General features: G+C 59.4%; 41 protein-coding genes (1 of these 41 running past the window's edge). 22 read left to right on the plus strand and 19 right to left on the minus strand.

What is annotated here, in order from left to right; translation table 11 throughout:
- The 9 genes from IEN85_RS14805 to radD form a co-directional block, all read left to right on the plus strand.
- On the plus strand, positions 1-986 hold a 986-nt coding region (locus IEN85_RS14805; protein ID WP_191617877.1), incomplete at its 5' end, for a glycosyltransferase family 2 protein.
- Positions 987-1,129: 143 nt separating this feature from the next.
- On the plus strand, positions 1,130-2,458 hold the full coding sequence (locus tag IEN85_RS14810) for a TolC family protein (protein WP_191617878.1): 1,329 nt from the start codon (positions 1,130-1,132) through the stop codon (positions 2,456-2,458).
- Positions 2,459-2,731: 273 nt separating this feature from the next.
- Positions 2,732-4,999: a glycosyltransferase gene (locus IEN85_RS14815; RefSeq protein ID WP_191617879.1), complete on the plus strand. Its 2,268-nt coding sequence runs from the start codon at positions 2,732-2,734 to the stop codon at positions 4,997-4,999.
- A complete protein-coding gene (locus tag IEN85_RS14820) occupies positions 4,962-6,374 on the plus strand; it encodes an HlyD family secretion protein (RefSeq protein WP_191617880.1) in 1,413 nt (470 codons plus the stop codon). Before IEN85_RS14815 ends, IEN85_RS14820 begins: the two co-directional genes overlap by 38 nt.
- Positions 6,371-7,735 carry a hypothetical protein gene (locus IEN85_RS14825; RefSeq protein ID WP_191617881.1) on the plus strand — a complete coding sequence of 455 codons (1,365 nt, stop codon included), beginning with the start codon at positions 6,371-6,373 and terminating at the stop codon, positions 7,733-7,735. Before IEN85_RS14820 ends, IEN85_RS14825 begins: the two co-directional genes overlap by 4 nt.
- Positions 7,725-11,189: an ArnT family glycosyltransferase gene (locus IEN85_RS14830; RefSeq protein ID WP_191617882.1), complete on the plus strand. Its 3,465-nt coding sequence runs from the start codon at positions 7,725-7,727 to the stop codon at positions 11,187-11,189. Before IEN85_RS14825 ends, IEN85_RS14830 begins: the two co-directional genes overlap by 11 nt.
- A 57-nt stretch (positions 11,190-11,246) precedes the next feature.
- Positions 11,247-11,510 carry a type II toxin-antitoxin system ParD family antitoxin gene (locus tag IEN85_RS14835; protein WP_191617883.1) on the plus strand — a complete coding sequence of 88 codons (264 nt, stop codon included), beginning with the start codon at positions 11,247-11,249 and terminating at the stop codon, positions 11,508-11,510.
- Positions 11,503-11,802 carry a type II toxin-antitoxin system RelE/ParE family toxin gene (locus IEN85_RS14840; RefSeq protein ID WP_191617884.1) on the plus strand — a complete coding sequence of 100 codons (300 nt, stop codon included), beginning with the start codon at positions 11,503-11,505 and terminating at the stop codon, positions 11,800-11,802. Before IEN85_RS14835 ends, IEN85_RS14840 begins: the two co-directional genes overlap by 8 nt.
- A gap of 118 nt (positions 11,803-11,920) precedes the next feature.
- Entirely contained in the window at positions 11,921-13,660 is a 1,740-nt protein-coding gene (gene radD / locus IEN85_RS14845; protein WP_191617885.1) for a DNA repair helicase RadD, read from the plus strand.
- A gap of 41 nt (positions 13,661-13,701) precedes the next feature.
- On the opposite strand, the gene gmk is transcribed toward radD, so the two are convergent.
- The 6 genes from gmk to IEN85_RS14875 all read right to left on the minus strand — a co-directional run bounded on the left by gmk (position 13,702) and on the right by IEN85_RS14875 (position 18,659).
- Positions 13,702-14,316: a guanylate kinase gene (gene gmk / locus IEN85_RS14850; protein WP_191617886.1), complete on the minus strand. Its 615-nt coding sequence runs from the start codon at positions 14,314-14,316 to the stop codon at positions 13,702-13,704.
- A 119-nt stretch (positions 14,317-14,435) separates the two neighbouring features.
- Positions 14,436-14,981, minus strand: a complete 546-nt coding sequence (locus tag IEN85_RS14855) for a hypothetical protein (RefSeq protein ID WP_191617887.1) — start codon at positions 14,979-14,981, stop codon at positions 14,436-14,438.
- An 18-nt stretch (positions 14,982-14,999) separates the two neighbouring features.
- Positions 15,000-16,361 carry a tRNA (N6-isopentenyl adenosine(37)-C2)-methylthiotransferase MiaB gene (gene miaB / locus IEN85_RS14860; RefSeq protein WP_191617888.1) on the minus strand — a complete coding sequence of 454 codons (1,362 nt, stop codon included), beginning with the start codon at positions 16,359-16,361 and terminating at the stop codon, positions 15,000-15,002.
- A gap of 138 nt (positions 16,362-16,499) precedes the next feature.
- Positions 16,500-16,664 carry a hypothetical protein gene (locus IEN85_RS14865; RefSeq protein ID WP_191617889.1) on the minus strand — a complete coding sequence of 55 codons (165 nt, stop codon included), beginning with the start codon at positions 16,662-16,664 and terminating at the stop codon, positions 16,500-16,502.
- A gap of 49 nt (positions 16,665-16,713) precedes the next feature.
- The gene (locus IEN85_RS14870; RefSeq protein WP_191617890.1) at positions 16,714-17,454 is read right to left on the minus strand and encodes a ubiquitin family protein; all 741 of its coding nucleotides are present in this window, start codon (positions 17,452-17,454) and stop codon (positions 16,714-16,716) included.
- Between the two features lie 86 nt (positions 17,455-17,540).
- Complete coding sequence (locus tag IEN85_RS14875; RefSeq protein ID WP_191617891.1) at positions 17,541-18,659, minus strand: hypothetical protein; 1,119 nt, start codon at positions 18,657-18,659, stop codon at positions 17,541-17,543.
- A gap of 158 nt (positions 18,660-18,817) precedes the next feature.
- Between IEN85_RS14875 and IEN85_RS14880 the strand changes: the two genes are divergently transcribed.
- Complete coding sequence (locus IEN85_RS14880) at positions 18,818-21,313, plus strand: glycoside hydrolase family 9 protein (RefSeq protein WP_191617892.1); 2,496 nt, start codon at positions 18,818-18,820, stop codon at positions 21,311-21,313.
- Between the two features lie 126 nt (positions 21,314-21,439).
- Here IEN85_RS14880 and IEN85_RS14885 read toward each other — a convergent pair whose 3' ends face one another.
- A complete protein-coding gene (locus IEN85_RS14885; RefSeq protein ID WP_191617893.1) occupies positions 21,440-21,817 on the minus strand; it encodes an Hpt domain-containing protein in 378 nt (125 codons plus the stop codon).
- A 70-nt stretch (positions 21,818-21,887) separates the two neighbouring features.
- Entirely contained in the window at positions 21,888-22,820 is a 933-nt protein-coding gene (locus IEN85_RS14890; protein WP_191617894.1) for an HDOD domain-containing protein, read from the minus strand.
- A 209-nt stretch (positions 22,821-23,029) separates the two neighbouring features.
- On the opposite strand from IEN85_RS14890, the gene IEN85_RS14895 reads away from it, so the two are divergent.
- The 4 genes from IEN85_RS14895 (at position 23,030) to IEN85_RS14910 (ending at position 26,441) form a co-directional block, all read left to right on the plus strand.
- Positions 23,030-23,224, plus strand: coding sequence for a hypothetical protein (locus IEN85_RS14895; RefSeq protein ID WP_191617895.1), 195 nt, complete (start codon positions 23,030-23,032; stop codon positions 23,222-23,224).
- A 133-nt stretch (positions 23,225-23,357) separates the two neighbouring features.
- Positions 23,358-24,491 (plus strand): hypothetical protein, encoded by a 1,134-nt coding sequence (locus IEN85_RS14900; RefSeq protein WP_191617896.1) that lies wholly within the window; start codon positions 23,358-23,360, stop codon positions 24,489-24,491.
- Between the two features lie 162 nt (positions 24,492-24,653).
- Positions 24,654-25,166, plus strand: coding sequence for a very short patch repair endonuclease (locus tag IEN85_RS14905; protein WP_318186627.1), 513 nt, complete (start codon positions 24,654-24,656; stop codon positions 25,164-25,166).
- Positions 25,167-25,241: 75 nt separating this feature from the next.
- On the plus strand, positions 25,242-26,441 hold the full coding sequence (locus tag IEN85_RS14910; protein WP_191617898.1) for a GAF domain-containing sensor histidine kinase: 1,200 nt from the start codon (positions 25,242-25,244) through the stop codon (positions 26,439-26,441).
- Positions 26,442-26,502: 61 nt separating this feature from the next.
- On the opposite strand, the gene IEN85_RS14915 is transcribed toward IEN85_RS14910, so the two are convergent.
- The 5 genes from IEN85_RS14915 to IEN85_RS14935 all read right to left on the minus strand — a co-directional run bounded on the left by IEN85_RS14915 (position 26,503) and on the right by IEN85_RS14935 (position 34,454).
- Entirely contained in the window at positions 26,503-28,125 is a 1,623-nt protein-coding gene (locus IEN85_RS14915; protein ID WP_191617899.1) for a fatty acid CoA ligase family protein, read from the minus strand.
- A gap of 21 nt (positions 28,126-28,146) precedes the next feature.
- Positions 28,147-29,262 (minus strand): ribonuclease D, encoded by a 1,116-nt coding sequence (locus IEN85_RS14920; protein WP_191617900.1) that lies wholly within the window; start codon positions 29,260-29,262, stop codon positions 28,147-28,149.
- 10 nt (positions 29,263-29,272) lie between these two features.
- On the minus strand, positions 29,273-30,127 hold the full coding sequence (locus tag IEN85_RS14925; protein ID WP_191617901.1) for a histone deacetylase family protein: 855 nt from the start codon (positions 30,125-30,127) through the stop codon (positions 29,273-29,275).
- A 185-nt stretch (positions 30,128-30,312) separates the two neighbouring features.
- Positions 30,313-32,136 (minus strand): assimilatory sulfite reductase (NADPH) flavoprotein subunit, encoded by a 1,824-nt coding sequence (locus IEN85_RS14930; RefSeq protein WP_191617902.1) that lies wholly within the window; start codon positions 32,134-32,136, stop codon positions 30,313-30,315.
- Positions 32,137-32,303: 167 nt separating this feature from the next.
- On the minus strand, positions 32,304-34,454 hold the full coding sequence (locus IEN85_RS14935; RefSeq protein ID WP_191617903.1) for an APC family permease: 2,151 nt from the start codon (positions 34,452-34,454) through the stop codon (positions 32,304-32,306).
- 206 nt (positions 34,455-34,660) lie between these two features.
- Between IEN85_RS14935 and IEN85_RS14940 the strand changes: the two genes are divergently transcribed.
- The gene (locus IEN85_RS14940) at positions 34,661-36,352 is read left to right on the plus strand and encodes a Na/Pi cotransporter family protein (RefSeq protein WP_191617904.1); all 1,692 of its coding nucleotides are present in this window, start codon (positions 34,661-34,663) and stop codon (positions 36,350-36,352) included.
- Positions 36,353-36,502: 150 nt separating this feature from the next.
- On the opposite strand, the gene IEN85_RS14945 is transcribed toward IEN85_RS14940, so the two are convergent.
- From IEN85_RS14945 to IEN85_RS14955, 3 genes are all read right to left on the minus strand, one after another.
- The gene (locus IEN85_RS14945) at positions 36,503-39,316 is read right to left on the minus strand and encodes a M16 family metallopeptidase (RefSeq protein WP_191617905.1); all 2,814 of its coding nucleotides are present in this window, start codon (positions 39,314-39,316) and stop codon (positions 36,503-36,505) included.
- A 125-nt stretch (positions 39,317-39,441) separates the two neighbouring features.
- Positions 39,442-39,756 carry a ribonuclease III domain-containing protein gene (locus tag IEN85_RS14950; protein ID WP_191617906.1) on the minus strand — a complete coding sequence of 105 codons (315 nt, stop codon included), beginning with the start codon at positions 39,754-39,756 and terminating at the stop codon, positions 39,442-39,444.
- Between the two features lie 5 nt (positions 39,757-39,761).
- Complete coding sequence (locus IEN85_RS14955) at positions 39,762-40,454, minus strand: hypothetical protein (protein WP_191617907.1); 693 nt, start codon at positions 40,452-40,454, stop codon at positions 39,762-39,764.
- Between the two features lie 132 nt (positions 40,455-40,586).
- Here IEN85_RS14955 and IEN85_RS14960 point away from each other — a divergent pair, with 132 nt between their 5' ends.
- The 4 genes from IEN85_RS14960 (at position 40,587) to IEN85_RS14975 (ending at position 44,096) form a co-directional block, all read left to right on the plus strand.
- Positions 40,587-41,612: an NAD-dependent epimerase/dehydratase family protein gene (locus IEN85_RS14960; protein WP_191617908.1), complete on the plus strand. Its 1,026-nt coding sequence runs from the start codon at positions 40,587-40,589 to the stop codon at positions 41,610-41,612.
- Between the two features lie 96 nt (positions 41,613-41,708).
- Entirely contained in the window at positions 41,709-42,197 is a 489-nt protein-coding gene (gene sixA / locus IEN85_RS14965; RefSeq protein WP_191617909.1) for a phosphohistidine phosphatase SixA, read from the plus strand.
- 94 nt (positions 42,198-42,291) lie between these two features.
- Positions 42,292-43,212 (plus strand): SDR family oxidoreductase, encoded by a 921-nt coding sequence (locus tag IEN85_RS14970; RefSeq protein ID WP_191617910.1) that lies wholly within the window; start codon positions 42,292-42,294, stop codon positions 43,210-43,212.
- Between the two features lie 182 nt (positions 43,213-43,394).
- Entirely contained in the window at positions 43,395-44,096 is a 702-nt protein-coding gene (locus IEN85_RS14975; protein WP_191617911.1) for a lipoyl protein ligase domain-containing protein, read from the plus strand.
- A 189-nt stretch (positions 44,097-44,285) separates the two neighbouring features.
- Here IEN85_RS14975 and IEN85_RS14980 read toward each other — a convergent pair whose 3' ends face one another.
- Positions 44,286-47,552: an FG-GAP-like repeat-containing protein gene (locus IEN85_RS14980; RefSeq protein WP_191617912.1), complete on the minus strand. Its 3,267-nt coding sequence runs from the start codon at positions 47,550-47,552 to the stop codon at positions 44,286-44,288.
- A 141-nt stretch (positions 47,553-47,693) separates the two neighbouring features.
- Here IEN85_RS14980 and IEN85_RS14985 point away from each other — a divergent pair, with 141 nt between their 5' ends.
- Together IEN85_RS14985 and IEN85_RS14990 are read left to right on the plus strand one after the other, a co-directional pair.
- Positions 47,694-50,462, plus strand: a complete 2,769-nt coding sequence (locus IEN85_RS14985) for a tetratricopeptide repeat protein (RefSeq protein ID WP_191617913.1) — start codon at positions 47,694-47,696, stop codon at positions 50,460-50,462.
- A gap of 155 nt (positions 50,463-50,617) precedes the next feature.
- A complete protein-coding gene (locus IEN85_RS14990; protein ID WP_191617914.1) occupies positions 50,618-53,833 on the plus strand; it encodes a DEAD/DEAH box helicase in 3,216 nt (1,071 codons plus the stop codon).
- A gap of 328 nt (positions 53,834-54,161) precedes the next feature.
- Here IEN85_RS14990 and IEN85_RS14995 read toward each other — a convergent pair whose 3' ends face one another.
- A complete protein-coding gene (locus IEN85_RS14995; RefSeq protein ID WP_191617915.1) occupies positions 54,162-54,446 on the minus strand; it encodes a hypothetical protein in 285 nt (94 codons plus the stop codon).
- A gap of 123 nt (positions 54,447-54,569) precedes the next feature.
- Positions 54,570-57,398, minus strand: coding sequence for a M16 family metallopeptidase (locus IEN85_RS15000; RefSeq protein ID WP_191617916.1), 2,829 nt, complete (start codon positions 57,396-57,398; stop codon positions 54,570-54,572).
- Between the two features lie 153 nt (positions 57,399-57,551).
- On the opposite strand from IEN85_RS15000, the gene IEN85_RS15005 reads away from it, so the two are divergent.
- Positions 57,552-57,671, plus strand: the start of a protein-coding gene (locus IEN85_RS15005) for a CobW family GTP-binding protein (protein WP_191617917.1). It continues 1,131 nt past the right edge of the window; the window shows 120 of its 1,251 coding nt (coding positions 1-120); its start codon is at positions 57,552-57,554; its stop codon lies off the right edge, out of view.

A 57,671-nucleotide genomic window follows, 5' to 3' on the forward strand; every position in this document is an offset into this window, starting at 1 on the left:
CATTCGTCATCCCGGCCATGAACGAGGAAGCCACCTTGGGCCCCCTCTTCGAAGGCATACGCTCCCAGACCCGCAAGCTCGGCAAGCGCCTGGAAGTCGTCTTCGTCGACGACGGCAGCACCGACTCCACCTGGCAGCGCATGCGCGACATCGCCGACGCCTTCCCCGAGGAGGTCAAGGCCGTCAGGATGCGGGCAAACGTCGGCAAGGCTCGCGCCCTCGCCGTCGGATTCGAGCGGGCCACCGGAGACGTCGTCTTCACCATGGACGCCGACCTGCAGGACGATCCCGTGGAGATACCCCGCTTCCTCCAGAAGCTCGCCGAGGGCTACGACCTGGTCTCCGGATACAAGCAGACCCGCCACGACCCCTGGCACAAGGTCCTGCCCAGCCGCGTCTTCAACAAGATGGTCTCCAAGCTCAACGGAGTCGAGCTGCACGACCACAACTGCGGCTTCAAGTGCTACCGCTCAGAGGTCGTCAAGGCCGTCAAGCTGCAGGGGGAGATGCACCGCATGATCCCCTGCCTCGCATCCATCGAGGGATACCGCTGCGCCGAGATCGTCGTCACCCACCACGCGCGCCAGCACGGCGTCTCCAAGTACGGGGTCAAGCGCTTCGCTCGCGGGTTCTTCGACATGCTCACCGTGCACTTCCTCAAGAACTACAAGGACCGCCCCCTGCACCTCTTCGGAGGACTCGCCGCCGTCGTGCTAGCCGTAGGCATCGGCGCCTTCACCTTGAGCGCCTGGCTCGCCTTCCAGCAGGTTGAGGGCGCCCTTTCCCTGGTGGCCGGCTCCGCAGCGCTCATCGCCGCCTGCCCCATCCTGCTCGCGCTCGGATTCACCAACGAACTCCGCATCTCCGGCAAGGGAGGGGAAGCAGAATCCCCCGTGGGCGAAGTGGTCGACGCGGCTCAACCCAGAAATCGCGCCCACAAGCGCAGCACCCATCGCAGCGAGACCTACGTCGGCTACCATCGCTGAAGGGCGCCTAAGCGCCCGCACCCTGACCCGCGCCGGCCCCCCAACCTTTTCACAGATCAGATGGTATAGACGGCGTCGGGGACTAGCTATCCCCGGCGCCAAACCCGTCCCTACCATCTTTTCAACTACACCATCTCTCAGTCATGAAAAACACCATCCTTGTGCTCTGCGCGAGCTTCCTCGCCAGCGTCTCGCTGCACGCACAGCAAGAAACGATCGAGCTCGACCTCCCCCTCATCATCGACCTCGTAGAGAACCAAAACATCGAGCTCGCCCAACAACGCGAAATCGCCCTCCAGTCCTGGGAAGCCCTCAAGCATGAAAAGTCGCGCCACCGCGTGCAAGCGGAGCTCCACCTCTCCTACACCCAGCGCAAAGCCTCCGAACTGGTCGGCGCCTCCAACGAGGAACCCGTCTACCAAACCATCGGCCCCTACCAAAAGAAAGACGCCAAAGCCTTCCTTTCCACCCCCCTTTGGGATCCCAACATCCGGGCCGACATCAAAGCCGCCCGCTCCCGTGCCGAAATCCAAGAGCTCACCCTTCAGCTCACCGAGGAGCAAACCCTCGCCACCGTCATCGACAGCTACTTCGACTTCATCAAATCCCGCGAAGCCGTGCATGCCGCCGAAGCCTCCATCCAGCGTTCCAGCGACCTGCTCTCCACCGCCCAAAACCTCTTTAAGGCAGGAGCCTCCGACAAGATCGACCTCATCCGGGCCGAGCTCAAGCTCGCCGACGACCGAGAGCTCCTTATCGAAACCCAAAAGACCGAAAACGAACTCCAGCTCCTGCTCAAACGTATGCTCGGCATTCCCTTCGAGCAAGGTCTGCACGTCAGCTCCCCCGAGCTTTGCTTCGACCTCGCCTACTTCGACGCCGAGGAGCTCTACCAACAAGCCCTCGCAAACCGCCCCGACTACCTCCGCTCCCTCGCCGAAATCGAAAAAAGCAAGCACCTGCGCCGCTCCGCCAAAACCATGCGCCACCCCTCTCTCGCCTTCTACGGCGAGTACGGCCTCGCCAACCAAGCCCTCAACGGCGGCACCGAATCCTCGGAATGGTCCGCCCTCTTCCTCGTCTCCATGCCCCTCTGGGATTCCAAGAAATCCGGCTCCAAAATCCGGACCGCCGAGTCCCAGCTCCGCTCCGCCGAACTCGAACGCCAACGCGTCGAGCTCGACCTCCAGAGGGAGATCGCCCAGCTCATCGCCCGCATCGACTCCCTCCAGTCCAAGATCCTCCTCTCCGACAAGAAACAAAGCCTCTCCCGCGAACGCTATCGCCTCTCCGCCATGCGCTTCGAGCAAGGCGTCGCCGACAACCAGGAAGCCGTGGAAGCCACCCTCCAGCTCTCCCTCAACGAGCTCAACCAAGCCAACACCCGCTACCTCTACCACCGCTCTCTTCTCCAGCTCATGGCCGCCCTCGGCGACACCCGCTCCCTCCTCGACTTAACCGTCTACCCCTAGTCCCGGTAGGAAGCGACCTTGCGTCGCGATTCGACCGCCCCAATCGCGGAGCAAGGCCGCTTCCCACAAAGAAATCCCGCTCCACCCCTCACCGCACAACTTACCGTCCCTCCTTTTCCCAACCAGTAAATCTTACAGCCCCCGCTCCATTCCCCATCTCCAAAAAACCACCAAAAACTTTTTATCCTACTAACTAACAGAGCCTTACCCAAAACACCCTCCATCTGGCACATCCCCTGCCACCCACAGAGCAGAAAGCCATTCTGATCTGTCATGAAAAACCGAAACACCGAAAACGACAAAGGAGGCGTCCTCATCGTGGGCTCCACCTACCCCCGCAGCCAAGACGACCACCAAGTCCCCTGGCTCCGCGAAACCGTCAATCGCACCACAGCCAAAGGCCGCCGCGTGCACGTGCTCGCCTCCAGCTTCCGCGGCGGAGCCGAGACGCCCATCGACGGCATCCCGGTCTTCCGCTTCCGCTACGCCCCCGCCGGCATGGAGACCATGACCCACGACGAAGGCGCCCCCAACAAAGCCCACGGCCTCCTCTGCCAACTGCTCGGCTTGCTCTACATCCTCTCCGGCACCCTCAAGGCCATCCGCCTCGCCACCCAGTACCGCTACGACATCATCCACGTGCACTGGCCCTTCCCTCACGGGGTCATGGGCTGGCTCGCCGCCCGCCTGACTGGAGCCAAGTACGTCGCCAACTGCCACGGTGCCGAGCTGGCCATGGGTCGCCAAAAGAAGTGGATCGCCCACGCCCTCGCCTTCTTCCTCCGCCGGGCCGACCGGATCATCTGCAACAGCAGCCACACCCGAGACGAGATCCTTAAGATTTCCGCCTGCCCCGCCACCATCATCCCCTACGGCTCCACCGTTAGGATCGACGCGCCTCAAGCCGCCGCACCTAGAGCCCCCGGTCACCCAATCCGCCTGCTCACCTGTGGCCGCCTCATCGAACGCAAAGGCGTCGACGTGTTGCTCTGCGCCCTGCCATTCCTTCTCCGTCGCCACAACGTGGTCCTCGACATCACCGGCAAGGGAGACATGGAGGAGGAGTGGAAAGCCCTCACTGACAAGCTTGGACTGGGCAACATCGTCACCTTCCACGGCTTCGTTTCCAACGAAAGGCTCAGCCAGCTCTACCGCGACTGCGACATCTACGTACACCCTTCCATCTTTGACAGCCGCGGCGACACCGAAGGCCTCGGCGTCGTGCTGATCGAGGCTCTCCTCAACCAAAAGCCGGTCGTGGCTTCTGAGGTTGGCGGCATCGTAGACGTCATCCACCACCTGCAAACCGGCGTCCTCGTTCCCGAAAACAATCCCGCCGAGCTAGCCGACGCCATCGAGCTGATCATTGACAAACCCGACCTCGCCGCTCGCCTCGCCGAAAGCGGCCGAGAATTCGCCCTCTGGCACTTCGACTGGGATCGCGTCATCGAAACGCTCGACAAGACCTACCTCGTCCTTTGCGAGAACAAGAACGAAGCGGACGACAACACCCCCTTCCCACCTTCCCCAAAAGACAAAAAGGCGCCGACCAAGAAGATTCTTACTACCCTCACCATCGCAGCCGCGGCAGGCTTTGGCGTCAGCAAGGCCGCTCCCGACTTTGCCCATCGCCTCGGCAGCAGCCTGCAAAACGCCACCCTAGCGCCCCTTGGCCTCGGCGTCGCTCTCTACCTCGTTTACCGCATCGTCAACAGCTTCGGCTGGGGCCTGACCATCAAGGCCCTGCGCCGCCCCGTCAGCCTCGCCCAGTCCTCCAAGACCTGGCTCATCTCGGAAGCCCTGCGCTGGCTGCCGGGACAAGTCTGGGCCTACGCCGGTCGCGTCACCCAATCCTCCAAGCTGGGCATGAACAAAACCTTCTGCGCCGCCAGCATCTCCATCGAACTCGTCCTCACCGTCATCGCTTGGGCCACCGTAGCGGCCGGAGGCCTGACCGTTTGGGGCGCCAAGATAAACCTCCTCGACTACCTTTCCTCGTCCGCCCTCGTCTTCAGCAGCTGCGCGAGCCTCCTCCTAACCGCCAGCGCCGCCCTGTTCTTGATGAAACGTCCTGAAAGCGCCCTCGTTCGCAAGATCACCAAGCTTTTTGGCGATATAAAAAGCGCGCTCGCTTGCCGTCCCTCCTGGTCGGGATTGCTTGCCGTAACTGCTTTCTACGTCGCCCTATGCGTTTTCAACGGAATCTCATTCTGGTTCATCGCCCAGAGCCTGAGCGCCGCACCTCTCTCCCTGCCCGCCGTTATCGGAGTCAACGCCGCCGGCTGGCTCGCTGGATTTCTCTCCTTCGGAGCCCCCGGAGGACTCGGAGCGCGAGAAGCGACCATCGTCGCCCTCCTCGCCCCCATCATGGAACTGGAAACCTGCATCGCCGCCACCGTGATCTGGCGCTGTGCCCAAATGGCCATCGAGCTAGCCGTCCTCGGACTCTACCTCGTCCCGCTGCCCTCGCTCAAAACTGCCAACTCCAGCCCTGCTCCAAGCCATGAAGTTTCCCAGCCTGACCAAAAAGTCGCTGCTTGAAGCCCTGCTGCGCTTCGCAAAGGAAAACCTCTGGATCATCGCCTGCCTCGCTATCACAATCGCGGTGTGCGTGGCCCTCTTTTGGTCCGTCGTGGTTCCCTCCTACCAATCACCCATCAACCGCACCTACACCTCCGGCTTCGGCTACGCCAAGCTGAAACGCCAGATGGGCAGCCCTTTCGAGGTAGCCACCGCAACCGTCGAAAGCCGACGTATCCAAAAAGCGATACTGGGGGAAGGATTCGTCAGCAGCCAAACCGTGCTCGTCCCAGTCATCCCCATGGACCGTATCCTCTCCGTGCACGTGGAAGAAGGACAACACATCAAGAAGGGCGACCTCCTTGCCGTCATCGATTCCCGCAAGGCCGACATCAAGCTCAAGTCTGCCCAGCTCGCCCTACGCACCGCGGAGGCCGAACTGGAACGCGTGCTCATCGGCTCCGCCTACGTGCTCGCCCAAGAACGGCCCGAAGCGGACCAGATCGAAGTCGACGCCGTCAATCGCGATCTCGAGCTGCTCAAGTCCAAAGAGGCTATCTACGCCGAACTGGTCGCGAACGGAGCCTTCCCCAAGATCAAGCTGCTCGACCTGCAACGCCAAATCGCCGAAGTGGAAAAGCGCCTCAAGGAAGGCCAGTTCTACTTGGGCATGTCCACCAAAGGCCAAGAGAAAAGCCGCACCATCGCTCGTAACGCTATCGAAGACGCCCAAAACGCACTTACCCAACGCGAGCTGGAACTGGAGAACTACCGCATCTACGCCCCCATCGACGGCATCGTGGAACGCGTCCTCATCCAACCAGGCGAATACAACCAGGACAGCGGCAAGCCGGCCTTCGTGCTCATCGCCGATATGTGGTTCGAAGCCCACGTCGACCAGTCCGCCCTCACCATGATCCAAGAGGGCGACCAAGCTCGTATCCACCTCGAAGCCTACGCCGGCGCCCCCTTCAAGGCTCACGTATCCAAAATCATCCCTATCGTCAGCTACAGCCTGGGCGGGCCGGAAACCAACCGTCCCATCCGCCCCAGCGGCACCGGAGCTCCCGAATGGCCCGCCACCTTCAAAGTTCGTCTCGCCATCGACCCGACCGAACGCCGAGGCATAGCTCCCGGCCTCACCGGCTTCGCCCGCATCACCTCCACCCGCACCACCCTCGCCGTGCCCACGCCAGCCATTCTCTCACGGTCATCAGGATCTGGATACGCCTACACCATCGACAAAGAAAACCATGTTACCAAGCTGCTGATCTCCCGCGGCGTTACCGACAACGGTTGGACCGAAGTAGTGGAAGGCTTGCAGGAAGGACAAACCGTAATCGTCTCCGGCCACGAAACCTTGCAGGAAGGCGACGCCATCGAAGTGGTTCAATGAGGCGGCTCCTCCAGATCTGGCAACGCTTGCCCGCGTTCCTGCGACGCCCGCACCTGCCCTTCATCGGGACCCTTGCTTGCGGTTCCTTCAGCATCGCACTCGCCTTGGGAGCCATCCACTTCCCCTGGCTCTCCGTCCCTACGCCCGCCGCGTCCCTGCCTTCCTACCATGACGCCTCCATCGTGAGCGAGGACGCACCCGTCACCAATGTATTCAAAATTTCCTACGCCCTCCTGTTTCTTTCCACTCTCTGGATCATCGGACTCGGCCCAAAAAAATGGCAAAAGCGAGCCACCGGCCTCATCTGTTTCGCCCTCACCATCCTGCTCTTCGCCTTTCCCTACTCCGTCTGGCAAATCGACTCTCACTTCTCGGCTCGCGCCCAATGGCTGCAAAACCAGCATTACCACCTCACTTGGCTGGGTGGCGACATCTTCACCCGGCAAATGGAAACTTTCGAGGACGACAACTTGGTCGTCTACGTCGTCGACCCGCCCCGCGAAGCCAACGTCGTCAAGATTCCCCTCTCCCTTCCCTCGCTCTTCCAACTCGGACAAATCGCCGAAATCCAAACCTGGCTGGGCTACACCTCTTCCTTCCACCAATTCATATCCAAAGGCTGGATACTCGCTAACCTTAGCTTTTGCCTGCTCCTACTCTTTCTCTTCCGCAGCAAAGGCACGCTCGACCTCCCTCTCGTCCGCTACGCCCTGAAGGTAAGCATCTCCAGCTTCACCCTGCTCTGCGTGCTGGGAATCCTACCCATCGCCCACACCGCCTACCAGATGGGCAAAGCCCACGAGGCCCTGCTCGACGCCGACTACGGTCAAGCCTACGGCCGCATGGAACGAGCCACTTGGAGCATGCCCATCATTCGCGAAGACTCTCGCTTCTTCATGCAAAAAGGCCTCATCGCCTACCGACTCGGACTCACCCTCCCGGAAGCCGACTACTACCGCGCCAGCGTGCTCGAAGCCGACGGATTCTATCAACAAGCCGAAGCGCTCTACCAAGAGATTCTGCAATTCAACGGTTCCCGCGCCGACGTGCGCCGCGAATGCCTGCGTGCCATTGCCCGTGCCGCGGTCTACGACATGAACACCCAGCAGTTCGAGCTCGCCGAAAACAAGTTCCGCAAAGTGCTCGCTTGGGATCCCACCGACCTCAAGTCCAACTACTCCCTGCAAATGGTCCTGCAGCGCAAACGCGACGCGGAAAGCATCGCTGCCCTCACCGCGACCATGCGCCGCATCTACCAAGACTTCGCGGCCAAAAACAAAGCCCCCGTCCTGCAAAACGCGGAACGCAATTTGGAATTCGCCACCTACGATCTCCCTGGAGAAGTCGTCTATGAACAATAGCAAGACGCGCTCTTTTCGCCTTTGGCTCTTCACCGGCCTCCTGCTCGCAACGCTCATCGGACTGGGCTCCTATGTGGTCGCCCAAGCCCTCTTTTCCTATCGCCCCCAACCCGTCGCCACCGAGTGGAATGCCCAGTGGATCAAAGCAAAGGGAGGCGGCCTCTACTCCGGAGCCTTCCGCAAGGACATCTTTCTCACCTCTGAAGTATCGCGAGCTTGGATACGCGTCGCAGCCAAGGATGCCTTCGAGCTAGTCGTAAACGGCGACACCGCCACCCGCTCCTACCTCTGGCGCCCGACTCGCCCCTTCCAAAACGGACTCTCCGAATATGGCCAACGCCTCAATTTCAGCGCCCCGCTGTTGGCTCTCAACTTCCCCCGCGAGTATCAATGGATTGGGCACAAGGAGTATATGGTTCCCGCCTACATCGACGTTACCAACAAGCTCAACAAAGGACGCAACGCCATCAGCATCCTCATTGAAAGCCGCAAGGCCGATGCCTGCGCCATCTTGGAGGGAGAAATCCTGCTCAACACCGGTGAAGTCATTCGTCTGCAAACCGACTCCAGCTGGCACGCCTGGCAAACCGCTCCCGCCACCACCGAGCTCGATTGGATGAACCCCAATCAACTCCCACCAGAAGGCGGAGTCAGCGTCATCGAAGAAAACGCTCCCAATTGGTTCTACCGCACCCTACCCGAAGAAATTTTCAGCGAACCCTTTCGCCCGGAGATCATCAGTCCGTCCCTCAACGAAGACCGGATCTCCTTCACCTACGAAAAGGTTTGGGAGATCGAAAACGACGTATCCACCGCCTGGATGCGCATTCTTACCAATCGCAATATCGACCTCTTCGTCAACGACCGCCGCGTCAATACCGATACCTACGGCAGCAATGACTACACCATGGGCGAATGGGCAATCGGCTCGCAAAAAGCTCTCGACCCGTCGGCTCGTCCTTCCTTGCTCGACCCCGACGAAGTGGGACACGTCTACGCCGGCAAGAAGTTCACCAACCCCCGCCACTCGGACCCCACCGTCAACGATTTCCACCGCTACGAAAACACGCTCAACAAAACCGGCGAAAGCCCCAGCAAAGCCGGCCAGGCCCCCGCAACCAACCCCCTCTTCAACGAACGCCAGCAGATCAACCCGAACGCCGGAACATTCGCCGACTACCTACCGGGAGGACGCGCCCCCGAAGCCCTCACCCGCAACCGAGAAGACTACCAATTCATCGGCTTCGACCTCAGCAGCCTCCTCCATCCGGGACGCAACACCGTCAAGATCCGCCTCAACCCCAAAGACACTGCCTTGCGCCTAAATTGGCTCCCCAGCCTCGCCCTCGACGCAGCGGCGACTGACCGACAAGGCCGCAGCTCCCGCCTGCAAAGCGACGAAACTTGGCTCGTCTCAACCGGCACCCTTGCCAGTGCACGCTTCGTATCAACCCGCAGCGCCATCACCAGCGCCATCCAACTTCCCTCCATAAAGTACCGTGGCTTCATCTATCATCAAGGAGACAAGCTGCTGGCTTGGTTCACTCTCGCTCTCGTTGTCGCTCTGGTGGTGGGCGCTTCGCTTGTATTCAGTTTTTGGAAACAGGATATCAACGACGAATCCCTCTCTTACCTCTCACGCTACCAGCTGCTCTTTCCCACCTCCATCCTCCTCGGCATCGTCATGCTGCGCATCTCTTGGGTCGAGCGCTTCGAGTGGGTTTGGCTGCACTACCCGTGGATCTGGCTCGCCGGAGCCGTGGCAGCCACCCTCGCCCTCGGCCTCGGAACCATCCGCGTGCGCCGCATCCTGCGCGACGATCTGCCGCAAAAGCGACGCGGCCGCATGCTCGTCACCCTCGTCCGCACACTCCCCAACAGCAGGTATTGGAAGTTCATCATCTTCGCCCACCTGCTGCTCGCCTTCGCCCTACGAGCTTACCACATCGATTTCCAAACCATCGACGACGACGAGTACGCCTCCATCCAAGCCTCCCTCGCCATCGCCGAAAAAGGCGTGCCTGAATACACCGCCGACGTCTGGTACACCCGCAGCCCCCTTTACCACTACCTTTCGGGATTCTTCATCTGGATTTTCGGCCCCAACATCTGGGTGCTTCGACTCCCGATGGTCCTCTTCGGAGTCGCCACCACTTGGCTCTGCTACCACTCGTGCAAGCACCTGCTCGGTTCAGCCTGGCTTGGCATCGCCGCCATGCTGCTCTACGCCTTCCACCCCTTCCTCATCTTCAGCTCCCACATCGCCCGCTTCTACCAGCAGCAGCAATTCTTCGCCCTGCTGACCGCCTACTTCTTCTGCAAAGGCTTCGTCAGTGGAGCACAAGAAATGAAGTACCGCTACTACACGCTGTGGTGCTTCCTCGCCGCCATCCTTTCCCAAGAACTGAGCGTTGTCATTGGATTCCAATTACTTTTTGGCTATCTGCTCTTCGCCAAGCGAAAGCCTATGAGCGACGAGCTACGCACCTTGGTCATAGCCGTCTGCGTGGTAGCCCTGACCGCCATCGACATCATCGTCTTCCAAACCCGCACCCTCACCCGCACGGAAGGGATTTCGCCCAATGTCGAAGCCACCCTCTCGCCCAATTTCTCCAGCCCGATGAACTACCTCTCGGTCTTCTTTTCCTACTCCCGCCTGCACCTTTCCCTCAGCGTGCTCTTCTTTCTCGGCCTACCCCTCGCCTTCAAGAATGGCAACCGCAACGTGCTCGCCATGTACTACATGATGTTCTCGGGCGTCATCTTCACCAACTTGCTCGTTACCGCCGATAGCCTTCGTTACCAGTATTGGATCATCCCGCTCTGGATCATGCTCGGCCTCTATTGCGTCAAAGCCATCCTGGACTACCTCGATACCTTCAGCCTGCAAAAAGTCCGCGGAAAATTCCGTCTCGGCCGCACGCGTATCCTGATTTCCACTATCGTCTTCACCGCTATCTTCATTTCCTGGTCGCCCTGGCGAATCCCCGGCTCCTACGATACCAAGATCCTCGGCGACGCGTCAGGTGCTTTTCAATACATTCGTACGCACATGCGACCGACCGATCGCGTCGGCGCCACCGAACCGCACCCTCACGGCATCCTACTAGAGACGGGGCGGGCCGACTACGACATCGCCATGCCGCTGCTCTACGACTTCGTCTACCTCACCGAAGGCCAGCTACGCGACCGCAACGCCGACGCCCTCGTAGTCTCCACCGTGGAACAGCTGCAGTCCGAATTCGCCAAGCACGACCGCGTTTGGATCGCCATCAACCGCGAGAAATTCCGCTCCCGCGGCAAGAACCTCCGCTGGGAATACCCCGGAGCCCGCGCCGAGCTTTTCCTCCGCCAGCAATGCTCCATCGAGTACCAAAGCTACCTCTGGACCGTCTTCCTCTGGGACGCCAACCGCGCCAACTACAAAGCCTTCCGCCAAAACTGGAACCGCTGAGGGCGACTCTCTGATAACGAAGTTTGACAATTTTCGTCATAACGTCAGCCTGCTGTCATGAACGTTTCGCTGACGCCAGAGCTCGAGAAATGGGTACAAGACAAAGTGCAGTCTGGATTATACAGCTCCTCGTCAGAAGTCGTCAGAGATGCCTTGAGAGTCTTGCATCAATTTGAGGCGGAACGAGCCAGGAAACTCTCCACGCTCCAGTCCGAAATTCAAGTCGGCCTCGAGCAACTCAAGGCAGGTAAATCAAAACCCATGGACTCAACCCTGATGAAACGCATCAAAGCTCGCGGCAGAGAACGTTTGAATGGCTAAGAAGCTCGTCATCTCCGAGGAAGCGGAATCGGACCTCGAAGACATCTGGGACTACATTGCGATGGACAGTCCCCTCAAAGCAGATCGTTTCATCGACCAACTTTTTCGCAAATGCCTGGACCTGTCCGAACTTGACGGGGTCGGACGCCAAAGAAACGAACTTTATCAAGGATTGCTCAGCCTCCCGCACAAGAAATTCGTGATCTTCTTCACACGCGAAAAATCGAAGGTGAACATCGTTCGCATCCTCCGTGGATCGAGAGACCTAGACCCATTATTCGAAGACGGGTGAAGTCATCCGCCGGGCAACACCAAAAGGCGCCTCTACACATAAGCCCAACGACGGAACTGATTCCCTAAAACACTAATTTCCTATACTTCGCCGAAGGCATCTCCTAGCTTGCCCGGCGATGTACAAGCTCCGGTCCTACCAGCAGCAAGCTGTTGACAGCACCCTCAACCACTTCCGAAGAAAACGCACCCCCGCGGTCATCGTTCTGCCCACGGGAGCAGGCAAGAGCCTCGTCATCGCCGAGCTGGCCAAGATCGCTCAAGGACGCGTCCTGGTGCTGGCCCACGTCAAGGAGCTGGTGGAGCAAAACCACTTGAAGTACGAGAGCTACGGCCTGCAAGCCGGCATCTACGCCGCGGGCCTCAACCAGAAGGACAGCACGCAAAAGGTCATCTTCGGCAGCATCCAATCCGTCGCCAATGCGGAGCCCGACTTCTTCAAGGACTTCACCTTGCTCGTCATCGACGAGTGCCACCGCGTCGGGCTCGAACCGGACAGCCAGTACGCCCAAGTCATCAAGCAGCTCAAGCTGAACAACAGCCGCATCTGCATCCTCGGCCTCACCGCTACGCCCTATCGCCTCGGTCTGGGCTGGATCTACAACATCGCCCTGCGCGGCGAAGTGAAGACAACCGAGATGCGCTTCTTCAAGCACTGCATCTACGAGCTCCCGCTGGAGTACATGATTCGCAACCGCTACCTGACACCTCCCGTCAAGGTCGACATCCCGGTCACCTCCTACGACTTCTCCGAGCTCACAGAAAACGGTCAAAGCTACACCATGGCCCAGCTGGAAGAGGTCCTGCAGCAACAGCGACGACTCACTCCGCTCATCATCAAAAACATCGTCGACATCACGGAAAGCTACCATCGCCAAGGCGTCATGATCTTCAGCTCCACCGTGAAGCATGCCCGCGAGATCTTGGAAAGCCTCCCGCAAGGACAAGCCCGCCTCGTGATCGGGGAAACCGAAGACAGCGATCGCGACCAAATCGTAGAAGCCTTCAAGCGCCGCGAGTTCAAGTACCTCGTCAACGTCTCCGTTCTCACCACCGGCTTCGACGCCGCCCACGTCGACGTGATCGCCATCCTGCGCCCCACCGAATCCATCAGCCTCTACCAACAAATCATCGGCCGTGGTCTTCGTTTGGATACAAACAAGAAGGATTGCCTAGTGCTCGACTACACCGGCATGGGCCACAGCATCTTCAGTCCGGAGATCGGAGAAAAGAAGCCCGCCGCTGAATCCGTTCCCGTGCAAGTGCCCTGTCCCGAATGCGGATTCATCAACGACTTCTGGGGAACCGTCGACGCGGACGGCAACGTCATCGAGCACTTCGGACGCAAGTGCCGCGGCGGTAAGCAAAATCCGGATACCTACGAATTCATTCCCTGCGGCTTCCGTTTCCGCTTCAAGCTCTGCGAGCAATGCGGTGCCCAAAACGACATCTCCGCCCGCGAGTGCAACCGTTGCGGCGACCTGCTCATCGACCCCGACACCAAGCTCAAGCAAGCCAAGCTCTCCAAGGACGCCCACGTGCTCACCCCCGACTCCATCGAAATGCTGGAGCGCCAGGACAAAAACGGGAACGCCTACCTGCAAGTCCGCTACTACGACTACGACGCCCGCTACCTCTCCGAAAACCACTACCTCAACAATCAGACCAGCCTGAAGAAGTTTAATATCAACTTCCTCCGCTCGCATCTGAAGAAGCCCGAACTGAAACTTGATATAAGATCGGTCGACGAAGTCCTGCAGATGCAACCCCTGCTCCGCATGCCCGCCTTCGTCATCGGCCGCAAGCAAGGCAAGTTCTGGAAGATCACCGAAAAGATCTTCAGCGAAGAGCTGAGATAGATCTGCCCGCCGTGGGAAGCGGCCTTGCGCCGCGATTCCCCCTACCCCAAACGCAGCGAGCGCATCTTCTCCGCCCGCCAGATGTTGAGCAAGGAACCATAGTCCTCGTCCTTCGTCTTGGTGGTGATCACATAGTCGAACTCCGGCCAAAGCTTCACCTCGCCCTTAGCGGTTTCGATGCGACGCGCAATCTCCGCTTCGTCGTCCTTGCCGCGACCGCGCAAGCGCTCGCGCACCACCTCCAAGTCAGGCGGCAAGATGAAGACCGTCACCAAACGCTTGGACAAGAGCTCGTCCTGCTCCGCCGCCGCCTTGATATTGGCCACGCCTTGCACGTCCACGTTCATCACGATGTCGATATGATGATCGAGCTTATCTTGTATCGATTTCTTCAATACTCCGTAACGATTGGTGTGAACCTTGGCCCACTCCAGAAAGGCTCCCGTCTCGATCGCCCGGTCAAACTGGCCGTCGTCCAAAAAGTGGTAATCCACCCCGTCCACCTCGCCCTCGCGCGGCTGGCGCGTGGTGCAAGTCACCACCCGCTCCACATTGTCGAGCTCGTCCACCATGCGTTCGCAAAGCGTGGTCTTGCCGCTGCCAGCCGGACCAGCGAGCACTAACAACAGGGAAACGTCTTCTTGAGGTGCATTCATCAAATAAAAACAATATTGGGAGCCTCTCTTTTTGTAGGAGCGTGCTTGTCACGCGATAGCGTTGCCAAATCAAGGCGCCGTCATCGCGTGACAAGCACGCTCCCACATCGGAAAGTGTATTAAAAAGTAAAGGCCACGCCCGAGAGCAACAGACCGTAAACGGCTGCGACCATGGCCAGCGACTTGCCGCGCGATTCCTGGGCAAAGGCCCAACCAAAAAAGTCGCGCAAGCGAAATGGGGCGTAGGCCAAGTAGAGAGAGAGGGCGATGCCGATGTAAACCGGAACCACCATCAACAAACGCAGCGGCTCCTCGTAGCGCATCCAAGCGCTGTCCACCAGCATGTCCGCAAAAAACAGATACAAGATACAGCTCGCCCGTACGGAGAGGAAATCCGCCGCGTACTTGAAGCTCAAGACCCCTAGGATGCCGAAACCGATCAGGATGTATTGCTTGTAGTCGCCGTAGTCCATGGAGCCGAGGTGCCACACCTTCCAGCCGGTCCACGCCATGGCCAGGATCATCAGCACCTTGCCCGCCTGCTCGGAACGAGGAAAGTTGCGGGCCATCGCCGCAGCGGAGCTGTACTTGAGCAGCAGGCTACCGCCAGCGGCGAGCAGCAAGAGCCCGAAAAAGAGGGACGATTGGGTGAGGCTAAGTTCCACGGTGAGATGAGAAAAGGTTTAGGCGTCGACCCCGGCAAGCACCAAGTCGCCGTAGACCGTACTCGCGGTGGCGCGGTTGATCTTCATGTCCACCAGCTGGCCGATCAGGCGCTCGTTGGCGTCGAAGATCGCGTTGCGGTAGCCCCGCGTCTTGCCCACGAACTTGTCCCCCTTCTTGGCCGGACCTTCGATGAGCACTTGCTCGGTCTTGCCCACCAGTCCTTCGTTGCGGGCCAAGGAACTCTTGTGCAGCAAGTCGAGCAGCACCTGGTTGCGACGCTCCTTCTCCTCCTGCGGGATCTGGTCGGGCATCACTTCCGCGGGCGTACCAGTACGGATGCTGTACTTGAAGATGTAGGCCATGTCGAAGGCGATGTCGTCGAAGAAGGCGGCCGTTTCCGCGAAGTCCGCTTCCGTTTCGCCCGGGAAGCCCACGATGATATCGGTGGAAAAATACATGCTCGGCACCACCGCCCGCAGCGAATCCACGATCTCGCGGTAGCGCTCCTTGGTGTAGGGACGGTTCATCGCACGCAGCGTCTTGTTGCAGCCAGCCTGCAGCGGCAGGTGCACGTACTCGCACAGCTTGGAAAGGTCGCGGTAGGCCTCCACGAGGTCCTGCTTGAAGCCGCGCGGGTGCGGCGAGGTGAAACGGATCCGCTCGATGCCCTTCACGTCTTGGATCTTCTCGAGGAGCTGCACGAAGGGGGACTTGCCGCCCACCACCGGAAATTCGCGGCGGCCGTAGCTGGTCACGATCTGGCCGAGCAAGGTCACTTCCTTGACGCCGCTCTCCGCCACGCGGGTGACTTCGTCCACGATCTCCTCGATGGGACGCGCCCGCTCGCGGCCGCGGGTTTTCGGCACGATGCAGAAGGCGCAGTTCATGTTGCAGCCCTGCATGATGGAAACGAAGGCGCTGACCTGACCCTTCTTGCCGATGTGGTCGCGAATGGTGTTCTGCGAACCTTCCTCCTCATCCAAATCGACGATGGAGCTGGGACGCGGACCTTGGCCGTTGAGGCTCTGGATCAAGTTGTCCAAATGGTCCGGCACGCGGTGAAACTTCTGGGTTCCCACCACCAAATCGAGGTCCGGCAATCGGTCCACGAGGGTGGAACCGTGGTTCTGGGCCATGCAGCCCATCACGCCGAGGACGAAGTTCGGGTTCTCCTTTTTCTTCTTCTTGAGGTAGCCCGCCTTGCCAATAGCCTTCTGCTCCGCCTGGTCGCGCACGCTGCAAGTGTTGAGCAGCACAACATCTGCATCATGTTCAGTATCAACGATGCTGTACCCGCGATTGCGGAGGTCGGAAGCGACTTGCTCGCTGTCCCGCTCGTTCATCTGGCAGCCGTAGGTCTTGATGTATACGCGATTCATGGTGGAAAAGAACCCAAACGCCATAGAGGCGACAGGATTTAGGTCAATCCTAGAGCGAGGGACGCGAGGAGGGACCGGTGAATGTGCCGGCTTCCAGCCTCGGTACCACCCGGTCCGCAACCGGAATCCGCGCCCTCCTTACCCTTTCTGCTCAACCGCTTCCGGCTGATAAGGCTGCGAACGCGGCGGCTTGCCCTGGTTGGCATTGATCATCTGCTGCACCGCGAAGGCGATCCCGCTGGCCAAGAGAACGCTGCCCAAGACCGCGGCCACTACCCATTTCCCGTTTTTCTTGTTTCCCATATCGGCGTAGCATTCAGCGAAAGAAATCTAGCGGATCAACCCAATTACCCTAAAAGCTGGTCTCATTAAAATCCCCTTCGCTTTCGTCTGAATAAACCGTCTTGAAAACAATCGTCCCCGACTCCGGTCCCGTAAACTCAATCGCACCTCTAACCGCCACTGGTAAAGCTTGTTCGACCAGGAGGGCCAGTTGCCAGATATCGGTATCCACGGTCTCGCCAGTGGCTAAGTCCCTCAACCTTACAGACCCCAAGTCGAATCGAATCTCCCCTGCGTTCAGATCCGTCCGATCGTAGGCAATGCCAAAAAAGAACGACATCTCGAGGCCATCTTCAACTTCCACGTAGCTGCCGTAAAACCGGTTCTCCTCCGGTCTTGGACTCAATACCAGCTCATCTTCGAGTTCGATCCAAAGCTGTTGTAGCACCTCCTCTGGCACCAAACGTGGGGCAAACGCTGGAACGTAGCTGATCCTAGCAAAGACAGGCCGCCGCTTATCTACCATCATCGAAGAGCTGACTTCCTCACCAAAGTTTTCCCCGAACTCCGGTTCGCCGCCCGTAAACCCGTCGCGCAAATCCGTGGCCCAATCGACACGATAAGCCAGATTAGGCTCTACCGGCACCGAAACGGTCCAAATGTAGAAGCCCGGCAACCCTTCTGTTCTGCTCAAAGTCCCCTCAGCTGGAAGTGTCCCGCCCAGTGAAAAATGACAAGCTGCCCCAAGTAAAAACAAGATCCCCAAGAACCTGAGGCGCAATTTATAAACCTGAGCGCTTTTTTTGCTCATAAGATTAAGCATTTGCCCCTTGGGCATCCCGCTAGCAAGCGAAGATTCCTGCACATGGCATCTTCACAGAACCCAGCATAGGGCTCCTACTTCCCCAATCGCGTAAAGGCCGTGGCTGCCGCTTCTTCGTTATTCGAGGCAGCGACCTTGCGCCAAAGCTCCATCGCCTCCCTTTCTCGGCCCAAACCCCACAAGGCCTCCGCCTCCACGAAGTCCACCCACGCGAGATCGTAATCGAAACCTTCGTTGGCCGCCGCAAATTCCCTCAGCCGCGCCGACGCCTCCAACGCCAGCTCCAAGTCATTCGCTCCCAGGGAACTCCACAAAAGCGTCACCAAAGTCCGGCCGCGAATCCCCGGAAATTCCGCCACCCGCTCGTCCGCCAGCACCGCCTCGGCTCCCGCCTTCGCCACCTCCTGCTTGCCCAAGCCGCGCTCCAGCTCCGCCAGCATGGCGGCAAACTTAAGGTTGCCCGGAAACCGCGCCGCCAGCTTGGCCATCTCGTCCCGCGAGGCCTGCCGATCCCCTTCCAGTTCCATGCGGATCGCCGCAAGGTAATACCCTGCGTCCACCTTGCAAAAGAGCCCACCTTCGCCCGCCTCCTTCATGTAGCGCAATCCCAGCTCCCAATCCCCCTTGAAACGCATCAAAAAGGCCAGCGGCTTCAAGTAGCCCGGCGTACGCGACAAATAACAGTTTTGCATGCCGAGCGGCAGTTTCGCGTCGTGGTAATCCGGATACTCCACCACCAACTTACGCATGGTTTTCAGGCTGGAGCGCGACTTCCAAAACGCCGCCCACCAGCGATGGTGGTCCACGTAGTAGATCACCTGCATCAGCTCCACCATCGCCACCGCGAATCGGGCGTCCGGATCCTCGGGATGCTCCTTCAAGTACGCTTTCGCCTCCTCCAAGGCTTCCTCCGCCCGTTCCTCGAACGCCTGCTTCAGCTCCTCGTCCCACGCCTTGTAGTTCTGCATCCAATACAAGTAGCCTGCCTCCAAAACTCCCGGCACCGGCGACTCCGGAAACGCCTCCGCCAGGGAGGCAATTTCCGCTTCCGTTTCCGGATCCATGGAATAGCCCATCTCCAGCACCCGCTCGATGCGCCACCGGTCCACGTCCACGAAACGATCAGCGTCCGCCCCAGCATTACCGCCTAAGGTAAACAAAACGAACAAGAGCAAGCTGCGAAAAGGGAACATAGGGCAAGCAGATGTGATACCGCTCCCTTTGTCCAGCTCCCCGCCCTTCTGTTCCCGATCTGCCCTTTCCTCATTCGTGAGAATGCCAAAACCAGTCTCGCCCCTAGCTTTCCCCGCGAACGCAGCGTAGAGTATACAAAAACCCAAAACAGAAAGCTATGCGATCCCCCCGAAACATCGTCACCCTTGCAATCGCCTTTGGCGGCATCCTCAGTTCCGCAGCCCCGCTCCAACTCAACGAACAGGAATACCTCGAAACCCAAGGACTCAACGTCATGCTAGCCCACGACTACTATCCCGAGGGTCACCAGGGCGGCGTCAGCATCATCCAAAACGGTCTCCGCGTCGCCACCAATGGCGACCTGCGACTCGACCGCACTCCAGGACAGTGGGATCCTATTCCTGCCAAGATCGGCGAACGCAGGGTCGATCCCCAAACCGGACGCATTTCCTGCCGTTTCCAGTTCCCCGACGAATCCAAGAACCGCAAGGGATTCAACCCCATCGAGTATCCAGATCTTGAATTCGCCTACACACTCAGCATCGAGCCGGCGGAGGGAACATCCTTCACGGTGACAGTCGACCTCGACGAAAGGCTTCCCTCCAAGTGGGACGGCCAAGTCTCATTCATGCTGGAGCTCTTCCCTGGATTTCTCTTCGGCAAGACCTACCTCACTGACGAGGGGGACTCCGGCTATTTTCCTCGCCAAGCCAATGGACCCGGCCGCTTCGACGAAACGGGCGAATATCAAATCGACTCCCTCGCGAAATCGAAATCCCTTTCCATCGCCCCCGAGTCAGACGCCCAACGCATGATCATCGAAAGCGTGGTCGGCAGCGAGCTCGAGCTAGTCGACGGGCGTGGTCTGCACGACAACGGTTGGTTCATCGTGCGAGCAACCCTCGAAAAGGGAGCCGTTAAAAACGCCCTGCAATGGAAGCTCTCGCCTAACGTCATTGAAAACTGGACACGCGATCCCGTAATCCAAGTTTCCCAAGTCGGCTACCATCCCGTCCAGCAAAAGTTCGCCGTAGTCGAACTCGACAAGCACGACGCCCAACGCCCCGATCTCGAGCTCAAACGCCTCCATTCGGACGGTACCCTCGAGACCGTCACGGACACTACAATCGAGGAATGGGGTCGCTTCCTGCGCTACGACTACCTGCGCCTCGACTTCAGCGAAATCAAAACTCCCGGCTCCTACCTCGTCACCTACGGCAAACAACGCAGCCGCCCTTTCCGCATCGCGAGCGACGTCTTCGACCGCCACGTCTGGCAACCGACCCTCGAATACTTCCTGCCTGCCCAGATGTGCCACGTGCGCGTCAACGACCGCTACCGCGTTTGGCACGGAGCCTGCCATCTCGACGACGCCCGGCTCGCTCCTCTCGACCACAACCACTTCGACGGCTATATCCAAGGTTCGGATACAAGAACTACTTACCAACCCGGTGGTCACGTACCCGGCCTCAATCGCGGCGGCTGGCACGACGCGGGCGACGACGACCTACGCATCGAATCGCAAGCTGGCACCATCCTCGGCCTCGTGCACGCCTATGAAGCGTTCGGCCAAGACTACGACAATACGACCATCGATCAAGAGAGTCTCACCGTCGAAATCCACCAGCCCGACGGCAAGCCCGACTTACTCCAGCAAATCGAGCACGGGACCCTTTCCGTTGCCGCGGGCTACCGCGAGCTCGGAGTATTCTACCGCGGCATCATCAACCCCACCCTTCGCCAATACGTCATGCTCGGCGACACGATGAACATGACAGACAATGTACCATTCGACCCCAGCGTATCGGATCATCAACTACCTGAAATCGGGCAAGGCATTCCCGGATCGCCCGACGACCGCTGGGTGTTCACCACCCGCCGCTCCGCTCGCCACGAGCTCATAGGCGCGGCGGGCCTCGCCGCAGCAGCCCGCGCCTTGAAAGGCTTCAACCCAGAACTCGCCGCCGAGTCCCTCCGCTACGCGGAAGCCTCATGGGATAAGATCGAGGTAGACGAGGTCGGCCAAAAAGTGCCCCTGGCCACGGAGCTTTTTCTCGCGACCAACGACCCTCAATACCTCCGCTTCATCGTGGAGCAAGTCGACTACGTCGCTGCCCACTTCGCCCAAATCGGGTGGGAGCTGTGCCGCATCCTTCCCAGCGTCAACGATTCGAAGTTTAAAACCGCCATACGCTCCGCCGCCGAAACGCATGCCCGACGCATCCGCGAGGCGGAACGCGAAACGCCCTACGGCGTTCCCTACCAGCCCGGAATTTGGGGCGCGGGCTGGGGCATCCAAAGCTTCGGAGCCAAGCAGTACCACTTACATAAGGCCTTTCCCGACCTCTACTCGCGCGACCTCATGCTCAATGCCCTCAACTTCGTGCTCGGCTGCCATCCAGGATCGAACACGGCCTCATTCGTCTCCGGAGTCGGGGCGGAATCGCTCACCGTCGCCTACGGCCTCAATCGAGCCGACTGGTCTTACATCCCCGGCGGCAGCGCTTCCGGAACCGCCCTCATTCGCCCCGACTATCCGGAGCTGCTGACATGGCCCTTCCTGTGGCAACAAACTGAATACGTCCTTGGAGGCGGCACCACCGACTACCTCTTCCTCGCCCAAGCGGCAGCGAGCATTTTCGACGCGGAGTAGCTCTGGAGGGACGAGCTCCACCTCGTCCGCGGAACCGCAGGAAGCCAATGCCTCCACAAAAAAAGGCGAACCGCCCTCGAGCCGTCCACCTTTTGAGAATAGTTGTCTTGTCTCCTTGAAGGGAGCCTAGTTAGCGCCCGCGGCCAAAGCGGGGTAGCGAGCCATCACCGTTTCCACGCTTTTCGCGAAACCGGAACGGGCCGCTTCGAGGCTGTTCACGAAGTCGTCGGCCGTAAGCGTCTCGATATCGTCCTCGATGTGGGCGAGCAGGTTGGCGACTTGGGTAAAACCGAAGTTGCTGGCCGAGCCCTTGAGCTTGTGCGACTCCTTGGCGATCACCGCGCGATCCGTGCTGAACTCAGCTGCGTCGATTTTGCCAAACTGGCCATTGCCGTCTTCCACGAACTCATGGAAAAGCTCCGCCATGTCCTCGTCGAATTCGTCTTCTTCCTCGCCAAAGATCATTTCCAACTGTTCCCAGTCGATAAGTTCTGAGTCGCTCATTTTCTAATGCTTCCTGATTTGCTGTTGGGATTGTAGTGACCAATCGTGGGATTGTCTCGATCCAGCCTCCTTAGCCGCCGATACGACGATTGCCGTAACCAAGCTTGGACTCAATCGCTTTCTTCACGCCTTTCTTGCCGGGAGTAACGTCCCCCACGAGCCCTTGAGCCTTGGCGAAACCCTCGCGCAAAGCCAAAACCACCTTCTGGTACTCGTCCTTGCTCAGGTGCAGCAAGGCGATGAGCAGCGGATCCGGACCGGGCATGGCAACGCCGCCGAGGCCATCGTCGATGATGGTGCCGATCATGCGCTTGGCGAAGGAGATGAGGCAGGCCATACGCTCATGGTTGCCCGCTTCCGACGGCTCGAACTGGTTGTAGACCGGGACCACGATCTCGTCGGAGAAGCCCCAGCGACGCATCACCGAAGCCCCCACCTTTGCGTGGTTGAGGCCAAAAATTTCCATCTCTTCGGAAGCGATCGCCACGTCCTCCGGGAGCGAGTTCTGGAAGGCGACCTGCTGACCCCGCTTCGAAAGCTCCTTCTCGATGAAGACCATGCCGATGCCGTGCAAGAGACCAATGGTGTAGGCTACGCCTGGATCTTCGCCGTACTTGCGAGCGAGGCGCTCCATGGCAAGGGCGCAAGCCACCGAGCGACGCCAGAATTGCCCCGGCCCGAGCGCGTAGGTCTCCAGCGGCTTGGCCATGATGTCCGAAAAGGCCAGCATGGTAAGGATCTGGTAAACGTCGTTAAAGCCCAGCTGCATGATCGCGTCGTCGATCGAGTCGATGTGGTAGCCGGGATTGAAGTAGGCGCTGTTGGCCGTCTTCAAGATCATCGAACTGAGAGCCGCATCGAGGCGGATCATTTCGCGGATCTCGTCCGGGTTCGTATTGCAGTCAGAAACCATCGCCTGCAGCTGAGGCAAAATCTGTGGCGCGACCGACATCTCCTCCAGGTCGCATACGAGCTCTTCTACATTTAATGGGTAGTTGATCATAGTAGGCCGAAAATAGTTCGTTCTCAATCATCGACCCGTGAGCCGTAAAGTTGAGCAATTCACCCGATGATTTATTCGGGGAGGAGACCGCAGCGCCCTGCGCCGCAATCACCCCGTGGCCGACCCTCGCATGTGAACCTAGAGTAAAATACTCAAATTCCTTCGGCCAATGCCTAAACTCCGCTACTCAGAAACCGATAGTTCAAGACGTGAAAACACGAATAGAAATCCAATTGAACGAAGACGAGTGGTCCATGTTGAACGCCGCGGCCGACAGCATCCAATCCTCCCCAGAGGAGCTAGCGCGCATCTCGCTGATGCAACGCTGCATGGTAATGTCGGTCGACGACGAGATTTGCGACAGCACCCGCGGCATGGTCGGGCACGCATTCTCTCTCAACTAGACCGCAACTCCGACTTCTCCATCTCGAGCGCCTCTAAAACCCCCGTTCGCGAGGCAGCGCCAGCCACGCTTCGTCCTTTGGACTCGCCAAGCTACCGCAGCTGTAAAAGTTTCAGCGCCGAAGCCCAATCGGTGTGAAACGCTACCTCCCCCATTTTCTTGCAGCCCTCTTCTTCTTCTCCCTGCTCGCCAGCAAGTTTGACGCGCAACACGGGTTCAGCGAGCTCGCCGGCTTCGGGCAAGACTACGACCGGCCCCAGATACCCGCGCTAAGGGAACTGGAAATTTACGAAAAGCCAGATTCCACCGGCTACGACGGACAGTTCTACGTCCAAATCGCCCTCGATCCCACCCTCTCCGACCCCGCCCTCGCGGAAGCCGTCGACCACCCGTCCTACCGGGCCCGCCGCATTCTCCAGCCAGCCTTCGCCTACGCCCTAGGATTCGGACAGCCCTGGCTCATCCTGCAAATCCACTCTTTGCTCAACGTCGCCAGCCTCGCCCTCTGCGGCATCCTGCTCCTGCGCTGGCTCCCGGCCGTCAGCTGGGAAAACTTCGCCCGCTGGGCCGCCTGCATCTTTTCCATGGGCGCCCTCGAAAGCGTGCGCTACTCCCTCGCCGACCTCCCTGCCACCACCCTGGCACTCGCCACCATCGCCCTGCTCGACAGCACGCGCGGCAAGCTCGCCGTGGCGGCTAACGCTCTCGCCGCCCTGAGCAAGGAAACCTCCCTCATCAACGCGGCCACCTTCCTGTCGCCAAGCGAGAGCGAGCCTTCCACCTTCAAGAAACGCCTCCTGCACGGTTGCATTGCCGGAGCGATCGCCCTCGCAAGCCTCGGGCTTTGGATGCTCTACGTCTCTTCCGTCTTCCCTCTCACCGTCAACGCTTCCGACAACATCGGAATCCCCTTCGCCGGGATCTACCGCGGCCTCGCCGAATCTTTCCAAGAGCTCGCCGCCAGCGGTTTCTCCGACCGCTACTTTTTCCGCATCCTCGCCATCGCGGGCCTGCTCTTCCAATTCGCCTACCTGCTCGCCAAGCCTTCGCCCCGCAACCGCATTTGGACGCTCGGCATCCTCTACGGCTGCCTCTTCCTCACGCTTGGCGACGCCGTCTGGCGAGGCTACTGGGCAGGATGCCGCATCGCCCTGCCGCTCACCATCGCCTTCAACATCCTTCTCTCCTCCAAAAACAAAGCCTTTTTCTGGTCCTCCCTCGTCCTCAGCAACCTCACCGTGGCCCACGCCATCATCCGCTGGCTCTAGCAGCTTGTGGGTACCGAGCGAATGCGACACTCGAGCGAAGCGGAGACACGTGCTCTTGACGGGCATAGCTCGCCCGTCGAGCGAAGACTGTTGTCACGCGAAACCGTTTCCTTGAAACTGTCTTCGCCTTCCCGGACCTCTCCCCGCAGAACCTCTCCTCACGTGGCCGACAAGATCTCTAAAGCGAAACGCTCCTGGCTGATGTCCCGCGTCGCCAGCAAGCATACCAAGCCCGAGCGGCTGGTGCGCAGCCTGCTCCACCGTCTCGGCTACCGCTTCACCGTCAACGGCCCCAAAAACAAAAGCCTGCCCGGCCGCCCCGACATCGTTTTCCCTTCCCGCAAGATCGCCCTCTTCGTACACGGCTGCTTCTGGCACCGCCACCACGGCTGCAAAACCGCCACCACTCCCAAAAGCAACACCGCCTACTGGAACGCCAAGTTCGCCCGCAACGTCGAACGGGACTGCCAAACCGAAGCCGCCCTCCAACAAAAAGGCTGGCAAGTCATCGTCGTTTGGGAATGCGAGCTCAAGCAGCTCGAGCAACTGGCGGCCCGCCTCATCAATACCCTCCCGCGCGTCGATTCCCTCAACCTCCCCGAGGACATCGACGATAGCCAGCTCGTGGCCGAAACCCAAGCCGTCTACGCCTCCCGCCTATCAAAGTCTCGCTAATAAACGCCCCACAGTTGCCATTTCCCTCGTGAATGGCATTCGATGGTAAGCCTGAGCCGTTCCGCCACCGACCGCATGATCATCGCACCTTTGCCCAACGACGAATCAGACCGCATCGCGGCCCTGAAACGGTACCAAATCCTGGATACCGAAGCGGAGGAATTGTTCGATGACATCTCAAAGATCGCCGCGGCCATCTGCGACGTGCCCATCGCTCTCATTAGCCTGATCGACGAAGACCGCCAGTGGTTCAAATCAAAGGTCGGACTGGAGGCTACGGAAACGCCCCGCGAGTACGCCTTCTGCTCCCACGCCATCCTCCAACCGGGGGAGCTGCTCATCGTTCCAGACGCTAGCAAGGACCCACGCTTTTGCGACAATCCACTCGTGACCGGCGCTCCCGACATACGCTTCTACGCCGGTTCTCCCATTGTCACCAACGACCGCCAGGCCCTCGGAACCCTCTGCGTTATCGACTCAAAATCGAGACAGCTCACGGAGGCTCAAGCCGAAGCCCTCCGCCACCTCTCCAAACAAGTCTGCGCCAACCTGGAGCTCCGACTCGCCCGCAAAAAGCTCGAGCTGCTGAACGAAGCCAAGAACAAGTTCTTCTCCCTCATCGCCCACGACCTGCGCTCGCCCATCAACTCCATCCTCTCCATCGCCGAACTACTGGTCGATCCGAACTCCGGACTGAGCCCAGAAGACGAGGAACAATTCAAAAAACACCTCTACGCCAGCGCCCGCGTCACTTCTCAAACCGCAGAAAACCTGCTGAGCCTCATCCAGTTCGAGCAAGGCCGCTTCAGCTTCGAACCGCGCTCCCTCTCTGTCCGAGAAACCCTCTCCGCGTGCGAAGACTCGATTTCCGGATCCTGCAAGTCCAAGGGGATTCGCATCCTCACCTCCTGCAACCCCGATCTCGTCGCCTGGGCCGACTCGCGCTTGCTGCAGTCGATCGTGCAAAACCTGCTTTCAAACGCTGTAAAGTTCTCCCACCTTTCCGGAAAAATCCTGCTCAACGCCCGCAGCGACGGAGAAACGGTCACCATCACTGTGCAAGACTTCGGACAAGGGATTAAGCCCAAAGCCCTCGACCTTCTCTTCGACTACACGTCCAGCTACAGCACCAGCGGGACCGCAGGCGAACACGGCTCCGGACTCGGACTCGCCCTTTGCAAACAGTTCTCTCAACGACTCGGCGGGGATCTCGTATTGGAATCCGAATACGGAAAAGGCACAACCGCCACCCTCACGATTCCAGCAAAAGAGTAACGCTTTCGAAAGGTTCGGAGCTCGCGCCATTGCGCGCGGGCTCGATACCTCCACGCGAAGCCTACCTGCCCGCGAACTCCTTAGCCAAGGTCAGGCGGTGGATCTTCGCATTGTGCCGCACGTCCACCGGAAACCCTTTGTGCAAGAAGAAATGGCGGATATCAGCCGTCACTTCACATGCCGCAGCTAGAGAGCGAACCTCCCTTAGCAAGGCCTGCTCTTCGTCACTAGACTTTGGATACATTCCCGCAAAAGGCTCCAGCACCAGAGCCGGAACCACCTGCCCGTCGGTCTCGTAGCGAATCAAGGCAGAGCGAAAGATCTTCTCATGCACATTCACCACGCCTTCGCATCGGTCCGTGTAGAAGACGCCATCCACCGTTTCCACCCGTTCCACCTTGCGGCCGCAGAACCACAAACGTCCATCCGCGTCGATGTATCCAAGATCTCCGATACGATGCCAAACCCGCTCGCCATCGACGATCTTGGAAAGACGCGTCGCTTCCGGCAACTGGTCGTAGGCCTTGGTCACGCTCGGCCCCGTCACCACGATCTCTCCAATTTCGCCCGCAGGAAGCGCTCGCTGCAAGTCGCCTACCTCCATGGCCTCGTCCTTCAACGGGAGAATCCGCGCCTCCACGCCTTCCAAGATTCTTCCCACGCACGTTCCCTCTCCCCGAGCCGAGCGTTCCGCTGCGATTTCGAGCACCTCGTCGTCCACCACCGAGGAAACTGGTAACACCTCAGTCGCGCCATACGGAGAGTGTACGTGCCCGTTCGTCAAGATGCGCTTAAACCGTTTCATCAAAGTCGGGGGCACCGGAGCCCCCGCCATCAAAATTCGCTTCAAGCTGGGAAGCTCGATGTCATGGGAATCGCAATACACGCCAATCTTAGCCCAAAGCGCCGGCGAGCCAAACGAGTTCGTAACCCCGCATTGCTGGATGGCTTGCACGATCTTCTGCGGGTCGACGGTAGCCGGCTTACTGGGGTTGATCTCTGGCACCACCGTGGTCATGCCTAAAGCTGGGTTGAAGAGCGCGAAAATCGGCAGCATGGGAAGGTCAACCTCTCCCGGTTCGATTTGGTACTGCCGGCGAATGGCCTCTACCTGAGCTTCGAACATGCCGTGCTCGTAGCAAACGCCTTTGGGAGCGCCCGTCGAGCCGGAGGTGAACAGCACCGCCGCCAAGTCGTCGCGCTGGGTATCAGCAGCCGCCTCTTCCGCAAAGCCGCTCGCCACCCGATCGAGCGGGCCGCCTACCTTCACCTTTGCCCGCACACTGCGAAACGACTTTCTGAATACACGCGAAACCCAAACGGCTAGCGAGATACCCACCAAAAACTCTGGCTGGGAGCGGCGCACGCAGTTAAGAAAGCTCTTCAAGCCCATGCCCGGATCGATCACCACCGGCACGGCCCCTATCTTGAAAAGGGCAAAACAGATCGCGATCAACGGCAAGCCGGGCTTCACCATCAGCAGCACACGAGATCCTTTGCCGATCCCCTTGGCGCGTAAGCGTCTCGCCCATTCGTTCTGCTCGGCCGCCAGCTCGCGGAAGCTCAAGCGAAGGTAGTCGATTTTCCCGTGGCTGTCGCGGCCCCGCGGCACCATCAAGGCGGCGACTTCAGATTGCGTCTGCGCCTTCTCGTCCAGAAAGCGGGATACGTTGACCACCGTCATTGATTTTCAACTACAATTGACCTACGGCTGCGCCTTCAGATCCTCGAGGCAAGGTCCGAGCAATTCTTGCTGCCACGGCAGGAAGCCGCTCAGGTCGTCAGGATCCCGCGCCACTTGAGCCACTTGGCTGCGCGTCGCAATCAAAGTCGGGTCAATGGCAAGTTCCTTCGAAAGCTTGTCGCGAAAGGCCTTCACCGTGTCCTGCCGATCCAGCTCCTGCTGCGAAAGCGGCGCCCGACGTTCCGGGCGCGGCGGACGTTGCGGCAAGGTTTCCACGTCCCGCGAGGCGCCTTGCTTGAGCGCATCCTTCAAGCCTTGGCGAGCGCGGCGCTGGATCCCCTGCGGAAGCCCCTCGAAGACGAACTCCCAGTTTCCTTCGGAGACGCCTTCTGCCAAAGCAATGATATAGTCGTTGCCAAGCACCTTGAAGGGCGGGCGATCCAAGCGCTTGGCCAAGTTTTGGCGCCAGTGCCACAGTTCGTAGACCGCCGCCTGCCCGCGCTCGTCCAATCGGTCCGACCTGGAGATGCGCCAAGAGTTCTCGTCGTTGCGCGGGAAGCCGCTCTTGGCGATGCGGATCTGGTTGTTGCAACGCTGCTCCAACCACGACTCCCGTCCAAGCTCGCGAATACGAGCCATCAGCTTGTCGCGCAGCTCGTGCAAGTAGAGCACGTCCGTCGCGGCGTACTTGAGCATTTTCGGCGTCAAGGGTCGCTGCGACCAGTCGCTCTTTTGGCTGTCCTTGGGAATTTTCACCCCGAAATTTTCCTCCAGCAGCGCCGCCAGCCCGATCCGCTTGATGCCGAGCAACTGGGAGGCGAGCATGGAGTCGAAGAGACTATTGGCCTCGAACTGGCAAAACTCCTCGAAGAGGCGCAGGTCGAAATCGCTGCCGTGCATGATCAAATGCAGCCCGGACAGGATCTTCCAAAAACGCTCCAGATCGAGGTCTGCCGTGACGTCCAGCAGGTAGATCGTTTTGTCGAAACGCAGCTGCAGCAGGCAGAGCTTGGTCTCGAAGTGATGCAGGTTGTCCGCCTCGCTATCGAGGGCGACCTCCGTTTCGCCAGCGAGATGGTCGCACAGCTTTTCCAAGTCGATCTGCTTGTCTACGTAGATAAATCCGTCTTCGTCCATACCGGGAGTGTCAGTCGTTCCAACCCACGAGAAACGCGTCCACCAACTCCGGCAGATCTTCGCTGTAGCCGCCTTCAAGCAAGGCCATGGTCGGCGTTTTGCTCGCCGCCATCCATTGGCCAAGGATCTTGAAATCGTTCATGCGCAAACTCATCTGGGTAATAGGGTCGTGTTCATAGGCATCGAAGCCCGCGGATACAAGAACGAGTTCTGGCTCAAAACTCAGGACCTCCCGCCAAGATTCCTGCAAGGTCTTCAGGTGCTCCGCCGGATCGCACTCCGGAGCCACCGGATAATTGCGGCAATTTCCCCGGGAAACCGTACCCGTTCCGGGATAGCAAGGCACTTGGTGGGCCGATACGTACAAGGCTCCCGCCACTCCCCACAGAAGCGCCTCGGTACCGTTGCCATGATGCGCGTCAAAATCCCAAACCGCCACCCGCGAAACACCGTTGGCCAAAGCCGCCCGAGCGCAAATCGCGGCGTGGTTGAGATAACAGAACCCCATCGCCTGCTCGCGTTCCGCGTGGTGCCCCGGCGGACGCATCAAGGAAAAGGCCTTTTGCCCCTCCAAGGCCGCCATCATCGCCGCCAACGACGCTCCGCAGGCAAGGCTGGCGATCTCGTAAATCCCGTTATAGTAGGCCGTATCCGAGTCAAAATGCTCCGCCACCTGCAAACGCTCCAGATGGGCGACCGAGTGGGCTCTCAACAAGTCCGCCTCCACGGCCGCCTCGAAGGTCGGCCATTCCCATTGCGGGTGACGGGCCCGCAACAAGGCCGCCGTCTCCTTCACGCGAGCGGGACATTCGGGATGTCCGGGAGACTCGTAGGCGATGCAACGCTCGTCGGAAAAGATCAGCATGCCGAAAAACCTGCACCGTTTCCGCCCAAATTGCAATGAGCAGGTCACCGCCCCGGCCCCTCTACAGCTTTTCGACCACTCCCTGCAGAAGCGTCCCCCTTCCTGATCCCACAAAAAAGCCCGACGCCTGATCAGGCGTCGGGCTGCGAAGAAATAGTATCCGCTTAATGGAGTCGGACAGCCGACTAGTAAACGTCGCGGCCGTAGCGGCGTTCCTTGGTCATCTGCTTCACGTAGGCGATGGCGTCTTCTTCGCTCTTCTTGCCGTGCTCCTGCACGATGTCGATGAGAGCTTGGTTGACGTCCTTGGCCATACGGGATGCGTCGCCGCACACGTAGAAGTAAGCGCCCTTGTCGAGCCATTCCCAGAGCTCCGCCCCGTTTTCGCGCATGCGATCCTGGACGTAAATCTTTTCGGGTTGGTCGCGGCTGAAAGCGAGGTCCAGCTTGGTGAGCACTCCCTTCTTGAGATAGTCCTGCCACTCGGTCTGGTAGAGGAAGTCGTAGGTGTAGCGCTGGTCGCCGAAGAAGAGCCAGTTTTCTCCCTTGGCTCCCGTCGCCGCGCGCTCTTCCACGAAGGCGCGGAAGGGAGCGATACCGGTGCCGGGGCCCACCATGATGATCGGCGTGCTGGGATCGGCGGGGAGCTTGAAGTTCTTGTTGCTGTGGAAATAGATACCGGCCTTGGTCCCTTCCTTCCAACTGTCGGCGATAAAGGTCGAGCACACGCCCTTCTTCTTGCGGCCGAAGGCTTCGTAGCGAACCGCTCCTACCGTGAGGTGCACTTCGTTCGGGTGAGCCGAGATGGCGGAAGCGATGGAGTACAAGCGCGGCGAGAGCGGACGCAGCAAGGAGACCCAGTCTCCGGCGCGCAGCGAGGACGGGTATTCCTTGACCAAGTCCACGATGTCGCGGCCCCAAGCCCAGTCTTTCACCGCATCGCGATCCTCCGCCATCTTGAGCAGGTCCTTGTGATCGCAGGCCTTGGCGTACTTCTTGAGGATGACCGTATTGATCGTACGCAGGTCCAAGTGCTTGCGCAGCACTTCGCCGAAGGGCACCGAGAGGTCGTCCTTGAAGGAAACGTTTTCGCGAGCCTTGAGCTTGGCCGCTTCCAGGAACTCCTCCACCAGGTCGTCTGCGTTTTCTGGAATCACTCCCAGAGCGTCGCCCGGCTCGTAGGTGAGGCCCGAGCCTTCGAGAGAGATTTCCGCGTGGATGGTTTCCTTGGCTGAGCCCGTTCCGTTGAGGTTGATGCTGGTGAGCATCTCGGCCTGGAACGGATTCGACTTGCTGTAGGCCGGAGCCATGGGAGCCGCCACCGCAGGTCCGCTCGGAAACGCGATCGTAGCTGCTCCGGCCGCCGGCTTGGCGATTTCCTTGAGCTTGGCGATAGCGCCGTTCGCCCAACCACTGTAGGGAGCTTCGAACTCCACGTCGCACTCCACGCGGTCGTAGATGCGGGTACCGCCGAGCTCTTCGAGTCGCTTGTCGAACTCCTTGGCCATCTGGTTGAATTGCGTGTAGGAGCTGTCGCCGAGACCGAGCACGGAGAAGTTCACCCCGTCGAGCTTCACAGCCTTCTCGGCCATGATCGCATCGTAAAAATCGGAAGCGCGGGACGGCGGCTCGCCTTCGCCCCAAGTGCTGACCAGCACCAGCAGGTTTTCCGCCTTGGCCAAATCCGCCAGCTTAGCGTCGGCCATGTCGACGACCTTGCACTTGAAGCCTTCCGCGGAAGCGGAATCCTTCACGCGGTCGGCGAGCCCTTCGGCATTGCCCGACTCGGAGCCAAAGAGAATCGTCAAGGGAGCGGAACCGCCCGCGGCTGCGGGAACGCCCGCGCCTTGGCCGAAACCTTGCTCGCCAGCGACGAGTCCGGCGAAAAAGCCCTTGAGCCAGGCGGCTTGCTGGGCATTTGCCGAGCCGAGAACCGAGTTCAGCGCAGCTGCCTGCTCCGGAGCAAAAGGAGCGTCGGCAGGAATGATTTGAATAGGCGTGTTGCTCATAAGCGTAAATTAGTCCGTCAAGCTTGGTAGCGCTAGAGCGGCTACCGGAAAATCCTGTCAGCAGGAGCCTTACCAAATGTAGGCGCAAACGGCGAAATCGACCGACAGGGAGGGCAGTAAGAAAGGCAGAGCCCAATTTATGGCAAGCCTCTAATAGAGGGCAGCCCCTACAACTCCAAGTCGTGCCAGTTCTTGGTCAAAAACAGGTGTCCCTGGATGCTGTCCACCAAGGGCGCGTAGCTGGACAAGGGGCCAGCCTTCTCTTCCAAGGTACGCACCGAAACGCCTACGAAGGTGACCGCGGAACGGGCGCTCTCCCGGGCGATCGACTCCAAGGGAGGATCCTTGGAGACTACGATCACCGGCTCCACCTCGATACGCGAATCCTTGAGCAGCTCCGCCATGCCGGCTTCCGCCGCCGCCCGTCCTTCCTCGTCGCGGATGATGCGCAGGATGCGGATGCGGGCTTCCTGCCAAGCCCGATTGCTCTGCATCAGGTGGGCCAAGGTGATCATCATGGAGCCGTTGGCCCGAGCCGACCACCAGACGTCGATCACCGAGTACAGGTGCGAATCGGGCTCCTTGGCCTTGGAGTAAACGAGCAGGTTGGTCTCCATCTCGAGAGCTTGGTGCACGGTGCTGGGAAAGTCATGGTCGCGCAGCCAACCGCTGCCCCACTCGATCATCAGCGTGTTGGGCTGCAAGTTGCCGAGCCCCGAGCCTTGCAGCAGAGAGGTGACGCCTTGCTCGAAGTCCTTGGCCACCACGACCTTGGAGAAAGCCGACATGCGCTCTTCCAAAATGCGTTCGTCCATCTGGCGGGTGAGAGCCTTCTGCCGCTCGAGCGAGTTCTTCCAGTCGCCGATGATGATGTGGGAAAGGAAGAGCACCCCCTTGTTGGCTTCGAGGTAACGGCCGAAGCGCAGCAGCTGGCTGTTCTCCTTCAAGTTGCTCATGAGCATGAGGATGGCTGGACGCCAGTTGCGCTGGTGCTGGCGGGAGGAGTAGAGCTTGAGCAAGCCCATGCGCGCCACCGCGAACCAGAAACCGCTGCGCATATCCCCCCAAGCCGTGCGATAGGAACGCCGGGCCAACACCGTGTAGGCGGTCACGATGAGGGCCACCGCCGCCACCGTGGCCAGCGGATTGAGCAAGAGCATGATGCCAAAACAGGCGATAGCTCCCACCAGCGAAACCAGCCAATGCACCTTGAAGGTGGGACGGTAGGTCGGATTGCTGGTCCAGCTCTCCAGGGCCGCCACCAGGTTCACCGCTCCGTAAGTCGCGAGGAAAAACATGGAGATGAGCGGCGCGATGAGGTTCAAGTCGCCCACCCACACGCATATCACGCTGATCCCGGCGCTCAGCACCAAGGCGATGCGCGGCTCCTTCGAGGGACCGTGCCCCTTCGCCAGAAAACGGGGCATCACACGGTCCTTGGCCAAGGCCTGCATGGTGCGAGGAGCTGCCACCAGGCTCGCCAGGGCCGACGAAAGCGTGGCCGCCCATAGCCCGGCAATCACTAGGGGAGGCGCCACCGAAATGGTCTTCATAACCAAGGCGTTCTCGATCAAATCCTCTCGGCTCGCCCCTAGGCTCAGCCACACCAGCTGCATCAAGTAGACCACAAAGGTCGCCCCTACCGCCCAAAGCGTCCCCCTCGGAATCGACTTCGTCGGATCCTTCAAGTCTCCCGACATGCTCACTCCAGACATGATGCCCGTGACGGCGGGAAAGAAGATGGCGAACACGCTCCAGAAGGACTGCCCCTCGATGTAGGCGGGCTCCGAGCGGGCTTCCCAGCCGTCGCTGATCTGGAAGCCCACGAAGAAGGAAGCCAACGAAACCGCCAGCGTAGCCAAGATCAGGTACTGGGCCTTCACCGCCACGCTGGCCCCGATCCATGCCACCACTGTGATCGCTCCCAAAGTGATCAAAGAAAAGGCGCGAGCGTCGAGGTCCGGGAACAGGTACTGCACCGACTCCGTGAAGCCGACCACGTAAAACGCCACCGAAATCGCTTGGGCCAAATAGAGCGGCATCCCGATCGCCCCGCCAAACTCTAGTCCCAGGCTACGGGAAACCAGAAAGTACGCCCCGCCCCCCTGGGCCTTGGTGTTGGTGGCGATCGCCGACAACGACAAAGCCGAGATAAACGTCACCAAGTTGGCGATACAAAGCATGGCGATCGCCCCCAAGAGGCCCGCGTTACCCACGACCCAACCGGAGCGCAGGAAGAGGATGACGCCGAGGATGGTGAGCACGTTCGGCACGAACACCCCACCAAAAGTCCCGAATTTCTGAGCTGGCTTTTCCATACAAGAAAAGCAGCTGCATCGCGCAAACCCTGAAGCAGAGCAAGCACTGTTGCGGCAGGCCAAAGCGAGCCGCCTCGCATTTGGGCGGCAATAGTCGCGAAATTGTCACGTTTCTCGTTGCCCCCCGCCCTCTGCTCTCTTCTCCTCTCGCCCGTCGAAATGCCACTACGCGGCTAGACCTTCCTCCGTAATCACAAAGCCTTACAATGTACGACACACTGATGCTCCTCCTCCAGGTCCTCGGCGCCTTGGGAATTTTTATTTTCGGCATGAAGCTGATGAGCGAGTCCATCCTCAAGTTCGCCGGCGAAAAGCTCCGTGCCATCATGAGCTCCATGACCACCAACCGGTTCATGGGAATCCTCACCGGACTGTTCATCACTAGCCTCGTGCAATCCTCCTCAGCCACCACCGTCATGGTCGTGAGCTTCGTGCACGCCCAGCTGCTCACCCTCGTCCAGTCCATCGGCGTCATCATGGGCGCCAACCTCGGCACCACCATAACCGCCTGGATCGTGGCCGCCGGCTTCAAGTTCAGCCTCGCTTCCGTCGCCATCCCCATCATCGGCATTGGCGTCGCCCTCAGCTTCCTCAAAGGGCACAAGCGTCGCCACTTCGGCAACTTCCTCACAGGCTTCGGCTTGCTCTTCCTAGGCCTAGGCGAGCTCAAGGGCTCCGTGCCCGACGTTAAAAGCAACGTCGAGATGCTGGAGTGGATCACCAACCTGTCCAACTACGGCTTCTTATCGCTCGTTATCTTCATCTTCCTCGGAACCGTGCTCACGGTCATCGTGCAGTCCTCGTCCGCCGCCATGGCCATCACCCTCACCATGGCCTCCCTCGGCTGGCTCAACTTCGAGCAAAGCGCCGCCATCATCCTCGGCGAAAATATCGGCACCACCATCACCGCCTTCCTCGCCTCCCTGCCGGCCAACGTCGCCGCCAAGCGCGCCGCTCGGGCTCACTTGATGTTCAATCTCCTCGGCGTCACTTGGATGCTCTTCCTCATCACCCCCTTCAGCAGCCTCGTGATCTGGACCTACGAAACCGTGTCCAGCGCCGTGCCGGGCTTCATCCTCAAGGACAACGAGCTCACCACCAAGCTGGCCCTCTTCCACACGATGTTCAACCTCTTCAACATCTGCCTCCTCGTCGGCTTCACCGGCCAGATCGCGAAGCTGGTGACCAAGATGGTAAAGGACCGCCCCGACGCCTCCCGTCAAACCACCTTCCGCTACCTGCGCACCTTCACCCTCGGCACCGGCGAGCTCAACTTCCGCGAAGCTACCAACGCCTTCCAGCGCCTCGGCGACCTCACCAAGAGCATGTTCCAGAAGTTCATCGAGATCTACGAGCACCCCGACCAGGACATGTCCAAGCAGGTCAAGGAGATCGACGCCCTCGAAAAGGAGAGCAACATCCTCACCGACGAGCTCACCGAGTACCTCATTCGCTGTACCTCGGACGAAGTTTCCGAAGAGACCCGCGAACTCGCCTACTCCTACCTCCGCGTCGCTGCCGAGCTCGAGGAGATCGGCGACTGCTGCCACCGCATGACCAACCGCGCCGTGCGCCGCTACAAGAAAAACCGGCTCGTGACCCCCCTCGCGGAGAAGGAAGTCGTGCAGTTCGGCAAACTCGTGGAGCGCTTCATCGACCTCTACAGCTCCAAGCTCAGCAGCGAAGTCTCCGCCGCCGACATGGAGCTCACCATCGACTTCGAGAAAGCCATCAACGAAAAGCGCAAAGAACTTCGCAAGCGCTCCGTCAACCGCATGATCGAGTCGCCCGACAACGTGAAGCCGGAGCTGCTCTACATCGATATCGTCAACACCTGCGAGCGCATCGCCAACCACGCCCGCAACATCATGCAAAGCTTGCCCAAGACCCACGACTAGGCCGGGTAAGCCTGACAAAAGACTTCAAGCAACAGGCCGCCCTTTCGAGAAAAGGGGCGGCCTTTTTCGTTCCTGCCACAGCCGCCACCAGGATAAAAGCTGGCACGGCCGTTCCGCGGACGAGAGAAACAATCCGACCGCAACTGCCGGTCACTTGGCCGGCATCAAGGAAACGCCGCGCACGTTCTCCACGGAAAACTGCTTCTGGACGATCGTCTGATAATCCTCGAAGGACAGCCCAAAACCATTCTCCAAGAGATCCATCACGCACCCCAAGGTCTTAGGCTTGCCTTGCGACTGCTTGAAAAGGCCTACCAGAGCAGACTGCGAGCGGGAAATCCGCTTCAAGCCCAAGACCGCAGCGCGCTCCGCCGCCACGAGAAGCGGCTCCCTCAGGGAAGCCTCGAAACTCGCAGCCGCCTCCAGCAGCAGGGCCTCCGCTTCCTCCGCGTCTTCGCTGGGACAAAACAGGCGTACCTTGATGGCGTTCGAAAGCGGAATCATCTGATGCCCCACCGACTCCACAGATAGGTTACCGGCCCACACCGGACGATCCGCCATCGCCTGCCGCAAGTGCTCCTCGAACAAGGGCGCCAACACCGACCCCAAACGATCGCTCGCGCAGGATTTCTCTGCCACCTGCGGGAACAACAGCGTGATGTTGCCCATATTGCCCGTCATCTCGAAAGTGTCGCGAACCACTCCCGCTTCGCCCCACTTGACCGGCTTGCCGTGGCGGGGCTGCAATACTTTGCCCGTGCGAGCGGGGGCAGAACCGAAGGACTTGCGCACGTCACGCAAAACCGTCCGCGGCATTACGTCTCCGACAACCGTAACTTCGATGTACGCCTTGTTGCGTACGCCAGCGAGCCACTCCTGCATCGAAGCGAACTCGAGGGCTTCCACATCCTCCGACAAGAAGAAGCTGCGCAAGCGGTCGTCCGAGTTGTGAAGCATCGTATCAAGCTTCACCGAACTGTTCTTGTCCAAACTCCGCTCGACCATCTTTTCCATATTCTCGATTTCGTCCTCGTAGGCCGCCTTGTCCAACTTGCCCGTGACCATCCACAGGACCACAACCGAGAAGAAATCGTCCAAATCCGAAGCGTCGCGGCCAACCCCGCTCCAGTAGAGATGGTCCTTCGTCACGCCCGCCTCCAAATTTTCAATACCTTTCGCCTTCAACACCTCGCTGATGGTAGGAGCCTCCACCCCATTGCCGATTTTCGTCTTGAGCATCAAGGTGCGCAGCATCGCCTCAAAAGCTGGATTCGCGTTCTCGAAATCGGAGGTTCCATTGCCAAAAGAAACCATCATCTGAACGCGACCTTGAAACGCGTCGCTCCGGATGAGGTTCATCCGCAGGTTATTTGCGAACTCGTATTTCAAAACTGGATACTCCTCAAAACGGACAATCTCCGTCGACTCAACCATCCCGCCAGATCCGAATCCGGACCCGAAGTTCCAGTCCTGATCCGCTTCGCCCGCGCGCTCCCAAGTAAAGTCGTAGGACTTGCGCATCGCCTTGAGCCGCTTGTTGATCGCCTTCGTGCCGAGAGGGAACCCCTTAGGCAACTCCAAATAGTAGCTCAACTCCTTCTCGCGAAACAGCTGGGCGCAGCGGGCGCGAACATTCTCATGAGTGATGCCGGAAACCACGCCCTGCACGAAATCGGAAAGCTTCGCCCCGTAGCGGAAAGGAATCTGATGCGTCACGCTGCGCACCAAACGATCCGCCACCAATGGGGCCCACTGCTTGGCGCTCGCCTCCATGTCATAGCTGTATCGCAAACTTAAATACTCGGACTTGGCAACCTCGAGATCCTCCTTGCTCACCCCATATTCCGCGAGCCGGTGAACCGCCTTGTCAGCGCTCAACAACTGCTCGAGCAAACTCACCACCGGACCGCGACGATTCACGCTCAAAGCCAAACGGTCGCCATAAACCTCGATCACGCTGTTGGGCAAGCGCTCGCTGTCCGTCGCGTAGGACTGGGCAACCCGCCCGATGAAATCCAAAAGGTAGTAGTCTAACTCGGCGGAACGCTCGAACAAACTCCCCACTTCCGTCACCTTCGTAATCCACAGGCCAGCCGTGCTCGAGGGAGCGTCCGCGATCTCCAAGTCTCCGCCCGAACGGAACTTGTTGTCCTTTGCCGGCAGCGGACGCGTTTCCGAGCTCGCTGCCAAGCCGCCGAACTTGCTCTTGACCACATCCTCCACCGCAGCTGCATCCACCACACCAGTGACGATCAACACCATGCGATTCGCCTTGTACCAAGTCGACCAGTAGCGCTCCACGTCCGCCAACCCAATATTCGGAACCGATTCCTTCAACTGCGCGTCACCAGCTTTCGAATACTGGCTCGAGCGCAGTAGAACCCGTTCGACAACAGCTTGCTTCGGCTCGTGCCTCGACTGCCCCAGCCCCGCGAAATAGTCCAAGCGAGCTTTCGCTTCGGCGAACATCGTCTCGTCCAACAAGGGAGAGGCGACAAATTCATGCAAGAGCCCTACCGAAATGTCTACCGACGCCGGATTCGGCTCCTCCAAGTCGATGCGGTAAACCGTATGGTTCAAGTCGACTTCCGTGAAGGCGCGGCTATGCGGGTCCATGCCGTTCGACAGCTTGAAACGAACCAACTGCTCGCGGTTCACGCCCTTGCTCCCGTAGTTGGACAAGTCAGCCAACAAATCGGCTACCCCCGCCTTTCCCTTCTCTTCCTGAGCCCGGCCCGCCGCCACCATCAACCGCAAGCTCACCGCCTCGGAAGCCGAGTCGGTGGGCACAATCGCATAGCGCATCCCATTGGGAAGTTCGCCCCAAATTTCCCCTGCCCCCGGGCCTTCGCCTTGAGGAAGCGCCGGCCACTGGCCGCCGAAAACGTTGCTCGCGTTCGCAAGAGGAACCAGAGCTAAGATAAAGAGGGGCAGAGAAAGAACAGCTAAAAGTCGTTTACGCATAAAATGGGTATGGGATTGATGGAAACACACTTATCCATCGCTCCAAGAAGACAACCCCCAATCCTGCTCTGTTCCCTCAGCTTCCTGCAGCAACGCAGCTCTCACAGCAACGGTTCGCCAAAAGACTAACGCCGCTTCTTCCAGTTGCCGGGCTGCTTGGCATTGCGTCGCTGCTTCTTGAATACAGGCAGCAAACGCTCCTCCATGTAATCGAAAGCCGCCTGCAAGCCTTCCGTTTCGTAAACCACTCCGATATCCGCCTCCACCTGAGTCGGTTGCCCGAAGGTCGACAAGAACTGGTTGCACGTCATCGCCTTGAAGACCGCCGAACGCTCTCCCAGAGGGATATCCGTCTGGCGCAAAATCCACTCCCGGGCAAACAACGCCAGAACCGCGTCCCCCACCCAAGCCTTCGTCCGTTTCGCTTGTTCTTCGTCCATCGAAATTACTTCAAGTAAGTCCCCAGTCCTGCCGCCTCGAGGAACTGGGTCCCCAGCCGCTCAAAGGTTTCCATCAAAACGCCCGCCGCCGTCAGCTTCCCGTAGCGAACCTCCAACACCGCTCCGTCCACGTAAACTTCGCCCAAGACGCCCTCGATCCGTACCGTGCAACTCGAACAGTCAGACGGATAGTCGACCTGCGTCTCGCCGCTCTCGTCCTCCTCCACCGCGTCGATCACGCGCTCCACCGAGACCTGTCCCGACAAGGCGCAACGCAAACGGTCGAAACGCGGCCCCACCGCAGCATTGAAAGCCGCCGACTCAAGCAAGTCCCTACTGGCCACGTCCTTCACGCTGGTCTCCACCACGTACTCCGCCGGCTCCTCCTCGTCCAACTCGTAGCGGAGCTCCAGCACGAAATCCTTCGTCTCCAAGCGAGCCAGCCCCGATGCCACGCTCAGCGAAATCTCCTTGCGCTTGTAGCGAAAACGCTCCCGCGCCGCCTGAAAAAGCGCCTCCGCCTCCTCGCTCAATTCCTCCTCGCAAAGCTTTTCCAAAAAGGCCTGGGTCGCCCCGCAAACCCGGTCCGGCACCGTGTGACGCTTCTTGTCGAAGGCCGCCAACCGGCGTACCTCGCCCCGCGTCCTCCCCACGATCGCCAATGACCTCACCAAACCTCTCGCTCCAACTTCCTTCATCAGATTCGTCCCGCCTAGCTAAGAATCCCCCCATCCCACGCAACCCAAATCCCCGTTCCCGACGAAGCACCCCATCGCCCCCCCCAACTTCATCCTTCACCCTTCCTCCCTCACCCTTCAACATCCCCCCTAATGCCAACCGTTCCCGAACCCACCGCCCTTCCGCCTCGCTCCGTGCTCGTCACCGGCGTCAGCGGATTCGTCGGCCTCAACTTGGCCAAACGCCTCCTCGCCCAAGGCTGCCAGGTCGCAGGCCTCTGCCGCACCGCCCGCCCCGACCTCGAGCGACTCGGCATCCAGATGATCTACGCCGATCTGGCTGACGCCCCCGCCGTTCGCGACGCCTGCCGCGGCAGGGACACCGTCTTCCACGTCGCCGCCAAGGTCGGCATCTGGGGCAAGCTCGCCGCCTTCCAAGCCGCCAACGTGGAAGGCACCCAAGCCATCATCAACGGCTGCCGCGACTTCGAGGTCAAAAAGCTCGTCTACACCTCCACCCCCTCCGTCGTCTTCAACGGACGCAGCATCGCTGGCCAAGACGAATCCCTCCCCTACGGCGAAAGCATCCCCTGTCCCTATCCCACCACCAAAGTCATCGCCGAAAAAGCCGTGCTCGCCGCCCACGGGCAGCCGCCTGGCAAGCTCAAGACCGTGGCCCTGCGCCCCCACCTCATCTGGGGCAACGACGACCCCAACCTCGTGCCCCGCGTGCTCGAGCGCGCCCGGGCCGGGAAGCTCCGTATCGTCGGCGACGGCGACAACCGCGTAGACCTCACTCACGTCGACAACGTCGTCGACGCCCACCTGCTCGCCGAAATCGCCCTCGACCGCTCGGAAAACAACCCCGGCGGCAAAGCCTACTTCATCTCCAACGGCGAACCGGTAAAGCTCTGGGACTGGATCAACGAGCTGCTGAAAAACCACGACATCCCGCAAATCCACCGCAAGGTCAGCCTCCCCACCGCCCGCCGCCTCGGCGCCGCCATGGAAGCCCTCTGGAAAACCTTCAAGCTCAAGGGCGAGCCCCCCATGACCCGCTTCGTCGCCAGCGAACTCGCCAAAGACCACTGGTTCGACATCTCCGCCGCCCGCCGCGACCTCGGCTACCAACCCCGCATCACCATGGCAGAAGGCATGCGCCGCCTCCTCGAACCATAGCCCCTGGAGGGACGGGTGAATGTGTCGCTCCGCTCGCCACCACCCCGTCCGCTTTGCAGGATCATCCCACCACCCAAAACCTTCAACCATCCAAAAATGCTCCAGCACCTCTACCTCGTCCGCCACGCCCACGCCGAGTCCGACGCTCCCAGCGACGCCCTCCGCCCCCTCAGCCCCAAAGGCCACCGCCAATGCGACCGCCTCGTCAAAGCCTTCTTCCGCAACCAACAAATCCAGACCCCCGCCATCTGGCAAAGCGGACTCCTGCGAGCCCGCCAGACCGCCGAAGCCCTCGCCCAAGGCCTCGACATCACAGCCCCGCTCGAGCAACGCGACGGCCTCGCCCCCTACGACAACCCCAGCGACATTGCCGACCGGCTCAACGCCCTCGACCACAGCTGCCTCGTCGCCGGCCATGAGCCCAACCTCTCGCTCCTCGCCTCCCTCCTCATCGCCGGACACGACAACTTCCAACGCATCGTCTTCCCCAAAGCCTCCATCCTCTGCCTCAGCCGCATGAAAGTCGGGCCCCAAGCCACCCCTTGGCAAATCGAGTGGCACCTCTCCCACAAACACTTCAAGTAGGGCTGGCGCTCGTCATGGATCTTGAGCGAAGCCGAAAGGCTCCACACCGCAACAACCTACCGCGCTTCTCCCAAACACCTAATTCCCTCTCCCCATGAAAATCCTCCTCACCGGTGCCTCGGGACTCCTCGGATCCGCCTTCGCCCAAGCCGCTAAACGACGCGGTCACCATGTAGTTGGAATAACAGGACGCTACGACGGCCCCCTCCCCGGCCCCGCCGAACGCAAGCAGCTCGATCTCGCCGACCTCAACGCCCTCGAAGCCTTCGCGCTCGAGCAATTCCCAGACGCCATCGTCAATTGCGCCGCCATCTCCGAACCCGGCGACTGCGAGAAAGACCCCGCCGCCAGCCGACTCCTAAACGTCGCCCTCCCGGAAAAACTCGCCCTCCTCGCCCGTCACCTCTTCGCCACCCTCATCCACATTTCCTCCGAACAAGTCTTCGACGGAACCGCCGCGCGTTACTACCGCGACTCCCCACCGTCTCCACCAAACGAATACGCACGCCAAAAGCTCGAATCCGAGCACCGCGTCAACGAGCTCGCCGCCGAATTCGCCACCACCCTGAGACTGCCCCTCCTCATGGGCAACAGCCTAGCCGGCACCCGCAGTCTGCACGAACGCCTCCTGCTTAGCTGGTCGAAAGGCCAAGCCACCCCCCTCTTCACCGACGAATACCGCCAACCCTGCCTCGTCGACAACGCCGCCGCCGTCATGCTCGAGCTCTGCGAGCGCTCGGACCTCAAGGGCGTCTACCACTGGGCCGGAGAAAAATGCATCTCCCGCTACGAAATGGGCCAACGCATCGCCCAGCACTTCGGCTTGCCCGCCGAGCAACTCGTGCAAGCCGCCCAGCGGGGCGACGATCCCCGTTTCGCCCACCGGCAAGCCCGCCTCGACCTCGACATCACCCCCCTCGCCAGCAAGCTCAAGACCCAAGCTCAAGCCTTCGCCGACCAGCTCGACGCCCTGATCGTCCCCAAACCCGTCCGCTCCTGGTACCACAGCCAATAACACTCCGCTTCGTCATCTCCTTCTTATTCTTCTTCATCCTCTTTGGATCCCCCACATTGCCTGCTTCCAAAGAGAAGCAGGTTGAGATGAAGAAGGAGAAGCAGAGACCCAAGCCCCTCGCCCCTACGCCCCACCTAATTCATTGACCTTGACGCCCTTTCTCTAACTGTAGCAACCGACACATGGCGCACTCTCTTCACATCATCCCCGACATCACCGGTTCCGCAGCTCAGCACATGGCCTTCGACGCTCTCCTCCTGCAGCGCTACGAACCCAAGGACGCCATCCGCCTGCGCCACTACGAGTGGAACCGCACCGCCTACACTTTCGGCCTCAGCCAACACTACTCCTACATCACTTCCGAAGTGCCCGACCTCAGCGCCGAGATCGTGCGACGCCCCACCGGAGGCGGCCTCGTGGACCACACCAACGACTGGACCTATACGCTCGTCATCCCCAGCACCCACCCCTTCTCCAAAGGCCAGCCCGTCGATTCCTACCGCGCCGTGCACCAATGCATCATCGACGCCATGGAGAAACAGGACCTCGGCTGCGAACTCAACCTAAGCGCCCCCGACAAGATCACTCCCAGCGTTTGCTTCAACAAAGCCGAGCTCTACGACGTCATTCTCAAAGACCTTCCCAGCAAGCTCGCAGGAGCTGCCCAAAAACGCACCAAGAACGGCTACATGCTGCAGGGCTCTATCTGGAAACCGCTCGCCAGCAAAGTGAAATGGGACCAATTCTACAACGATTTCTCCATGGGACTCGCCACCCTTCTGGATGCCGAAATCGAATACGTCAGCTCCCCCTCCTGGCGTCCCGAAGAGGAACTCGCCCTCACAGACCAGTTCGACTCCGAAGAGTGGAACCAGCGACGCTAACAGTATCCTTTTAACGGATACAATTAGAATCGCAACTCTAAGAGTTGCTGCCCGATAAGCCGCGTTTTTGTAGGGTTGGACCTTGGTCCAGACCGCGTCGCGCAGTAAAACGGGTTTGCACCGCCATCTGCAGCTAGCTGCACCCCTGCTCAGAAGAGGCGAGCGGGCGGCCGCACCGCAAGCGACAAGCTAACGCAATCGAAACACCAGCAGCGGCCCCTCGTTCATCGAAACGAGCAACTCGCCTTTTCCATCCCGATCCAAGTCGCTCCAAGCGAGGCGACGCGGGTAGCCATGAGTGCTCAAACCACTCTTCCACGGCAATAAGGCCTCGAACTCTCCCGATCCGTCGTTGAGCAAAAGACTGAGGTGTCCACGCAGAAACCGTTCCGCCCAAAGCTTCGGTGCATGCATCTCGTGGGCCATTACCAAGTCAAGGTCACCATCCGAATCGACATCGACCGCGAGTAGGTCGATCCCCACTCCACTTTGCGCCCAGCGAGGCAAGGCGCGCTTCACAAAGCGTCCCGCCTCCGTCTGCATCAACACGACGCTACGGGTCTCCGTCATATCGTACGCCTTGTACTTGGACAGAAGTTCCGCCGTGAAGATTTCCTCCACTTCCATCTCCGCGAAGGCCGAAATATTTTCGCTGGTCTTGTCCATCAGTCCCGGAAACTGGATATCGTGAACCTCACGATTCTCCATCGGCAAGACACGCCCATCACGCACTTTCGCTTCAATATAAGTGTTTACCAAATATTGATTGTCAGGCGCAAACAAACGAACCGGTTCCTGCTCGCTGGCCTTATACTTCGTATTCAAACCATAGTTACCGAATACGAGATCTATCAAACCATCCCCATCGAAATCTCCAGCGGCAGCAGAACGCCAAACCCCACGCATCGTCTCCTCAGCAAAAGCATCCGCCACCCGCACCAATTGCCCCTCTTCGCTTCTCCAGAGAACGGGAGCTCCCCATATCACAGCCTGAACCAAGTCCAATGCCCCATCGCCATCCCAATCCACAACCAACAGTTCACTGGTATTTCCCGATCTGCGAAACGCTTTAGCGAAAGCGCTATCTTCATCCACGACAAAACCGTCCTCGTCGCGACGCCACACTAGATTGTCCTCGTACTGCGGGTACATTCCTTTAACCGAGCCACCCGCAACGAGAAGATCAAGGTCCCCATCATTATCGTAGTCGATAGCCGCTGTCGCGCCAGAGGCGTAAGGCTCAGAACGCAGCGTACGGCGGCTCGCTCGGTCGAATTTGCCGGCGCCGTCATTGAGGTAGAGACGGTCCTCGTAGAAGTCGTCTTCCGGATCCAATTCAATCCCCCCCGATGCCACAAAGAGATCCAAGTCTCCGTCCCCTTCGAAATCGAAAAGCCGCAAGCTCTTGTCTTCGCTGTCGAAGTCATCTTCAAAGTCGTCTAGCTCCAACCACTCCAGCGATTCGCCGGAGCGATTCAAAAACAAGCGCGTTCCCTGCCCCGTCGCCCCTCCCAAGAGAACGTCCTCATAGCCGTCTCCATTGACGTCAGACACAGCCAACTCCGGTCCATCACGGATCTCCACCGCAGGTATCAACAACTGCATAGGAAACATCTGGTAGTGATCTTCGCTGCTCCACGTTTCCTCAGGAACCCCGATTTCGGAACGAACAAAGAGCGGCTCCTCACCTCCCCAAAGCGGAGTTTCGTCCGCTTGCTCTCGCACGAAATATCGCCGACCCGCTTGCAGTTCGCGAACCGTTTGCGTCGCTCCGCTCGGCCACTCTATTTCCAAGCGATCGATTTCAGAGCCTTTACCCAGGCCGAAATGTACAATCGGCTCATCGTTGGACAAGTATCCACGCGTCAACGACACTTCTCGCGCCATCACTTGATCCCCCACGAACAAGCGTAGCTTGGCTCCAACGCCTCCTCGATTGCTATCCACTCCTTCCAGCTCCACCAACAACCGGCTCCCAGTTGTCGCATTGTTCCGGTAAAGCGTGAGATTGTCCTCCATGTTGCTGAGCACCATGTCCAGGTCTCCATCGCCGTCGAAATCCGCGAACGCAGCTGCGAAGCTGACCCCTATCAGGTCAAGCCCCCACTCCTCGCTGACATCCTCAAAAGCAAAGTCGCCAAGATTTCGATACGCCAAATTCTGCTCGTCGTACTGCGGACTGTTCTTGAAATATGCCATCCGCTGCCAACCCGTTTTCGCCTGAGTTGAACGCTTGCCAATATCCCCATCGTGAAAGGCTCGCGCCATTCCGTTGGCAAAATAAGCATCCAACAGCCCGTCGTTATCCAGATCGGCAAAACGCGTCGCCCAAGTCCAATCGGTCGCGTCCAGACCTAGCAAATAAGACACTTCCGCAAACTGATCCGGACCGATCTTGAGCGACACCATGTTCTTCATGAACTGACTGACAGTATCCGTATCTGCATACAATACCTTGGTCGCAATAGATCCAATCGTCTTGTGATGCTTCACATAATCATGTGTCGCCATCTCCGACACCATAAAATCCATGCGCCCGTCGTTGTTGAAGTCACCGAGATCCGCCCCCATCGCCGAATAGGGAGAACTCACGATGGCTTCGTTGATCACGTCCGTGAACGTTCCGTCCTTGTTGTTCCGATACAGCTTGTCGGCAGGTTCGAAATCGTTGGCAATGTAGATGTCAGGCCAACCATCCTCGTCGAAATCCCACCAGATCGCGGCATGCCCTTGACCAGCTCCCGATATCCCCGCTTGTTCGGTCACCTCCACGAAGGTTCCGTCCCGGTTTTCAAACAAGCGGTCCGGCATTCCCTCCGGAATCCCTGAACGCTGCAAGAAGTTGCACTGGAGATAAAGGTCCAAGTCTCCATCGCGGTCATAGTCCGCAAAAGAGGGAGCATTGGACCCCGTATCGATCGCCAATCCCCATTGTTCCGCCTCTTCGGAAAAAACGCCGGCCCCGTCGTTGATAAACAGCTCGTTGGCAAATCCGGTGTAGGTAACATAGAGGTCGAGGTCTCCGTCGTTGTCGATGTCCAGCAGCGTGCTGCCTGCTCCGATCCCAGCCTTGCCAGCAAGTCCAGCGCTCTCCGTGACATCCTCGAAGCGGAAGTCTCCACGATTCAGATACAGTGCGTTCGGCGAATCCTTGCCCACCGCAAAAATGTCCGGCAACCCGTCGCCATTCACGTCCCCCAGCGACAAGCCGCTGCCAAAGGTGCCCAAAAAATACTGGTGCCAAAGCTGCGTCCAACGCTGCGGATGGTCGTAGCGATTTTCAAAGCGGATCCCCGAATCCTCCGGCACGATCATTTGAAAGAGCGTTTCGCCCTCCGCCTCGTTCGGCGCTTGCAGCGCTCGCCAGCTCACGCTATTGTTATTCGTCTGCGAAAACAAGGCCACCGCTCCCAACGACAGAGCCCCTAAACAAATCCCAACTCTGAATCTACTCATGCCTGGTTAAGATCTTCCGGACGATCGCCCGACTCGTCAGCGAAAAAGCGCATCAATTTTCCATCCGCATCAAAAATTCCATCGATAACACGCCTGAGATTTCACCTTGTACCTCGCCGCAGTCTAGGTAGTAACTCTTGCGTGAATCCATCGCAGATCTATCGGTTTCTTCTTCCCCTCATCGCCCTCGCGCTCCTTCACCCCCTCGCCGGGCAAGAATTCGACTATGGCGACGCGGAACTGTCGCCCACCGAACTGTACGACGAAGCCCTCAAGCACCTGTACGGCGGAGACGGATACAAAATCAACCGCAACGCCGCCATCTCCAAGCTCAAGAAGGCCGCGGAAAAAGGCTACGCCACCGCCCACAACACCTTGGGCTCCCTCCATCTCCAGGGTAACGGCTTGTTCACCAGCCCCCGAAAAGCCCTGCGCAGCTTCGAAGACGCTGCCGCTCTCAACGATCCTCTGGGACACTACAACGCAGGCTACTCCTACCTTGTGGGACGCGGCGCTCAAGCCAACATGGCCACCGCCGAGAGGCACTTTCTCGCTGTGGTCGACGAATCCACCCAGCGAAACCTCAGCCCCGAGGAGTTCGGCACCTTCAGAAACGCCCGAGCCGCCGCCTACTTCTACTTGGGAATCATCTACTCCGACGAAGACGACAAAACCTACTTCGACGCAAAAAAGGCAACCGACTGCTTTCACAAGTCCGACGAGCTCAACGAACCCAACGCAGCCATGCTTCTGGCGATTCGCTACGCCCGCGGAGAAGGGGCCGAGCAAGACCAGGCCAAGTCCGAGGCCTTCCTGGAACGCTACAAGATCGCAGCCCTCAACAAGCTCCACAACTCCATCAGCCAAGTGCTCTTCCAAGGTATGGACCGAGAGGACGTCAAAGCCTCCTTGGACGAAATCATCTCCAGCTACGCAGACCAGATGAGCGAGCAGATCCAGTCGATGCAAACCGCCTTCGGCGTCTCCTTGCTCGACGAAGAGGAACTCTACTCCCCCGAACAGGCCTTCGCATGGCTCAAACCCGTGGCGACCGAGGAGAACCACCTGGCCAGTTCGCGGCTCGCCACCCTCTACTACCGCGGCGAAGGCACCGAACCCAACCTCGAAAAAGCCCGCGAGCTTCTCGAGCATGCCTCGAAACAAGAGGCGATGGCCAAGTACAACCTTGCCGTCATGCTCGCAAAAGGCGAAGGCGGCGACGCCAACCTCGTCCGAGCCAAGGACCTCTTCGAAAAAGCGGCCAAGTCAAGCTGGTACCCAGCGATCCACTACAAGTCACCCGAAACGGCCCCCTTCATAAGCGAACGCGACGCCATCGCGCTCGTCAAGCAACAGGCCGAGCAAAGAGATCCAGACGCCCTCTTCTGCCTCGGTAGACGCACCCTCTGGGGATTGGGCGTCGAGCGAAACTACGACTCAGCCAAGGCCATGATCCTAGCAGCCTCCGAGCTCGGCAACGCTCAAGCCCGATTCTACTACGGCGTCTACATCGCCAGCGACTTCTCCTGGCTCGGCCCATCGGAGGAGGACAAGGCGATCCAAGCCGCCGCGGAAGCCGGCTACCCTCCCGCAATCCACGAGCTCGGCGTCAAAGCGGAAACCTCGAACCGCTATAAAGTCGCCCTCGAAAACTACGAGCGTTCCGCTTCGCTCGGACACATCCCCTCGCTCTACAAGCTTGGCTACTACTATCTCGAAGGCAGGGGCGTGGCGGTCGACTATCAAAAAGCCGTCAGCTACTTCCAAAAGGCGGCCGATACGGAAGACCCCATCGGCATGCTCAACCTCGGCCTCGCCTACGAGTACGGATTCGGCGTCGAGCAAGACCTCAGCAGGGCCTACGACCTCTACAAAGAAGCTCGGCTCCGCGGATCCTACTACGCCGAGTACGCTATCGGCAACTTGCTGGCCAGCGGCAAGATCGGCGAGGCCGCTTGGGAAGAGGCTATCCCCTACTGGGAAAGCGCCGGTGCCTACCGCAACAAAGACGCCTATCTTCGCCTCAGCGAGTGCCATCGCACAGGCAAAGGCGTCAAAAAGAACCTAAGCCTCGCCTTCAACTACTACAATCGAGCCTACGCCCTGACCTACTACGGCGACAACGATACCCAATACGAACTCGTCCAGTTCAAGCTCGACCCCAAAAGCGAACTCTACAACCCAGGGCAAGCCATAAACATGCTCCGCATGCTCGAACTGTCTGGGTACCCGCTCGCCGGATACAAGCTGGCCGAGCTCAACCGCGACGGTATCGGCCTGCGGCAAAACGCCAAGAAAGCCTACAACAAGTACTTGAAGACAGCCGAGCTCCTCGGGACCGACCTCAAGGTCCAGCTCGACTCCGAATTCGATAGCTTCTATAGCAAGGAAACCAATCTGGACAAGGGAGTTCGCCCCGTCGACCGCGAGACCGAAATCCTGCACGAAGCCGCCCTAGACGCCTGCTACCAGATCGCCTTCATTCTGAAAAGCGGCCAAATCAAGAAAACCTCACCGCAAGACTGCGTCATCTGGTACCAAACCGCCGCCCGCCTCGGCCACGCTCCCTCCAAGCTCGCACTCGGAAAGCTGTATCTAAGCGGCCAATACGTCGACCAAGACGAACCCTTCGGCTGGAAACTCGTGCAGGAGGCCGCCGCCACCGATGCGGAGGCGAAATTCTTCGCTGCCAAAAGCTTCTTCGACGGAAAATTTCCCGACCTCGGTCGCGAAGCAGCCATCAGCCTCCTTCGATCCGCGGTCGCTAGCGGGCTGGAAAAGGCGCAGCATACCCTGGAGAAGCACGAAATTTCCGTCGAAGCCGAGAGCGAGCAAGACACAGCCCCAGTCCCCGCCCGCAAAGGCGAGGACGACGGCTTCGACGGTCCGGTCGACCTTGACCTCGCTTGACGAGAGCCCAGGACGGCCCCGAAAAATCTAAGCAAGGGCTCGACTCCTGCCCATAATCGGCAACCCTTTGGGGTACTCCCTTTTTTCAAGAGCGCGTTGAACAAATCGCGAAGGAACGGAGTTTTTCAACACGCTCTAAGACCGAGATACCTTTTATGCCTGGCGAAGAACCGAACAACTGGAAAGCAGAACTCGAAGACAAGCTCGGACGCTCCTTCACCTCCACCGAGCGCCAACAACTGCAGGCCATCAGCGACCTCGCCGAAGAATTCGATTGGCGCGAAGCCCTCTACGCCAAGGACCTCGAACCCTTCGATCCGGAAATCAAAGTCAAGGTCCCCGATCCCGGCAAACCCATCAGCGACGGGATCTGGGTGCAAAAGCCGGAGAGCGAGCTGGAACTCCTGCAATACATCGCCTTCCTCCTGCAGCGCTTCGAGTCGCCCGTGCCCGCCTTTCTCAGCTCCCTAGTCGACACCACCCCCATCGAACAGGCCCTCATCGAGCGCGCCCGCGTGAAGGAAACGCGTCTCTGGCGCAACCGCCTCGGCAACCTGTCCCAACGCAAGTACGTCACCCCCGTTTCCACTCTGGAGATCCGCCTCAAGCTCTACGGCAAGACCCTCAAATGGGAAGGCCGCCAGTCCGAAAGCGAACCCTACTTCAACATTACCGCCAAGGACTTCGGCCAGTGGCTCTCCAAGGACTACGGCTTCCTAGAGCGCTTCGCCCCCCATAGCCTCACCCTCTGCGCCCTCTTTCAGGAATACTACAAGTCCACCCAGCGAGCCCGCATCGACCTCGACAAACCCGAGGACTGCGCCTTCCTCAACAAGCTGCTCCACCACCCTATCACCAAAGACCAGATCGTCGGATCGAACGACCTGCCCTTTCCCGTATCCGAAACCTCCTTACGCTGGACCGGTATCCAAAACGGAATCGGCGACGACGGCTGCTACGTGCTGCAGCTGGAGCTGGAAAACGGAAACGCCGCCCCCTTCCCCCTCATCTACCTCGCCGGAGAAACGCCCCTCTACCTCTGCAGCGACATCCTCTACCACGGACCTCCCCTGCTCCGTCCCAACGAACGCCCCAACAAGCTTTTCACCATTCCCGCCGCCGCCATCGAGGCGCCCGAAGGGCTACTCTTCCTGCGCAACCAGAAGCTGCCCTTGCCCGAATCCGTGGGCGACGACCTCGTCTGCATTCCCATGCAAGCCCGCCTCTATTGCCAAATCCGCAAGAACGAGGAAAAGTGGGCCAAGAAAACCTGGCTCGACTGCCGGCTCTACTCCGTCTCCCCCGACCAGGAATATTGGTTCCTGCTCGGCAGCGACGGCTGGAAACCGAGCTCCAATCCGGAGGACGAAGAAAGCTCCGTCTCGACTCCTCCCGAACGCACCCTATTCGAGCAGCCGCCAAGCGACTACGTGCCCGAAGTTCTAGAAGCCTTCGACCTCGAGGAAGAGGAAGACGAAGGGCTCTGGAGCCGCACCATCGAACAAGGCTTCGCCCGTGAATTCATCGAGTGGATACAAGAAATCCCCGACGATATCCAACTCATCCCCGACGAGGAACTGGACACCCTGGTCGACGGTCGGCCCGCTGGACGCTACGCCCTCACCGTCTCGCCGGACGACAACGCGGACTGGTTCAACCTGAAGCTCGACCCTCAATTCGTAGACACCAACCTCTCCGAAGAGGAAAAGCAACTGGTGATGCGGGCCCGCGGAGAATACACCTACCTCCCCGGCAAAGGATGGAAGCGCTTCGAAAGCGAAGTCGTCGACACCGACAAGCAATTGCTCGACACCCTCGGCGTGCACTTCGACGAGGCAGGCTCCGGTTCCCATTCCTTGCACACCCTTCAGCTCGCGGAAGCGAAACTGGAAGAAACCGCATTCGAGGAGCAACGCGAGGCCATACGCAAGCGCTCCAAAGAACTCAGCGCCAAGACCGCCGCCGCAGTCCCCAAGGGCATCACCTCCGAATTGCGTCCCTACCAGGTCGAAGGCTTCAAGTTCCTCGCCTACCTCGCCCATAACAATTTTGGCGGCGTCCTCGCCGACGACATGGGTCTCGGTAAAACGCTGCAAACCCTGACTTGGCTCACTTGGCTCAAACTCAACCGGCCCGCTGACGAACCTCCCTTCTCCTGCCTCGTGGTCTGCCCAAAGTCCGTCATGCACGTCTGGCAAAAGGAAGTGGAAATCCACTCCAGCGTGCTGAAGATCTCCATCTTCGACCCGGACGTTCACCAAGCCGCCACCTGGCAACTCGACGGCTCCGACATCCTCGTGGCCAACTACTCCCAGCTGCGCATCCGCAAAGACCTGTTCCATCAAGTCAAATGGACGGTCACCATCCTTGACGAAGCCCAATACATCAAGAACCCGACCTCCCAAACCGCCAAGGCCGCCCGCGACCTTAAGTCCGAGCACCGCATCGCTCTCACCGGCACGCCTGTCGAAAACAAGGCTACCGATCTCTGGTCCATCTTCTCCTACGCCATGCCCGGCCTGCTGGGCAGCAAGACTTCCTTCATGAAGCACTACAAGGAGAACGATCCGCAAACCCCGGCTCGCCTCTCCAATCGCGTATCCCATTTCATGATACGCCGCAGCAAGAAGCAAGTCGCCACCGACCTGCCCGACCGCATCGAGGAATCGCTGGTCTGCCAGATGGAGGGCGAGCAAAAGGACCTCTACCTCGCCGAGCTCAAGCTGACACAGCAAAAGGTGCTCGGCATCGACAGCCAATCCGCTTTCGCCAAGGAGCGCTTCAATATCCTCGCCTCCCTGCTGCGCCTGCGCCAGATTTGCTGCCACCCAGCCTTGGTCAGCCCGGAGTACAAGTCGGTCAAGAGCGCCAAGCTGGAGGGCCTCATCGACCTCGTCTCCGAACTGCAGGAAGAAGGACACAAGGTGCTCATCTTCTCCCAGTTCGTGGAGATGCTCAAGATCATCGCCGAGGCCCTCGATGGCATCGGCTGCAAGCACCTCACCCTCACCGGCCAAACCAAGAACCGCGAGGAGCTGGTCGACCAGTTCCAAAACGAGGACGACATCACCGCCTTCCTGCTTTCCCTAAGAGCAGCCGGTTCCGGCCTCAACCTCACCGCCGCCAGCTACGTGGTGCTCTACGATCCCTGGTGGAACCCCGCAGTCGAGGCCCAGGCCATCGACCGTACCCACCGTATCGGCCAAAAGAATACAGTGAACGCCTACCGCCTCATCGCCAAGGACTCCGTCGAGCAAAAGATCCAAAGCCTGCAGCTTAAGAAAGAAAGCCTCGCCAACGAAATCGTGCGCGAAGAAGCACTCTCCGACATCCTCGACCTCGACAACCTCAAGCACGTGCTCAGCCAGTAGGAGCTGGAGGGACCGGTTCCACCCGGTCCGCAGTGCAGGAGCCGATCTACAAAAACCTGCAAAAAGAAGAACGCGCTCTCCCACAACTCTTTCAAGCCCTCCTGCCTCCTTCCCCAAAAAGGGGGTTCGTCAAAATTGTGCGGGAAACTTAGCGCTTTCGAGACCTCTTGTTGTGGGAAGCGACCTTGTGTCGCGATGACAAGCCAAGCGAATCGCGGCACAAGGCAGCTTCCCACAAAAGGATCAAATCGTTAGACAGACACCTCCCCTGCATTTGGTGAGGACAAAAAAAAGACCGCCATTCGGCGGTCCTTCGCAAATAGTACGTTCAGTCCTCTTCCCTGTAATCCGCCATCAGCTCGCGGATGTAGGTCTTGGTCTTTTCTCTCTCCCGGTAAGTCTGCAAGCTGCTTTCGGAGCCGCGGGTTACCATGTATTCGGGGGGGCGTTGGCCATAGTAGCTCCAGAGAGCCAAGGCGAGGAGACGGGGCAGGTAGCAACTCACTTCAACAAGTTCGTTCCGTACACGCTCCTTCTCGTAGTAGGACAAGTTGCGCAAGCCGATCCATTCGATCTTCTTGGCAAGGTCACGTGAGGTGGTCGTATCGGTCATTGGTCGGTGGTTTGTAGTTCCAGATAAGCGACTGTAGGGACCTTGAGAAACTACCAGAGTTCACAAGTATTTGATACCCTAGGCTATCATCGGGGGCGGGCCTAGGGGCGGGGGTCCATACAACTACTCCGTATATTCAGGACGAAGATAGGCAACCAGTAGATTGCGCATATCGAAATATAAAACCGCAGCCTCTTGGGCAGCCTTCGCGTCGAAAGCTTTCACGCGCTCAGGAAAGTTTAGGATGTCCTCGAAATCGCGATCTTCAGCGACCATCCCAACGAGGTTGCTCAGCCAGAAGCCGTTCTCCTTGATGCCGCGTTCGTGTTCCCTGAGATGGGTTTCCCGCACCTTCTGCACGTTCTCCGGACGGGGGCCTTCTTCCTGCAGCTCGATGATTTGCATGAGGCCGAGGCGGACCAGATTTTCCGCATTGCCGGGATCGCAGGAAAAGCCAAAGCCCGACGAGTAGGAACCCTCCGGCAAGCGACCCAAAGATCCGAAAACGCTTACCCCGTAGACGCCCCCGTTGTCCTCGCGCAGCACTTCACGCATGCGAATGTTGAGCAGCCCTCGCGCGAAGGCCAAAGCGTAGCGGTTCTCCGGCGACCACTCGGCATCGCCGTTGAAGAACACCCGCACCGTCGTCTTCTCTTCCAAGCCCTTCTTGATGTCTACCGAGAGACGGCCGGATTTCGGCTTGTCCCCAAGTTCCCGAGCCCGCTCGGGCGGCCCGCCACGCGTGGGCAAGCTGGCAAGGTAGGTGCGGACGTAGTCGCGAAACGGTTCCACCTCGATCGCTCCTACGAATACGAAGACGAAATCGCCCGCGTTCTGGAAGCGGTCCTTGAAGATCTCCAAAGAGAGCCGAGCTTCCATCTCGTCGAGACGATCGATATCCAACGGCTGGTGGCGCGGATGGTCGCCATAGTAGGCCTCCTCGATAGCGTCCTGGAATACCGCGCCGGGCGACTTCTCGCGGTTGGCCACCATTTCGGAGAGCCGGAACTTCACTGACTCGAACGCATTCGCCAGGTCCTTCTCGTTCGGATCGGTGATCTGCAAGTAAACGAGCTTGAAGAACTCCTCCAAATCCTGCGGGGAAGTCGAGCCGCTGAGCGACTCGGATGTGGAACCGATCGAGGGAGAAAGGCGGAGCGTCTTGCCGGCAAGCTTCTTCTCCAACTGAATCGTATTGAAAGGGCCAATACCCGACTCGCCCAAAAGCATCGTCGCCGTCATGGCCGGAATAAACTCGTCGTCCGAAACCAAGCTGCTGCCGCCCTCGCTGTACGCAGACATGAGCACCTGGTCCTTCTTGAAATCGGTCGGTTTCACGATCACCCGAGCTCCGTTCGACAAAGTCCAATCGTACACCCCTACCGCTTCGTGGTAGCGCTCCTCGACAATCTCCCCTGCCTCCGGAATCTCCGCCAGCAGCGGCTCGTCCGAGACGTCGTCCACGTAAGCGCCGAGATCCTTGGACTTGCCGGATTCGAGGGCAGCGAGCAGGTCCTGCTCGCTCGGCAGCTCGTAGCCCTCCGCCTCCGGCGCCGTGAAGAGGATCACGCGATTGCCTTGCTGGCGAAACGCGTCGCCGATGCGGTTCACTTCCTCCAGGTCCAAATCCTTCAGGAAAGCGTGGTGCATGGCTCGCTCGAGCGCGATGCCGGGAATCGGTTCGTCGACCGTAAAGGCCCGCGTATACTCAGCTGCAAACACGCCGGATTGCGTGTTTTCCCGCTCCTCGTAAGCCCGATCCATTCCTCGAATCATGTCCGCCTTCACGCGATCCATCTCGCTTTGGCTGAAACCATCGCGGCTGGCCCGGGCCACCTCCGCCATCAGGAGCTCGATCCCTTCCTGCACCTTCCCTTGCACCAAGCCGACCGACATCACGTAAGCGCGCTTGGAACGCCCCAAGTTGGTGGCTCCAACGCTGGCGCTGATGTAGGGTGGGTTCGCCTCTAAGGTCCGCTCGCTCAAGCGCTTGTTGAGAAGGGAGAAATAGATGCGTTCGATCAGATGGCGGCGATAGTCCTCGCCCGTCTGGTCGCCCACTGGATCGAGCTTGAGGTAAATGCGAGCGGACATCCCCGTGATTTCCGGATCGGAAACGATGGAAAACAGCGTCTCCTCATGGTCCGGCACCTTCGCTTCCACCCGCTCGGGCGCGTCCTCGGGATTCTCCAGTCGTGAAAAACGGGTGATGATCTGCCGCTCCACCTCATCGGGGTCGAAGTCGCCCACCGCGATCACCCCCATCAAGTCCGGCCGGTACCACTTTTCGTAAAAGTCCCTGAAACGCTCCGCAGGGGCGTTCTGCACCACGAACATGGAGCCGATGGGCAAGCGCTTCGCGTAGCGGGAATTGTAGAAGATCAAAGGAATCTGCTGATCGCGGATCCGCTGTCCCGCCCCCTGTCCCGAGCGCCATTCCTCCACGACCACTCCCCTTTCAGCTTCGATCTCGAAGGGATCGAAGGTAATGTTGGTGGCCCAGTCTTCCAAGATCAAAAACGCCTTGTCGATCGACTCCTGATCGTCCCAGGGCACCTCCAGCTTGTAGATCGTCTCGTCGAAAGAAGTGCTGGCATTGAGGTGCTGGCCAAAACGCATCCCAATGCCTTCCAAGAAGTTAACGAGCTCTAGCTTCTCGAAATGCTTGGTCCCGTTAAAGGCCATGTGCTCCAGGAAGTGGGCGATGCCGCGCTGGTCGTCGTCCTCCTGCAGCGAGCCCGCATTGACCACCAAGCGCAAGGAAACCCGATTCTCCGGTCGACCGTTTTTGCGGATGTAGTAGCGAAGTCCGTTGTCCAGTTCCCCCACCCTCACGTCGGGATCAACCGGCAAGGGAGCCGTCATGTCGAAATCCTCGGGCAACTGCGCCCAAACGGCAGGCGACAGTGCGATTAGCAGGTATACGGAGACGAGTTTGATAAAGGACTGCATCGAATCAGGGGACAAAGAAGACAACCCTTGGCCTAGAAAAACGATTTAGCAAATCGTTCCTCCCAGAATCCACTTCCCCGACATTCTCCCTCGTCCTCGCGCAAAAACTAATCCTTCCCTTTCACCCCGCCAGCCCTAGAAACGGAGCCCGCAATGTCCGATTCCCAAGCGCATCTTTCCGTCACTATCCTCTCCGGCTTCCTCGGGGCAGGAAAGACCACCCTGCTCAACCACCTGCTCCGAAACGCCAACGGCGAACGCATCGCCGTCATC

Origin of the sequence: Pelagicoccus enzymogenes (genome assembly GCF_014803405.1) — a bacterium.
In the GTDB taxonomy this organism is placed as follows: Bacteria; Verrucomicrobiota; Verrucomicrobiia; order Opitutales; family Opitutaceae; genus Pelagicoccus; species Pelagicoccus enzymogenes.

Excerpts from the sequence above, each read along its gene's own strand:
- IEN85_RS14810 (WP_191617878.1), top strand. The coding sequence starts at position 1,130 with ATGAAAAACACCATCCTTGTGCTCTGCGCGAGCTTCCTCGCCAGCGTC.
- IEN85_RS14930 (WP_191617902.1), bottom strand. The coding sequence starts at position 32,136 with ATGAGCAACACGCCTATTCAAATCATTCCTGCCGACGCTCCTTTTGCT.
- IEN85_RS14835 (WP_191617883.1), top strand. The coding sequence starts at position 11,247 with ATGAACGTTTCGCTGACGCCAGAGCTCGAGAAATGGGTACAAGACAAA.
- gmk (WP_191617886.1), bottom strand. The coding sequence starts at position 14,316 with ATGAATGCACCTCAAGAAGACGTTTCCCTGTTGTTAGTGCTCGCTGGT.
- IEN85_RS14920 (WP_191617900.1), bottom strand. The coding sequence starts at position 29,262 with ATGGACGAAGACGGATTTATCTACGTAGACAAGCAGATCGACTTGGAA.
- radD (WP_191617885.1), top strand. The coding sequence starts at position 11,921 with ATGTACAAGCTCCGGTCCTACCAGCAGCAAGCTGTTGACAGCACCCTC.
- IEN85_RS15000 (WP_191617916.1), bottom strand. The coding sequence starts at position 57,398 with ATGCAGTCCTTTATCAAACTCGTCTCCGTATACCTGCTAATCGCACTG.
- IEN85_RS14945 (WP_191617905.1), bottom strand. The coding sequence starts at position 39,316 with ATGCGTAAACGACTTTTAGCTGTTCTTTCTCTGCCCCTCTTTATCTTA.
- IEN85_RS14995 (WP_191617915.1), bottom strand. The coding sequence starts at position 54,446 with ATGACCGATACGACCACCTCACGTGACCTTGCCAAGAAGATCGAATGG.
- IEN85_RS14880 (WP_191617892.1), top strand. The coding sequence starts at position 18,818 with ATGCGATCCCCCCGAAACATCGTCACCCTTGCAATCGCCTTTGGCGGC.
- IEN85_RS14815 (WP_191617879.1), top strand. The coding sequence starts at position 2,732 with ATGAAAAACCGAAACACCGAAAACGACAAAGGAGGCGTCCTCATCGTG.
- IEN85_RS14925 (WP_191617901.1), bottom strand. The coding sequence starts at position 30,127 with ATGCTGATCTTTTCCGACGAGCGTTGCATCGCCTACGAGTCTCCCGGA.
- IEN85_RS14870 (WP_191617890.1), bottom strand. The coding sequence starts at position 17,454 with ATGAGCAAAAAAAGCGCTCAGGTTTATAAATTGCGCCTCAGGTTCTTG.
- IEN85_RS14910 (WP_191617898.1), top strand. The coding sequence starts at position 25,242 with ATGATCATCGCACCTTTGCCCAACGACGAATCAGACCGCATCGCGGCC.
- IEN85_RS14980 (WP_191617912.1), bottom strand. The coding sequence starts at position 47,552 with ATGAGTAGATTCAGAGTTGGGATTTGTTTAGGGGCTCTGTCGTTGGGA.
- IEN85_RS14885 (WP_191617893.1), bottom strand. The coding sequence starts at position 21,817 with ATGAGCGACTCAGAACTTATCGACTGGGAACAGTTGGAAATGATCTTT.
- IEN85_RS14990 (WP_191617914.1), top strand. The coding sequence starts at position 50,618 with ATGCCTGGCGAAGAACCGAACAACTGGAAAGCAGAACTCGAAGACAAG.
- IEN85_RS14935 (WP_191617903.1), bottom strand. The coding sequence starts at position 34,454 with ATGGAAAAGCCAGCTCAGAAATTCGGGACTTTTGGTGGGGTGTTCGTG.
- IEN85_RS14955 (WP_191617907.1), bottom strand. The coding sequence starts at position 40,454 with ATGAAGGAAGTTGGAGCGAGAGGTTTGGTGAGGTCATTGGCGATCGTG.
- IEN85_RS14830 (WP_191617882.1), top strand. The coding sequence starts at position 7,725 with ATGAACAATAGCAAGACGCGCTCTTTTCGCCTTTGGCTCTTCACCGGC.
- IEN85_RS14940 (WP_191617904.1), top strand. The coding sequence starts at position 34,661 with ATGTACGACACACTGATGCTCCTCCTCCAGGTCCTCGGCGCCTTGGGA.
- IEN85_RS14840 (WP_191617884.1), top strand. The coding sequence starts at position 11,503 with ATGGCTAAGAAGCTCGTCATCTCCGAGGAAGCGGAATCGGACCTCGAA.
- IEN85_RS14875 (WP_191617891.1), bottom strand. The coding sequence starts at position 18,659 with ATGTTCCCTTTTCGCAGCTTGCTCTTGTTCGTTTTGTTTACCTTAGGC.
- IEN85_RS14975 (WP_191617911.1), top strand. The coding sequence starts at position 43,395 with ATGGCGCACTCTCTTCACATCATCCCCGACATCACCGGTTCCGCAGCT.
- IEN85_RS14960 (WP_191617908.1), top strand. The coding sequence starts at position 40,587 with ATGCCAACCGTTCCCGAACCCACCGCCCTTCCGCCTCGCTCCGTGCTC.
- miaB (WP_191617888.1), bottom strand. The coding sequence starts at position 16,361 with ATGAATCGCGTATACATCAAGACCTACGGCTGCCAGATGAACGAGCGG.
- IEN85_RS14865 (WP_191617889.1), bottom strand. The coding sequence starts at position 16,664 with ATGGGAAACAAGAAAAACGGGAAATGGGTAGTGGCCGCGGTCTTGGGC.
- IEN85_RS14915 (WP_191617899.1), bottom strand. The coding sequence starts at position 28,125 with ATGACGGTGGTCAACGTATCCCGCTTTCTGGACGAGAAGGCGCAGACG.
- IEN85_RS14820 (WP_191617880.1), top strand. The coding sequence starts at position 4,962 with ATGAAGTTTCCCAGCCTGACCAAAAAGTCGCTGCTTGAAGCCCTGCTG.
- IEN85_RS14825 (WP_191617881.1), top strand. The coding sequence starts at position 6,371 with ATGAGGCGGCTCCTCCAGATCTGGCAACGCTTGCCCGCGTTCCTGCGA.
- IEN85_RS14950 (WP_191617906.1), bottom strand. The coding sequence starts at position 39,756 with ATGGACGAAGAACAAGCGAAACGGACGAAGGCTTGGGTGGGGGACGCG.
- IEN85_RS14890 (WP_191617894.1), bottom strand. The coding sequence starts at position 22,820 with ATGATCAACTACCCATTAAATGTAGAAGAGCTCGTATGCGACCTGGAG.
- IEN85_RS14970 (WP_191617910.1), top strand. The coding sequence starts at position 42,292 with ATGAAAATCCTCCTCACCGGTGCCTCGGGACTCCTCGGATCCGCCTTC.
- sixA (WP_191617909.1), top strand. The coding sequence starts at position 41,709 with ATGCTCCAGCACCTCTACCTCGTCCGCCACGCCCACGCCGAGTCCGAC.